Genomic DNA, 57671 nt, shown 5'->3' with positions numbered 1-57671 from the left:
GGCGTCGGCTGTGTAGGGATCGCGAACGTCGTGCCTTCAAACGAGATATGCGGATTCAGTTTCTGGAAATGCAGATGCGGCGGGATCTCACCTCGATGCAGACTGAGAATCGTCTTGATCAGTCCGGCAATACCAGCCGCCGCCTCCAGGTGCCCGATATTCGTCTTGACCGAGCCAAGCAGGCATTGCTGCTCAGGTGCCCGCTGTTCCATCAGCACGGCCTTCAGCGAGTCCACTTCAATCGGGTCGCCAAGTGGCGTACTGGAACCATGCGTCTCGACATAGCAGACCTGAGCGGGCGTGACATTGGCATTGCGAAGCGCTTGACGAATCACAGCCTCCTGAGAAGGACCGTTCGGCGCGGTCAGGCCATTGCTGCGCCCATCCTGATTGACCGCCGAACCACGAATCACAGCCAGAATCGTATCACCATCGCGTTGTGCAGCCGAAAGCGATTTCAATACCACCAGACCACAACCCTCAGCACGGACATAGCCATCTGCCCGTTCATCAAAGGTATAGCAGTGGCCCTGTTCCGACATCATATGTGCCTGCGAGAAGGCCACAGTCAGCTCAGGCGTCAGAATAAGGTTGACGCCACCTGCCAGCGCGGTCTCACACTCACCATTACGAATGCTCTGACAGGCCATATGGACCGCGACCAGCGACGAAGAGCAGGCTGTATCAATTGCCATACTCGGGCCGCGCAAATCAAGGAAGTAGGACAGGCGGTTCGCTGCAATGCTGTGCGCGTTTCCAGTTCCGGTATAGGCATCAACTGCTGTGATGTCACGGAATTGCAAATGCGCGTAATCATTACTGCTGATTCCAACAAAAACGCCTGTTTGTGAGCCAGCCAACGATGTCGCGGGAATGCCAGCATGTTCCAGCGCTTCCCAGGCAACCTCAAGGAGTAACCGCTGCTGCGGATCCATACGCTCCGCTTCTCTTGGCGAGATACCAAAGAAGTAGGGGTCAAACTGATCGACCTGCTTGAGGAAGCCCCCCCACCGCGTGACCATCTTGCCTGGTTGTGAGCGATCGGCGTCATAGTAATCCTGAAGGTTCCAGCGCGACGCTGGCACTTCCGAAATACCATCCACACCATTGCGCAACATCTGCCAGAATGCCTCGGGTGAATCTGCTCCCGGGAAACGGCAGCCCAGACCGACAACAGCAATCGCCTCGTTTGCCACAGGCTTCGACTCAGTCTCCTGTGGCTCTTCAAGCGGCTGAACCGGTGGTCGTTCTCCCGCAAGATAACTTGCCAGCACCTCAATATTAGGATAGTCATAGACCAGGGTTGGTGGCAACTCGCGCCCAAGCCAGTCCTGAAGATCAGCCGAAATGCTAATCGCCTGATAGGAGTCCATGCCATACTGGGCGAAGGGGGCACGGATATCGATCTCCTGAGGCCGGAGTTGTAGCGCTTCAGCCAGCTGCTTCACCAGCCATGTCTGAATCTCCTGTTTGCTCTTTTGGGGCACTGCTTCTTCAGGTTGCGCGTGCTCCTCTCCCTGAATGGGCTGTGCCTGTTCGGGAGCCAGCATCGCTACCGTTTCCAGCTCGCCATCAAGGAACGCCTGGCGGGTCGCTCGCCGCTGCACCTTTCCACTGGACGTCTTAGGCAGTGTACCGGTCTTAATCAGACAAATCGCATACACCTGAAGCTCATGCTCAGCCGCGATAGCCTGGCGGGCCGCGGTCAACACTTCGGTAAGATCTCGCTTCAGATACGAGCGCTCTATCTCGGCTACAACAACGAGCCGCTCTTCGCCTTGCACTTCAATCGCGAAGGCGGCACTATTGCTCTGCCGGATTGCAGCATGACTCTTCTCGACTGTCAGTTCAATATCCTGCGGATAATGATTACTGCCTCGAATAATAATCAAATCTTTCAGGCGTCCGGTGATATAGAGCTCATTTTGACTGATAAAGCCCAGATCCCCGGTGCGCAGATAAGGCCCCTCGCCGTTCGCCAGATGAGCGTGGAAGACCTCCTCCGTTTCCTCCGGGCGCTGCCAGTAGCCCTGAGCGACACTTGGACCAGAAACCCAGATCTCGCCCACACGATCGGGGGGGCACTCCACACGCTGCTCAGGATCGACAATAATCACCTTCTGCACAGGCAGGCTGTTCCCGATGCTGACAAGCGTGCGTGTATCGCGTTCATCGGCGGCGTCGCGTACCTCATTCTGTTCCAGCGCACGCGCAGACAGCGAACGGACGGTCGGGAAGACCCCTTTTTCGCCCGCCGAGATCACCAGGGTTGCTTCTGCCATGCCATAGCAGGGATAGAAGAACCGCCGCTGAAAGCCACATTCAGCGAACGCCTCTGAGAAACGTTCAAGCGTCTCTGCGCGGACCGGCTCAGCTCCATTGGCGACAGTCTGCCAGTGGCTCAGATCGAGCTCGGCCTTCTGCTCGGGCGTGATCTTGCGAACACAGAGATCAAATGCAAAATTGGGACCACCGCTGATGGTAGCCTTCTTATCAGAGACAGCTTTGAGCCAGCGGAACGGCTTCTGTAAGAACGCCGCCGGAGGCAGAATAGTAGAAGGGAATCCGGCATACAACGGCTGTAGGATGCCCCCGATCAGACCCAGGTCATGATACAGAGGGAGCCAGGTGACAGCATGAGCCTCCTCCGGGTGACGACAATACTGCTCAACAATTGTTGAGTTAAAGAGCAGATTCTGATGGGTCACCATTACACCTTTGGGGAGACCGGTTGAGCCAGAGGTATATTGTAAAAATGCTAATGCATCGTTACTGATGCCAGGGTCACGCCAGACCGATGCCAGTGAGTCTGGCACATCTTCAATAGCTACGACCGGCACGTTTTGAATTTCAGGAGAGTTATGAACCAACCCGCGCACTCTAGACGAGAGCGCCGTTGTGGTGAGAACAATTGCCGGTTGAGCATTATTTGCGATCGCACGGAACTTGCTCACAGCACGTTCAGAACGCGCCGCAGAGGGAGGATACATCGGGACAGCAATAATACCACTATAAAGACAGCCAAAAAATGCAGCTATAAATTCCAGACCTGAAGGATAGATCAAGAGCGCCCGATCACCCTTGCGCGCATGCTCCTGAAGAAATGCGCCTATACGGCGGGCCTGCCTATCCAGTTCAGCATATGTGAAATGGTCCCTTTCAAACTCTCCATCTGCCAAAAATGAGTATATCCGCTGCTCAGGGTGCCGCTCGACTCTCCAACGAAGCAGGTCAACCCATGTAGAAATTTCAGTCGTTGGAATGGAAATACGCTTACTCAAGGTAATGCTTCCTAATTAGAGGGCAAGTGAAGCCTTCTTGCTAGACATTTCAGGACTTCGGTGGGAGAACATCGCTACTGTTCCGCTTGATTATACATTCACCCGTGAAACGGTGTCAACGACATTTCAGTAGCCCTCCTCTCTCTCTTGAAGTTCATTCCACTGGTGAAGAAACAGCGGCAATGGTCCCTCACATCTGAATCCGACAAATAATTACAAGAACGGTATATCGAACCTTCTACAGAAGAGAAGGAAAATGGTGTTCGCTGAATATCGACTCTGGCTATATGTTCACTACTGCTATTCCAGATGGAATAAGCCGTACCGAAATTCTATCACGTCCACATTTTGAGTGCCAACAGCGAGCGCACAGGCGAACTTTCACCCCACCTGTTCTCGCACGCAAACGAGTAAAGGCATTTTCACTAGTTTATCATACCGCTCCAGGCAAAACATGCCGATAGCACAATAGAGGCTTCCCCTCGAACAGGTGATGACGGAAAAAAAGATGCCGCCAGAGCCGACGACATCCTTTTTCATCACCGAACAACTTACGACAAACTGGTAGGACGTGTCAGGCGCGGTCGCTCGCCAGGGTTCGGCTCAAGCACCGGCACTTGCTCTATCTGTTTCAGTGCCTCTTCAATAGCCCGCTCTAACTGTGGATCACGGTCATTTACATAATCCTGTGGAGCATTATCTATCTCAATATCTGGATCGGTTCCATAGTTCTCAACATTCCAGCCCACATCTTTGAACCAGAAGGAATACTCGGGCTGCGTTGTCACCGTTCCATCAACCAGCCGATGTGATGGGCTGATCCCGATCACACCACCCCAGGTCCGTTTTCCAAGCAAAGGACCTAGCCCCATCAGCTTAAAGCTATGACTGAAGATGTCGCCATCCGAGCCCGCCTGCTCGTTTGTCAGAGCCACAATCGGTCCTCGGGGAGACTGAGAAGGATAGGGTTCCGGCAAGCCCCAGCGCGGGAAATCATAGCCGATACGACGACGCGCCAGTTTTTCCAGTAACAGAGACGAGACATGGCCGCCGCCGTTAAAGCGCACATCGACGATTAATGCCGGGTAATCATACTCCATCAGGTAGCTACGATGGAACTCCGCGAAGCCCTCACCCCCCATATCAGGAACATGGATATAGCCAACCCGTCCATCCGAGAGCTCATGCACCTTGCGCCGATTCGTCTCCACCCACTCACGATAGCGAGCCGGCATTTCATCATCGAGCGCCTTGACCACAACCGTGCGGGTCTCTTTACTCTCAGCATCTTCAATCAGGAGTTGCACTTCCTGTCCCGCCTGGTTCACCAGCAACTCATCAGGACCGATAGCAGGTTCAATCCGTTGCCCGTTAATCGCCAGGATCGCATCACCCACGGCAACATCAATGCCCGGTGTGGTTAGTGGCGAGGTCTCACGTGCATTTGTGGGGTCTCCCTTGATGATTCGAGCTACACGATAACGCTCGCTCTGGGCATCATATTTCCAGTCGATCCCCAGGAAGCCCTGACGATAAAACGGCGGCTTGCGATATTCGCCCCCCATCTCATAGGCATGCGAGGTTCCCAGTTCTCCCTGAAGTTCCCAGATGAGGTCTGAGAGCTCCGAACGTGAGCCAACCCGTTCCACCAGAGGCGCATACTGCTTGTAGATCGCCTCCCAGTCGATGCCGGACATGTCTTCAGTCCAAAAATGCTCGCGCTGGAGGCGCCATGCCTCAGCAAACATTTGCTTCCACTCAGCCACAGGATTGACCGATACCTTCACCCTATGCAAATCCAGCCAGCCACTTTCACGCCCCGGCTGATCATTATTCTCTTTGGGCTTCTCTCCTGCTTTCAGCACACGGAGACGATGTCCCGAGCGATAGAGAAGCGTTTTAGCAGTTCGCGACAGCGTAAAGGAACTGATGCCTTCCGCGAGCTTCTCCGTCTTATACTGCTCGAAGTCATAGTACTCAAGGGTACCTTTGGCCTGTTGCTCATCATGACCGGAGAGCACACCAACCACCGGAACCGAGAGAAAGAGAGCCTTATTCTTGATGCCACGAATCGCCACGTAGCGTCCCTCGCTGACCGGAAAGGGCAAAACACGTTCGGTAATACCCTCAAGATCGATTTTGATCGGTGCGGGCTTCTTCTCGTCGGTCTCGCTGCTCTTCTGCTCGGCATCCGTGCCCTTCTCATCCTTATTCTCGGGCGCTTCCTCGTCCGGCGCTTTCGCCTCAGGAATAAAGGGCGAACGCAGGTCACGCCTCAGCAGGATCACATAGGGCTTGCTGCCTTTCGGGAAGCTTAATTCAAATTGCAGGTTATCATAGACTGGATTAAAGATCCGCTCGCCGATAAAGTACAGATACTTGCCATCGGGATCAAAGGCAGGTTTCGTATCATGCAGAATCGGATTCGTCACCTGATACGTCGCACCAGTCTCTACCTCACAGAGCTTGATTGCGGTCTGCTGATTTGAAAGCGCAAAATCATAGGCCAGCCAGCGGCCATCAGGAGACCACGAGATCCCCCGCATGCGTCCGGCCTTGCTCTGATCCAGCACTTTCGCCTCTTGTTTCTCAAGATCAACCAGCACCAGTTCATTGCGATGATTGGCAATCGCCAGCCGATCACCAACCGGAGAGATTGCCAGAGTGACAACCCGACCGAACTCGATATCAGCAAACACCTCAGCCTCTCCCGAGCTCTCAGGGTTAAAGAGGACGACCGCCTCCCGTCCGGGCTCATCACAGATTGCAACCAGGCGCTTTCCATCGTTCAGCCACTCAAGGAAACGATACCGGACGCCGTCTTTCTTGCCATGCTGTAAAACGGCCCCTTCCCAGTTCCCCATTGAGAATGCCTTACCGCGCGTGGTCAACGCGACCGCATGCCCCTGTGGATGCAAGGCAGCAGTATCAAGGAATGCCGCTGCGGGAACGAACTTCCGATTCAGTTGCGTACGAATGCTTGGCAATTCGACCGGGATCTGTCGTCCTTCGCCACTGGCCGGGTCAAAGAGGTACAGTTCAGCGCCAGCGTGGTAGACCAGACGGTACCCATCGGAAGAGAGATTGCGAGCATAAAAATCAATATGGTCTGTGTGCCGGCGCAGATCCTCACCCATAGGCGTACAGGAATAGATATTCCCGATTCCCTCGTGATCGGACAGGAAATAGATGCGGTCCCCTATCCAGCAGGGATCGACAATATTCGCATGGAGATCAAGCAGGCGCTTGAAGGTCCCATTTCCCTCAACGTCGCACCAGAGATGCCCCGCGGTACCGCCACGATAGCGTTTCCAGTGCGCAGGCTCTCGATGGTTCAAACGTCCGAGTACAACACCTCCATCAGGGCCATAGGAAATAGCGTTCGCCAGACCAACCTGCACCGTGCGCGGCGCTCCCCCTTCAGGTCGTACGGCCTGAATCACTGTTGCACTGCGATGAAACTGCCCCGCGATTGTCGCGTAGAGAATCTCCGATCCATCTGGCGTCCAACCAACCACTTTACAACGTGCCGCCCCCTGGTACGTCACACGTCGTGCCGGGCCACCAGACGCGGGCATGACATAGACTTCGCTCGGTCCCTCCTCGCGTCCAACAAAGGCTAGAAGTTGCCCATCAGGAGAGAACCGGGGATAGCTCACCTCACCGACGCCAGCGGTTAAGCGCTCAGCACGCCCTCCTTCCCTGCTCACCATCCATAAATCATCTTCTGACACAAAAACAATCGTATCCTGGAAAATATGCGGATAACGTATATAACCTTTCGCTGGCATATCTACTCCTTACTTTAAGAGCTCGTACCACTTGTCTGCGGATATCACGCCTTATTGTACCACAGCAATAAATTATAGAACAAAATTCTCCTCCCATATGCGCTGCGAAAACGAAGCAATCCGCCGCTCATGCGACACTCTCTGGCGCTTCAACAGCAGGCCCACTATACCCATCTTTTTATATACGTGGTCGTCGATATCTTGTTGTATGTGGATTATGACAAGGAGTGAGCTCGTTCATAGCAACCGGAGGCTCTTTCACTGTACCATGAGGATCACTGACAGAAAAGGAGAAAGGAAGTATTGTCAGAAGAGGATACATCCCACGTTTCCTCTTCACCACACCGGGGCTTTGTACCTGGCATCTTGCTTGCAGGTATAGCACCCGCCAGTTCAACAAGCAGGTAGACGTTACTGGCCATACATCCAGGCGATATCCGCCGCAAGATCACCAGTATCAAAAGAGAACACAATACCACACTACGATCATCTACAGCGATGAGGCAAAATCAGAGACGCCCTTGACTGCGAGTGGACTGGCAGCCCTGAGCTATGAGCATTTTGCTGATACAACCGGTAAGAACAGGTTCCGCAAGTAAAAGCAGCCCCTTCAGTTCAGCCGTACTCGTCAGGAAGCCGCCCACCCTCTCAACAGATGTGCCTGTTAAGAGGCTTTTGATTTTCTCTGCCTCTGTATGGCCTTGCGCCATTCATCCCCACGCGTCAAGCCCGGGGACTTTCTGGCGCAGCCCAAAATACACCTATATGAACGTATATTCTGCATATAAACAGAGCAGAGAAAGCAATGAGGACATGTGTCAGGTCTCTACCAATTAGAGCGTAACGCGCCCCATCGCTGTTTTCCAGGGCTCCACATCAATATGAATCGTATCAGGGTTGCTCTGGCAAATACGCGCTATCTCCGCAACCAGGCGCTGTAAGGGAACAATAGCGACAAATGGTCGCAGTAACTGCTCAACCGGAGCGAATAGCAAATCAGCTTCTTGCGTGCCACAGGTAAACGCGGTTCCACCCAGTTCTTTTACCTCGTGATACAGCTCCTGCATCCGTCCGCCATCATCAAGAGCCGAAGTGATACAGAGAGCGCCAAGCTTCTCATGAAAAGCGGCAGGAGGTCCATGCAGCACATTCTCAAGTTCAAAGCCCTCGGCCCAGATGTATGTACCTTCTTTGAGCTTCAGTGCAGCCTCTTCTGCGGTAATGGCATCAATCCCATAGCCCGCGACCAGTATGGGATAACAGTGAGCCAGTTGTTCCGCAACAGTCACAGGAGCCGGAAACTGCAAGGTCTGCTCGATCGCCTCAGGGATACGCTGTAACGCGGAGTACCACGACGTCTTTGTTGCATTGGTATAGTGGGTCACCAGAGTTGCCAGCACGGCCAGCGCGCTGAGATATGAGACAGTATGTGTGCTGGAACGTTCTCCAGGACAGGTTGGCAGGATCAGATCAACTGATGGTGGCGGCGGTGTCTCCTCGCTGGTCACGATAATCGTATAGGCCCCCGCCTGATGAGCCCGCTCCAGCGCTTTGAGCGGGTAGGTTTTGGTGCCCCGATGCGAGACCACTACAACCTGATCTTCAGCAGAGACAGGAATCGAAAGTGCGAACTCATGAGCCGAGTATACACGCGCACACTGCTTGCCCTGAGAGAGCGCGTCTACCCAGTAGGCTGCTACACGGCAGGCATGATAGGAAGTTCCGATGCCCACCAGAATCAAAGGGCGAGCCGGATCAAGGAGCTTGCTCGGTGAGGCGAGGCGCTGTAATACAGCCTGAACTGCTGCGGGTTGTGATGCGATCTGTTCATCTAGAGCAAAATAGTGCATATTCTTCTTCCTTCCTTCTCTTGCAGAATTTTCTCGTTATTTCTGGTACTATTGTAGAGCACGATTGGCATTGTTACAAGCGCCATTTTCCGTTACAATAGGCATACCAATTTCAACGAGGTCGCCAACGATATGGAACAGAAAAACGCAACCAGCACCCTCCTGATGATTTCGCTGGATGAGCGCGACCCACGCCCGCTCTATCGCCAGCTCTATGATGCTATTCGCCATGCAATTCTCACCGGTGAACTGACGACGGGAGCCCGGCTTCCTGCTACCCGTGAATTAGCACTGGGACTGGGAATCTCTCGTTCCACGGTAATGAACGCCTTTGAACAGCTCCTGCATGAGGGCTACATCTACGGGCGCATCGGAAGCGGAACCTACGTGGCTTCAACCCTGCCAGATGAGCTGCTACAAACTGATCAGCCCAAGTCGGCATCACCTCGCCCCCCAGAGGGACAGGGCAGTCTTTCTCGGCGCGGTCAGCACCTGGCAACAGCCTATGTTGCTCCACAGGCGCAGACCAATTGGGATCAGATCACGATACAGCCCTTTCGTTATGGTATTCCAGACTTTCATCTCTTTCCCTTCACTCTCTGGGGAAAGCTGATCAACCGCCACCTGCGCCGCCCACCAATACATCTACTTGGCTATACTGATCCCGCTGGCTACAAGCCGCTTCGAGAGCAGATCGCCCACTACTTACGAACCGCACGAGGTGTTCATTGTGAAACTGAACAGGTATTGATTGTCTCGGGTTCACAGCAGGCCATCTATCTCACAGCCCATCTGCTCCTTGATCCCGGTGATACCGTGTGGATCGAAGAACCCTGTTATCTCGGAACGCGGGGTGCTCTTCAGGGTGCAGGTGTGCGGCTTGCCCCGATTCCGGTTGATGAGGAAGGTATGAATGTCTCTCTTGGTATTGAACACAGCCCACAAGCCCGGCTTGCCTATGTTACCCCTTCCCATCAATTCCCCCTGGGCACAACACTGAGCCTGACCCGCCGCCTGGCACTGCTGCAATGGGCGCAACAGACCGGAGCCTGGATCATTGAGGATGACTATGACAGCGAGTTTCGTTATACCGGGCGTCCACTCTCCTCGCTTCAGGGGCTCGATGCCGCAGGCCGGGTGATCTATGTGGGCACGATGAGCAAGGTGTTGTTCCCCGGGCTGCGACTTGGCTATATTGTCGTGCCGCCTCATCTGGTCGATTCCTTCACTACGGCCCGTGCATTAATTGATAGGCATCCCCCACTGCTTGAACAACTGGTACTGACTGACTTTATCGAGCAGGAACATTTTGCTCGTCACATTCGTCGGATGCGGCAGGTCTATGCCGAACGCCAGTACTGCATGCTTGAGGCAAGTAAACGTGAGCTCGCAGGACTCCTTACCCTGCAATACGCTGAGACCGGCATGCATCTTGTTGGCAAACTGGAAGGAGGTTTGCAAGCACAGCAAGCGATGCAAGCCGCGGCCAGGCATGGCGTCCTGACCCAGAACATGGCGAGCTATTTTCTGACTCCGACCGATCTTCAGGCCCTGCTGATCGGCTATACCGCATTCAACGAACAGGAGATTCTCGACGGAGTCAGACAACTGGCACGTGCACTCACCTCGCTCACAAAGCGGGGCTAGTCGACCTCGTCCTTGAGAGCCTTCGCCAGACAGTTCATCACTTCCAGCAGCAGAGCGGGTAAATCCTCAAAGGAATAGGACATCAGCACCCGCTCATCCCGCTGATGCACGCCATGTCCATAGACACCCCAATTAAACACGGGCAGGTTCAACTGTTGGATCTCGCGGAGCGGGAGCTGATACATACGCGGTGCCGATCGATCAGGAAGCGTCTTCTGCCAGGCAGGCATGTTTTCAATCAAGGCCTCAGGATCGCACTCCGGAGGCAAGCAGAGAAAACTGACATCAGAGAGATAGGGGAAATACGGGCGCAACTCCAGGTGCATTTCAGGATGAGCCGCAATCACCTGTTGAATCGCCCGGGAAAGCAGTCCCTCTGCCGCAGGAACATGGGGATAATAGGGAGGCGCGAAAAAGAGCACTATGGCCGGTCCCGTACGCCCGCTCAGCCGCCAGAGCCGTTGCACCAACCGTACACTGCGCTCCCGGCTATCCATCGCTGCCGGGCAGGACTCCCATTCCGCGACCAGTTCAGCGTTTAGATGGTCAGCACCTAGCCGCTGTTGCACCTCGGCAACAAGCTGGCTGTATGTGAGCACGCAACCGACCCGTTCGGGAGCCTTTGCCGTCACACCACTGCGCATAAGCCATGTATTCTCGGCATGCTCTATACGCTTCAAAAGCTCTTGCATCACAGCTTCGGCTCGCTGTCGAAGGGTGTTCATGACGGTGGCAGGGGTCGAGGTCAGCGTCAGGTAATTCAAATAGAAATAGGCGGTAAAGGGCAACTGAACATTGTAACCCGCCTTGAGATCAGTCGCGTGAAGCGTCACCGGGGGTGCCATAATCTCGCCCTGATCCTCCTCACAGAGCTGCACATTCATACTCAGATCGCGGATCAACTCGGCGGCCAGCACATTCGCATCCAGGCCCGCAAAGGGCGCTCCCACATGACCTTCTTCACCAATGCAAAAGAAACCTGGCAGCAGCTTCCCGACCGTCCCGGCATAGACACAGCGATGAGGGTCACCGGGATAACGTGCCGTGGTGTAATCGGTATTGATCACGCCAAGATACGTCAGCCCATAGCGCTGGCGTAACCGCTGCAAGAAGTGAACCGCCTGCAACACTCCGGCTGACTCGTTCTCTTCATCCGCGGTCGCCAGCATCAGGACCGAGAGCGGAGGCGGTGTCTCCTGTTGTGCCAGATACCGTATCAGAGCAAGAATGACCGCGACTCCGCTTTTCATATCAGCAGCTCCACGTCCGAACATCCAGCCCTCGGGGCTCTCCGTGTAGCCCAGTTCCCGGGCATGTTCAGCCAGTGCTGCCGGATTCCGTGCCAGAGGCTCAAGCGCGGCATAATCAGTGGTATCAACCGTGTCGAAGTGACCGAGAAGAACCAGCGTTGCGGGCGCAACCCCGCGCACAAAAGCATAGACATTGCAGCGCCCGAACGGATCTCCTTCAAGCGGATCGAGGCCGCTTTCAGTATAGGCAGAGGCCAGATCTTCCGCATGCAGCAGGCGTAGAATCTCATGGGCAACATCCACTTCACCGGCCCCCGGGCTCACGCTCCGAATCGCCACCAGACGCTCAGTATAGCTTTTCACCTTCTCAAACCACATAAAATATCCTCTCTTTTATTAGAAGAGAGGGAAAGCTTTCCCTCCCGACTTAATGGGCAATTGATTCCAGCGCACGTCCAGTACTGCGTGGTCCAAGCACGCCCACATCCAGGCAAACCAGCCCCATGATGAGCGCAGACCCGATAAAGACGGTACCCGGACCATACAATTTTAATGCAGGAAGTGCGATAAACGGTAAGACAGCCGTAGTAATGCGGCTCAGACTATAGGCAATGCCAACCGCGGTCCCCCGCATGCGCGTCGGAAAGATTTCCGCCTGATAGATATGAAACGCATTGGAGAAAAGATTACTGACCGCCGTCACCAGAAAACCTGAGACGACGATGATCGGGGCTGCGGTCGCAAAACCAAAGACCAGCCCAAAAATCGCGATCAGAGCCGCCGAAATAATGATGACAAACTTCCGCTCAAAGCGCTCGATTACTGGCACTGAAGCAAGCGAGCCAAGCGGATACCCCAGGAAAATCAGGCCGGTATACTGAAGCGTCTGCACTACATCAATTCCCTTTTCCTTCAACGCTAACGTTGCCAGCGAACCAAATCCATAATACCCGACCGTCTGCAAGATTTGAAAGATCCAGAGCATAACCGTACGCTGTGTATACTGACCACTAAAGATCTCAACAAAGGTAGCCTTCTTCTGCTCTTCAACAACGACCGGCACAGGCTCAGGCAAGCGATCCAACCCATGCTCACGCCTTATCTCCTCCTCAAGAACGGAGAGTGTCTTTTCCGCCTCGTTGAACCGATGACGGATCTCATACCAGCGGGGTGATTCTGGCAGCGAACGCCGTAGAAACCAGACAATTACTGCGCCCAGAGCACCAATAATGAGCAACCAGCGCCACCCGGGCAATGAGAGGAACTGCACTTTGACCAGCAGATTTCCAGCAAAACCGGCCAGCGGCACCCCCAGAAAACCAACGGTATAGCACCAGGCGGTATATTTGCCACGAGCATACCGGGGAATCATCTCTCCCATATAGATATCTGTCAGGGGCGGCTCGGCTCCCAGGCCAATGCCCGCAAGAAAGCGAAAGAGCACCAACCAGAGAAAGTCAGGTGCAAAGGCAGCCGCCAGCGAAAATACCGAATAGACCAGCAGATCCACCATATACATGGTACGGCGTCCGATATAGTCGGAGACAATTCCCATGGCACTCGCACCAATGAACATGCCGATAAAACCCGAACTAAGCAGTAAAGCCTGCTGTACCGTATCCAGGCGAAAAGCAGAGGTCAAAATAGCAGTCAGGACGCTCGCAAGGAAAATATCGTAGAGGTCAAAGAAGGTGCCAATTCCCAGCACAACTGTCAGGCGCCGATGCATTCGCGAGAGCGGCAGGCGATCCATACGAGCTGCAATCGTTACGCGTTTCTCTGCAACATCCATAGAAGCCACTTCCTTTCCGGCTTTCAGTGACGAAGAGATCAACTACACCGGGCGGATTCCGCAATATAAGTAATAGAAAAAGGTAAGAAAAAGGCGGGTGAAGAGAGAAGGTATCATCTCTGAAGACTCTACCGGATAAGGGGAAGTGTAGCATGAAGAAAGGGAGATTTTCAAGGTTTGCTTGCCACACTATTATACAAACGATTTATGCTGTAGAGCAGGCATTTCTACAGTCCATCCATAAAACTTGCGACCCCATTACTGTTTCTGCAACCTACTTGATCGTAAGAGCGGGCGGATTACAGCTTCTTTCTCCTCGGGACACAATGTGATTTCCTCGTGAAAAAGCCCCTGATTCTCAGTGAAGTTCAGGTATAACAATAGTAGGAGAATCGTTTTACCTGTGCCATGCATTCTCGCACTTATAGTTGCCCCTACACATAGCGCGCGAATGCTCAACAGCACCCTCGTAGGCCGTCTCTGTAGCAGTCCACCCGAAAAACGCTTGCAGCATTACAGAAAGGACCGGCCCGATGTCTCACTACGATGATTGAAAGCGCAGCGGTACCCGCGGCTCTAGCGGGTACCGTTTCTTTTACTGCTCATAACACCAGCATCTCAGTTGCCAGTCCTGACCCTCAACAGCCAGCGCAGCCGCATATTCCGGCGCTACATCCAGCGCGACCATTTGCCAGCGCGTGATATCCTGTGGTGGCTCCTCTCGCGAGGCCAGCAGTTGGGCTGGCTCTCCGGGACGCAGGGAGACATCAAAAGAACCAAGCGGCAGCGAGAGCCCCAGACCACGCGCCTTGATATAGGCTTCCTTGCGCGACCAGCAGTTATAGAACCCCTGTCGAACCAGTTCAGGAGGCAAGGAGCGCAAGGTTTCTTGCTCATGTGCCGAGAAGGAGTGAGCGGCTAGTGCAGCGAACTCGACATCGCGCATATATTCGATATCAACGCCCACAGCCCGTTCATGGGTGAATGAGAAAAGCGCCAGGTCTCGCGAATGGGAGATATTAAACTGAAGCGTAGAGCGAGGCTCGGCCAGAAACGGCTTGCCATATGATGTGTAGGAAAAGCGGATCGCCTCAGGTCTGCACAGAAGATAGTTCGCCAGCAACATGCGCAACAGCCCACGCGCCACCGTAAAGCAGACCCGGTCTTTCTCAAAGAAGAAGCGATCTGCTCGCTCGCGCTCATCAGGCGCAAGCACAGCGCGGAACGGCTGCACAAGCGGATCTTTTGCCGTTGCGGCAAGCGTGATACGGGCCTGCCAGACATGGACCTCGTCATGCGGCAGTCTCTCCAGCCCTCGTGACAGTTGCCAATTTTCAGCCATTGTCAGGTTTTCCAACCCCTTTTTTATCTAAAAGACCATGCGCGTAGCACGGCCTTGCTTCCATTTATGAGCGCTCCTGAAAGCGCGGCTTCCGCTTTTCCAGAAACGCCTGCATCCCTTCCTGTGCATCAGGCGTCTGTGAGGCCGCCGCCATCACCTCAATTGCATAGGAGTAAGCAAGCGGCTGTGGCATCTCAATCTGCGCATAGTATGCCTGCTTGCCCATCTCCTTCGAGAAAAAACTTCCCCGCGTCGCTGCCCCCAACAAACGAAGAGACTCTTCTTCCAGCTTCTCGGGCGGCACTACCCGATTGACCAGCCCCCATTCATAGGCCGTCTGAGCATCGATCGGGTCACCCGTCAGCAGCATTTCCAGCGCCCGCTTGCGTCCGATATTGCGGCTTAACGCCACCATTGGCGTGGTACAGAACCAGCCACCTTTTCCGCCCGGTGTCGCAAAAGAGGCTTCTGTAGAGGCAACTGCCAGATCACAGGTCGCCACAAGCTGACAGCCTGCGGCCGTCGCAATCGCATGCACTCGCGCCAGCACTGGCTGTGGGATCTCCTGAATGGTGTCCATCATGATGGTACAGGTCTTCAGCAGCTTGCGCATAAAGTCCAGATCAGCGCCAGCCATATCGGCGAAGTCATGCCCGGCACTGAACGCGGGTCCATTCGCGGCCAGTATCACGCCACGCGCCGAGCTATCACCAATCTCACGCAACGCCGCAGTTACTTCCTGCATACACTTGAGCGAGAGCGCATTGCGCCGCTTCGGGTTATTCAACGTCAGGGTTGCAAACGTATCGGAATACGTGACCTCAATACATTCATATACCATCGTCTCTTCTCCTTTGTAGCGCTTCGGTCAGGCCACACAGCAAAGACCCCCTTGAAAGAAGGAATTCTTCCCTTTTGCACTATATCCTACAAAAGGAGAGCAGCGCAATAGCGAAATGGCGGGGAAAGCCTCCCCGACCATCTCACAACTCGGTCAACTCATCGAGCAACCGATAATAGTCCAGCTTCTCCCGGTCAACCGACGAGATACCATACGTCTGGAAGAACTCAGGAAGCAGCGGCTCCGCCTCGGGAAAGTTGTAGAGCAAGCTGCGACAGGCCAGGGCCAGATCAAAGTAGCGATCAGCCACGCCTGCCTGAGCCAGATCAATAAAGCCACTGATGCGCCATGACTGGATCAGAATGTTTGGTAGACAATAATCACCATGCGTCAACACCGGATCCTCGGGCGGTTGCGTCTGAGCCAACCGCTCATAGAGCGCTCGTGCCTCCTCCGCACTCCGAAACGCCCACGAAGGCGCATCCGCGATTCGATTGCTATAGACATAGGAACGAGCCCGGCTCAACCGCTGTTCCAGCCGCATATCAAACGGACAATCCGCGATAGGAATGGCATGGATCTGGCGCAAACCCTCTGCCAGCAGGCGAACCAGTGCGGGTAAATCCGACAGAAACAAGCGATCACAACTGAGTTTGCCGGGAACCGTCGAGAGCAGCAGATATTCAAAGCGCTCATCCTGACCATAAAAGTGCACCTGCGGTACAGGCAGCCTTCCCTGTAGCCACTCAAGTCGTTCTTTTTCGGCTAGCAACTTGATTGCAGCGCTTTCTGGCGTCATCTTCAGGTAATAAGGGCCAATTTGAAAGACACGTGAAAGCGAGCAGCCGATCTCGTCTGCAATCATTCCAGCCGTCTTATATGGCTCTAGCAGCTCCTGTAATGTCTGCGGGAGTGCAGAAAATCCTTGCTGTTGTTCCATCTCAGCCACACATCTCCAGGTATTCAGAATAGTTGCCCGGGTAGACACGCACCTTGCGATCCGGACCGATCTCGACAATTCTGGTTGCTATCGTATCCAGAAAGTAGCGATCATGCGAGATCATCAGCACCGTACCCTCAAAATCAAGCAGCGCCTCTTCCAGGACCTCGGTAGAAGCAATATCAAGGTTGTTGGTTGGCTCATCCAGCAGCAGACAGTTCGCTTCTGTCAGCATCAAACGCGCAATCTGTAGCCGACTCTTCTCCCCACCACTCAGGCGCCCAATGGGTGTATGCACATCGTTGACCGAAAACAGGAAGCGATTCAAGAATGCAATTGCCTGCCCTTCAGTGAACTTCTTCAAACGGCGCACAAACTCCAGAGGTGTGCTCTCAAAGGGGAGCGTCTCCTGTTCCTGCGAATAGTAACCGGGAACGACACTGGCCCCAATTTTCACTGTCCCGCTGGCAGGTGGCAACATACCCATCATCGTTTTCATCAGCGTCGTTTTACCGCTGCCATTCGCCCCGATAATGCCAACCCGTTCCCCATAGAGAACGGTCAGATCAAAGGGCTGAAATAGCAGGGTGCCAGAGACCTCCTGACTGAGCCCCTGCACCTCCAGCACCTTCTTGCCGCTTCGCTCGCTCTCAAGCTGAATCTTGATCCGATCACGCTCCATAATTGGACGATCAACAGCGTCCTGTTTGAGCTGCTCAACCCGGCGCTCCATATAGCGTGCACGCGAAGCAAAGTCGCTATTGATCTTCGCCCATTGCTTCAGCCGATACATACTCTGCTTCAGACGCTTGATCTCGCGCTGCTGCAAGTTATGCATCTCCATTTGCTTTTGGAGCCGATTATCGCGCTCCAAAACATAGGCGCTATAGTTTCCGGCAAAAACCGTCACAGTGCCATCCTCAAGCTGGAAAATCTTGCGCACCGTCTTATCCAGCAGATGACGGTCATGTGAGATAAGCAGTACAGCACCGGGATAATCCCTGATATATTGTTCAAGCCATTCCTTCGCATGTAGATCAAGGTGATTATCGGGCTCATCAAGCAACAGCAGATCGGGCGCCTGGACCAGAATCCGCGCCAGATTGACTAATTTCTTCTCACCGCCGCTTAACGCGCTCATCGGCAGACTATGTTCATGTGGAGCAAAGCCAAGCCCGGTCAGAACAGCAGCCACTCGATGTTCAAGCGTATAACCTCCTAGTGCCTCATAGCGCTCCTGCAAGGTGCTGTACTCCTCAAGCACGCGTTCCATACGGTCAGCATCAGCGGCGACATCGGGATCAGACATCAATGCCTCTAACATCTGCATTCGCCCCGGAAGCTCCAGGAGCTCCGGAGAAAGTGCCGAGGCCGCCTCAAACACCGTCAGGTTCAACAGTGCCGGGTCTACCTCCTGCGAGAGATAGCCAATGGTCAGGTTCCGCTTGCGTGCAACCGTGCCAGAGGTTGGCTGCTCTTGCCCGGTGATCAGCTTGAACAGCGTGGATTTCCCGCTGCCGTTTTCACCCACCAGCCCGATGCGCTCTCCATCTATAATTTCAAGATCGATATCCCGAAAAACGGGATTTCCGCCAAAATCTTTTGTTACTTTTGCCAGGTTCACCAAAAGCATATATTCCTCCAAAGCAAAACATGGAAACATGAAAAACAGGGAAGAACCTGGAAACCGATATTCTGCCCATGCAGGCAGAGAGAGCGCCCAAAAGAGGGGAAACATGTATATTGGGATTCAGGAACAGAGGAGGAAAAGCAGTGCACGAAAAACCAACCCTGCCCAAAGAGGAGTTGTAGCAGGTACGATGGCTCGCATGACGCCACTTATCCGCCGCATAAGCAGAGCGTCTCCAGGCTTATGCGGCCAGACCATGCGACATATGTTTTGTGGGATGGTCGGCGAATAGAATGTAGTCTATCGCGGCTTCATAATCGCGGTTCATACAGATGAGCATACCATGAAATAGCCCTTCGAGTCAAGCAGACACAGCACCTTTCCCTCCTCTTAAATATGCCAGCACTCTTTCTGAAAGCTGTGCTCACAGAACGCACGAGTGCTTATTGACACGTATCCCGGGCACATGCTAGACTTTCAGCAACCGCTGCTTCGCAAAAACAGGAAAAAATCCTGTTGTGAACGCTCACTATGAGGGATGCCTTGCGCAGCAGCACTCGACGCAACAACGAAAGAATACGCAAACCACCTGGAAAGTTTAGAGCTATGCCGATTGAGCATCCACAATCTATCCGCACCATCTTTTTCGATGCAGGCTTTACGCTGTTACGCCCCACCCGCACGACTCCTGAAATCTGCCAGGAAGTAGCACAGCAACTGGGCTTGCATATTCACCTTGAACAGATTCAGGGACGAATGCGCGAGGCAGAGGGCTACTTTCTACAGCAACAGCGAGCGAATCGTCATACCTGGGCCAGTGAGCAAGCGATTCAGGCGTTCTGGGTCGATTACTATCAGAATTTGCTCCGTCCCTTTGTCGAGGAAGACGACGAAGAGCGGCTCCATCAACTTGCCTTTGAGATCACTCAGGAATTTGATAAGCACACCCACTGGGAACCATATTCCGATGTGCTTCCAACCCTGAACGCGCTTAAAGAGCGAGACTACACGATGGGAGTTATCTCAGATTGGGGGATCAGCCTGGGGCCAATCCTGCGCGAGCTGCGACTTATTCCCTACTTTGATTGTGTGCTCATCTCCGCAACGGCTCAGTACGCCAAACCATCACCGATGCTCTATCAAATGGCACTGGAACGAGCAGACGCTATTCCAGATTATACCGTCCATATCGGCGATACTTATGTACAGGACGTCCTGGGAGCCCGTTCGGCAGGTATAACACCCATTCTTCTCGATCGCCGGAAGCAGCTCAACGAGCAGTCTGTTGATTGTCTGCTGATCCATTCGCTCTTCGGCCTGCTTGATCTGCTAGAAATACCATATCAATCGGATGCGCTTACCCTCTAGGGTGCCACCTTCTGGAAACATCCCGCCCCACTCAGAGCGTGAAAGAGGGCAGAGAACACCTTACTGGCAGATCCTTTGGCTGACACGATCGAGGCTCGCCACCTGTATCATGCGCTGATAGCTATATGTTCAAGAAAGGAGGGCGGCACACCTGTCCCGGAGTTGTCCTGGCAAGAGCAACCGGGGCTGAGATGTCGCACAATCAATATGAACAATAATGGTCGCCTATCCAACCGTCTCCTCCTGGCAGGAGTTGCATTAGGTGTAACAACAGCGCTGACAGCAGTTACTGGATATGTCCGAAAAGAGATTCGTCGGCGGGGGTATCCTTCCTGGAATGAGTGTCGCTGTGACTTTAAAGAGAAACACAGCTTTTATCAGGTGTGGAACAGTAAGCATCAGCGGCAGGGAGAAACCATTGTCACCCACGAGTGGGGAACCTATCTGGTCGATCCGTCTCCCTGGATGCGCAGGTTTCTGCATTATGGCGCCCAGGTGCTGGCAACGCTGAATCCCCGGCATCGCTATGTAGAGCGGCTCACCCTTTCCCCCCAGGAAGCGCAACGTTTCGCCATGCTACTTCATACCGCCGCTGTGCCCACAAATGAGGAGACGCCTTCAACCAACGAGAGCGGAAAGCTGGTCTGGCGACGCGAGATCCTGCATGTGCCACGTCACTTCTTCGACACCTTCACCCGGCGACTCTACCCGGTTCCGGTACCACAGGAGAGAGAGCACGAGGCAACCGAGCTTCCGGTGCTCTGGGATGCACATGAAGATCTTCCCCTGACAACAGAAGGAACGTTGCTTGAAACGCCCATAGGCACCAGGATTGACTATATTGGCTGGACGCCTTCGCAGATTTCCTATTGCACAGCACGGCTGGGCCGAAAAGAATAACGGGACGCACTCTTATTGCGTCCCGCTTCTCTCGATTGACTAGCGAATCTCGCGAACGACCTCAACCCCATTGAGCCGCATATGATACAGGAAAATCAGATGCAGGAGATCGCCGTTATGGGGCAGGATACCAAGCTCCTTTGCGGTCTCAACTGGCGTATCGTATGTCTGAACCGCATTGGCGGGAACAATCACGCGGAGCTTGCGATTCGTGGCATTAGCATGCAGCTTTAAATGCATTGCCATCTGATAGATACAGAGATCGGTGCAGTCACCAACAATGACGGCAACTTCAAGCTCCCGATGCTCTTCCAGCCATTTGCCGAGCCCGGTTCCATGGAAAGCGTTCAAGGAGTTCTTGGGTATAATTGTGTAGAGCTCGGCGGCGGGGAGTTCCAACAGTTCTGGAATAGTCTGCGCCTCTACGGAACCAATCTGGCAGTGAGGAGGGAAATCCGCAAACTCAACCGCATCAGCGGGGTGATGATCCTCCGCCAGCACGAAATGACGCACTCCCAGCGCAAAGGCCCCCTTCACTGCCTCAACAACCTGCGGTACAATTGATTTGACACGCGGACTGGAAAGCGGTCCCTCATAGCAGAAGCCATTCAGCATATCCACGCTGAACAGGGCGACCTTTCCCTGTTGTGCCTCAAGCACGAAGTCATTCCATGCCAGCGAGGGCAGCTGCTTTTCCCAGGAAACCAATTCCTGCAAGAAAGGGATGGATTGCTCGATCACATTTTCTGGAAGCGTTGATTGTGTCATCTTTTCTGATCTCCTCAGTACCGGCTTATAGCTTATGCTCAGCTGCCGGGTTAAAACGGTACAGGCGTGCTGGTCGATGCGTTCCCTCCATCTTCCGCTCTCCAGTATCTTCCAGAATACCTGTTGCAAGAATTTTCTTGCGGAAATTTCGTTTGTCCATCTCTTTGTTCAGAATAATTTCGTAAACATGCTGCAATTCCCGCAGCGTGAACTGTTCAGGCAAAAGGCTAAAGGCAATCGTCGTATACTCCAGCTTGCCCCGCAGGCGTGATAGCGCATAATCAAGGATTTTGGCATGATCGAACGCCAGCGGTGGCAGATTATAGACCGAGAACCACCGCACGTCTGCTGCATCACTGGCCGCCTTCACGTGCAGACGTTCGGAGTCAAGTAGAGCAAAATAGACGACTGTAATCACGCGAGTACGAGGGTCTCGTCCGGGATCACCAAAGGTGTAGAGCTGTTCCAGATAAACGTTCTCAACGTTTGTCTCTTCCTGCAACTCTCGCTTTGCCGCATCCTCTAGAGACTCGTCCATATTGACGAAGCCTCCCGGAATTGCCCACATGCCCTCATACGGCCAGGAACGCCGTTTAACCAGCAAAACCTGTAGATCTTTCTGTCGCACGCTCATCATTACGACGTCTACAGTGACAGAGGGCCGCTCATATTTGTTCGGGTCATACCCATGCGCCTGCGCCTCTGTTTGCGGCTTCTTCGACGCTTCCCTGTTTTGCTGTTTGCTTGTTACTTCTTCCATCTACTCTCACAAGCTCTTTTCAATCTGAACTATGGTTTCTACCAACCAGAAGCGGTCGCTCTCTACCGCCTCGACACTTTTTGCCATTTCAAGTATAATAATAGCATTGCTGCCTCAGCAACTAATACCATCATTTTCCTGCCAGAGCGCCACTTAGTGTAATCATTACACTAATGATACTCTACCCAAACGGTACTGTCAAGTAGGCAAGAAAAAACAGCCTTCTCTCACCTCAATCACGAAATACGACCCCGATCACCCGGCCCAAAAGCTGGGAATGATTGTCCCCTCACAAGCACCTATGCTATACTGGCACACAGAGGCCAAAACAGATGTTCAGTTTTTCAGGGGGAAGCGAGGAAAACATGACGGAGGTAGAGCTGCGACAGATCGGGTCATACACGATCTCCGCTCTGCTGCGCACCGATACAGCATATACGTATTATCGTGGACAGCATCGTAAAAAAGAGATTCTTCTCAAATGCTATCACCAACCACTCACTACCGATGAAGCAAAAACCGCATTTCTTACCTATGCCAAAAAGCTACATAAGTTGAAGGATCGCGGAATTGCCAGTCTCCAGGCCGAAGCATTTGAGGGTGACCGCCCTTATCTTGTTTTTGAGTACTATGATCCCGACAGCGCCTGGATCTTTCAACCCGGACAACTGCATACAGCCGCTGAGGTCAAACAGATCCTGACCCCGATCGCCCAATCGCTTAATTATGCCCATACCCGCAATATCATTCATGGGAATCTACATCCCCGGGTTTTTATCAAAACGCCAGCAGGCCCACTCCTCACCGGCTTTACCATTCCTATTCCTGGCGTTTCGCTGGATGATCTGACAGCTGCCATACCTTATATGGCACCCGAACAACTTCGTGGCGAGCCAGAAGCAGCCAGCGATCAATACGCCCTCGCGGCCATCGTTTATGAATGGCTCTGCGGTCGTCGTCCCTATGAGGCCAGCGAGCGAGAAGAGCTGCAACGCCAACAAGTGGAAAATGAGATTCCGCATCCAACCAGCCTGAATCCTGCACTCTCCCAGGATGTCGCAACGGTATTGCTCAAGGCCCTGGCTCGCGACCCACAGGATCGCTTTCCAGATACCTATGCGTTCTCGAATAACTATTTGCATGCCCTGATGCATCTGCCGTTGGACCTCAACAAGCCCGTCCGTAGGATTCGTGCGATCGTCTCTCAAGAACCTGCCTCACCCCCACCAGCAACGCCGCGCCTTCCTGAACCAATTCTGCCAGTTGAGCCAAAAAGCGAGCCTGAGACAATCAAACCGCCCGATTCGCAGCCCACATACCAATCTGAGAAGCCCGAAGAGGTGCAGCGTTCACTTGAACCGGAGGCCCCAAAGGAGGCTGAACCAGAGCCAATACCTGAAACAACATTGCAGCGCATCGTCAGCGCCGATCTCCGTCAGGGCGGCTCACTCTCACGCAGTCTCCCAGGCTACGAAGAGCGTCCGGCACAGCTTGAAATGGCAAGCCTGGTCGCGCGATCTCTTTCGCACCATGTGCCTGCGATCATTGAGGCTGGAACCGGCACGGGTAAATCACTGGCGTATTTGATTCCGGTTGTACGTTCCGGCAAAGTCGCTATCGTCAGCACAGCCAATAAAGCCCTGCAAGAACAACTCTATTATAAAGATATTCCCTTCGTTCAAAAGCATATCAAGCCTTTTGAAGCGGCACTGGTCAAAGGCGTTAACAACTATATCTGCCTCGACCGCCTCGATCAGGAGCGTTTCGGCATGCAGGTCTATACAAAGCATCAAGAGTTCCAGCGGCTGCTTGATGTCATCAACGATCCAGAAAGCTCCTTTACCGGCGACTTTGAAACACTTGGCTTCCAACTTCCTGCCGACGTTCGCGGGCGAATCGCGACTGATAGAGATCAGTGCGCATGGACAAAATGTAATTATTTTGGTGATTGCTATATCCGGCAGATGCGTGAGCGCGCCGAGCGCTCACAGGTAATTATCGTTAACCACACGCTTCTGTTGCTTGACACACTGATGGACGGCTTCTTGCTCCCCGAACGCGATGTCATCATAGTGGACGAGGCACACCATCTGGAAGAGGAGGCAACGCGCTCCTTTACCGTCACCATCGGGCCGAACCAGATTCAGACCCTGCTGGCTCAGCGTATGCTTAAAGACCACAGCCAGCAAAGCCTGCAAGCCGAGGTCTTCAATGCAGCTCAAAAGATGTGGATACGGCTTGAGCAGATCATGGAAACCGGATATAAAGGCCGTGTGAACCTTGAGGAGCAGCTTGAAGAGGGGCTCTATCTCGCAAGCGCCCTGGAAGACCTGGGAAGCTCACTCCGGCGGCAGCGCCCGAAGGATCTGCCCGAAAAAGATGCACAACTGTACGATAAACTGTTGAAGCGCACGCAGAACCTTGCCGAAAATGTCAGGCTGGTCTTCTCGGTCGCTGACACCTCGCGGTACGTCTATTATATCGAGCGAGTTGAGGGCTCAGGTCCACGTCAGAATCGCGCCAACACACAGCTTCAGGTCTCGGCCTCACCTCTGGACATTACCCGCTGGCTGAAGGAAAAGCTCTTCAACAAGTGCAATGTCATCTGTACCTCCGCCACGCTGGCAACTGTCAGTTCCGGAGGCAACCGCCCCGAGGACAGGCGTCCGAATTTCCAGTATTTTCGGCGTCGGATCGGGCTGGAACCGGAAGAACGTCCTGACGTGCTCGAAAGCATTCTGCCATTAACGTTCGATTACGAACAGAACGCACTGCTGTATGTACCGCGCGATCTCCCGGCCCCGGCCTATGGCGCAGGGTCCGATGAATATATGAAAGCCATTGCCCGCGAAATGTACCGGCTGGTGAAGCTCTCGCGTGGGCGGGCCTTTCTGCTCTTCTCAAGCAAGCGCATGCTTGACAGGGCCTATGAGTTGATGGCACCGCATCTCTCATACCCGCTGCTCAAACAGGGTGACATGACACGGCTTGAGCTCACACGGCGGTTTCGGCAGGAAGAGGGCGCGGTCCTTTTCGGCTTGAAAAGCTTCTGGGAAGGAGTTGACATAGCCGGTGATGCTCTTTCGCTGGTCGTCATTGACAAGCTTCCCTTTGATCCGCCTGATGATCCCGTCCACGAAGCCCGCGTTGCTCATATGAAAGCCAATGGCGAGAACTGGTTCGGCGATTATGTCCTGCCGCAGGCTGTCTTACGACTGAAACAGGGCATAGGTCGCCTGCTCCGTACACGCACAGACCGAGGCGTGATGGCAATTCTTGATACACGCCTCCATACCAAAGGCTATGGGCGGCTGGTCCTGAACGCCCTCCCCCCGGCCCGCAAGACCATAAATGTGCGCGATGTCGAGCGCTTTTTCCGTGAGATGGACAAGGCGCACAGTTAAACCGAGAGGGGGCTCCAATGAGTCCCTCTCCCGCAGGACGTCGCAATCTTTTAGTACCCCGCAGTCCCTATTTTCCCAGGAATCTCAGGCCCCTCAAAGCGCATGAACAGGCGGGATGCGTATCATCATGCACCGCAAAAGACTCCATCTTGAGATTTACTGACCCATACCATGACGGGGTGACACCATCGGTACAACCTGTTATACTAAAAAGTGCATTCCGACGCAGAACGTGTTGTAATCTTCTGATGGTACAGGGGAGTTCGCGCATGAGCAAAATTAAAATGCGCTGCATTACCTGCGGCAAGTGGTTTCAGTCGGCCAATGCGAGAGAAGTAACTTGCCCTGATTGCACGCAAAAAGCCAGAAAAGAGAAATTGGCGGCAAAGAATCCTCCAACAATGCATAGTCGCCCCAGTAGCCCAATGGGGCCGGTTTCTAACCGCCAGGCACCACCTCCTCCCAAGCCGAAACCGGCCCAGAGGGGAACGAACCAGTGGCTAGACTCATTGGATGATATCAAGGTAAGCCAGCCCGAACAGCCGCCACAGCAACGACCAAAGGCACCACCATCCCCTGGCATACGGGATACCCGAAATAAACCTGTCTGGCCTTCCCCCTACGGGCAACAGGGAGGGCATAGCGGATACCGCCAGGAGCGCGGTCCCGCTCACTATCGTGAACAGGGCAATTACCGGGAACACCCGTATTATCGCGAGCCGTCTCACTATCGTGAAATGGGGAACAGAGGCCCTTCCGGCTATCGCGACAATTTCCAGCGTGGGCCCGGCGGTTATCGTCACCCTATGGGCGGATATCCTGCCTCCGGTGGCTACCGTCAGGACCGTGGCCCTGCCATGCCCGGACCGCGACAGCGTCCGCCAATGGAGGGCGGTTTCGGACGCGGACCACGGCCCAATAATCGGTTCTCTCGTCCCGTACCCCCTCGACAGGGAGCCCCACGCCAGGGAATGAAAGCAAAAGGCCCCAGGCCGAATTCGCAACCTAAAGTTCAGAAAGAGAAGACACCGCCACCACAGCCATTTATTCCAACCCCGGAGCAAATTGCACGGGTTGAAGCTCGATACCTTGAGCTGGCAAATCCAGCCGAGTTTGATGGCATCCGAACCCAAATTTCGCGAGAAACTGGGGTTCCCAAAAAAGCGGTCAAGAAGATTATCAAGGATCTGCGCGAACGTCAGCAGATACCGAGCTGGTGGGAAGTGCAGACCTATAAGGGTAGCGCGGAGGAACTGGAAAGGATCAAAGATAAGTACTTGCCTTTGCTCCCTGTACCTCCTGTTGGTGTCCACAAACTGATTGCTCAGCAGCTCTCGCTGAAGCCGGGCGTTGTCTATCAGGCAATTAAGGCCATTCGGCTTGAAATGAACCTGCCTCAATACAATGATCCGTCGCTGCATACAGAGTTTGACCCGAAACAATACGCGCTTGAACAGCAACAAGCTCTTCGTCAGCAAGCTTCCCAACAAGAGGAGAGCGAAGAGAAGCAGGGCGTCAACTCTGCAACAGCACAGTCAACCGAAGCATAAGGCTTACGGTACTGTCCGCTTTCAGCGTTTCCCAATTCATGGTACAATCGCATGTAGAGGTAGAGTAGCTCCTGGCCACCTGCCTCTACTTTTCTGAAAGAGGGATAGTATGGCGGATTGTCTTTTCTGCAAAATCGCAGCGGGCGAGATCCCCGGCGATATCGTCTATCAGGATCAAGATGTTGTGGCCTTCAACGACATTCACCCGCAGGCCCCGCACCATATCCTGATTATTCCCCGTGCTCACATCGCCTCTATGGCCGAGCTCAAACCCGAACACGGGGACATTCTGATGAAGGTCTTCACTGTTGCGAATCAACTGGCCCGTGATCTCAAGCTGGATTCCGGCTATCGCTTTGTCACCAATATCGGTCCGGACGCGGGACAGTCGGTCAATCATCTACACTTCCATCTCCTGGGTGGCCGACAATTCGGCTGGCCTCCGGGCTAGTCCAGAAAGAGCAGAGGGTACCAGAACATTGCCGCTTCATAGTACCCTCTGTTACAATCCAGGAAACGAGCCAGAGATTGGATGGAAGTATCAGCTATGCGTATAGCAATTGATTATACAGCGGCAATTCGACAGGGTGCAGGCATCGGGGCCTATGTCCGTTCTCTGGTCTCGGCGCTTCTGCACCAGGATCAGAACAACCAGTATACCCTGCTCACCAGTGGGCGTCCGACAGCGCAACGTCCCTTCCCACAGGGCGAACACGTCAGAGGGAAAGCCACCCTGATTCCCGATCGTTATTTGAATATTCTCTGGTATCGCTGGCGAATCCCCCTTTTACCCGCAACACTGTTTACTGGACCAACCGATATCTATCATGGTCCAGATTTTGCCTTGCCACCGCTCAGCAGGCGAACGCGAACCGTTGTCACCATCCACGATCTCGCCTTCCTTGAACATCCCGAATATGCGGTCCCTTCGCTCGCTGCCTACCTGCAAAAAGTGGTGGCCGATTCAGTGCAGCGAGCCGACGTCATCACAACTGTTTCCCACGAGGTGAGCCGCACTCTGATCAAACACTTTCAGGCTCCCGCCGAAAAGCTGGCAACCATCCCAGCAGGCGTGGCTCCCTATTTTCGCCGCGAGACCAATCCCATGCTGCTGGCTGCCACCCGGCATAAGTTTAGCCTGAAACACCCGCTTCTTCTGGCTGTTGGCACCCTGGAACCCCGGAAAAACCATCTCGGTCTGATCAAGGCGTACCACCACTTATTGCAGCAGAAGAAAGCGCCGGCCATGTTAGCTATCGCTGGCGGCAAGGGCTGGCTCTATGAAGAGACCCAAAAACTGGTCAGTGAACTCAAGCTAGAAAAGCATGTCCGCTTTCTGGGTCGTGTCAGTGATCTCGAATTGATCCACCTGTATAGTATGGCCGATATCTTCGCATTCCCCTCATACTTTGAGGGCTTCGGCATCCCGCCGCTTGAAGCAATGGCCTGCGGTGCTCCGGTCATTACCTCCAATACCTCATCTTTGCCCGAGGTCGTCGGTGACGCGGCGCTCCTGGTCGACCCACACAGCGTTGAAGAGATCGCACATGCAATCGATCGGTTGCTTCAGGACGAACAGTTGCGGCAAGAGCTACGTACCAAAGGCTATCAACACGTCAAACACTATACCTGGGAGAACTCGGCGCGGAAGCTCCTTTCGCTCTATGAACGACTCGCTCAAGGAGAAACCAATTTCGCGGATAAGGATTTCGGCATATGAAAATAGGTATCAATGCCCTTTTCTACCAGCAACCTTTTAATGGCAGCGCTCAATATCTTTCACAGCTTGTCCGAGCACTCCAAGAGATAGATCAGCACAATGTCTATCTCCTGTTCGGGCCTCAGCCGATCACGCTGCAACCCACCTTTCCCTATCGAGTCAGGCAGGTTCCGACGCTTGCTCGCAAGAATGAGAATATTGAAAAAGTCTTCTGGGAACAGATTACCGGGCCAGCCGCAGCACGGGCCGCGGGCGTTGATCTCTTTCATGTGCCCTACTTTGCGTCTCCCCTCTTTCCGCAAACGCCAACAGTGGTCTCGGTTCAGGATATTATTCCGCTCCGCCTTCCAGCCTATCAGGGAGACATACGCGTTAAGCTCTATATGCAACTGGTCGCACGCGCAACGCACAACGCCAGCAAGATCATCACTATCTCTCAACATGCCAAACGGGATATTATCGACCGGCTGCACATTCCCGAAGAGCGCATTCGCGTGATCTATCAGGCAGCCGGTGACGAGTACCGCCCGATTACTGATCCCGACACCCTGGCTCGTGTGCGGGCGCGTTATGGTATCGGTGAACGCTACATTTTCTATCTTGGGGGCCTCGATCACCGAAAAAACGTGCCACAACTGGTACGTGCTTTTGTCCGCCTGTATCAGGAGCTTGGAGACCCACAGCTTCAACTACTTGTCTCGGGCAATCCGGAGAAGCAGAAGGGGCCGCTTTTCCCGGACCCACGCCCTTTTGGGGCCGAGCTGGAAGCAAAGGGAAAGATTCTCTATCGCTTTGTTGAGGATGAAGATAAGCCAGCGATTATGAGCGGAGCCAGTCTGTTTGTCTATCCTTCCGCATATGAGGGCTTTGGTCTGCCGCCACTTGAGGCCCTTTGTTGTGGCGCTCCTGTTGCCTGCTCGAACCGAACCTCGCTGCCAGAGGTTGTCGGCGATGCTGCTCTGACCTTTGATCCCGATAATCTGGATGCATTTGTTGAGACAATGAAGCGCGGCCTGACCGATGAAACCGTGCGCTCAACACTGCGCGAACGGGCTCGCTATCAAACACAGCAATTTAGCTGGAAGAAGACGGCCGAGGCAACGCTAGCAGTGTACGAAGAGGTCTATGCAACCACAAAGCGACGAAAGTAGCTCCAGGGAGAGAGATGATGCGAGTACTGATGATTTCTAAAGCGCTTATCGCCGGCACCTCTCAGCGTAAGCTGGAAGAGCTGGCGAAGTGCCCGGATGTTGAACTGACTCTTGCCACTCCACCATACTGGAAAGCCGATGACGGAAGCAAGCAGGTGCTGGAAAAACTCTATCTGAGTGGCTATCGCATGATCGTGACGCCTATGGCGCTGAACGGTCATTTTCATATTCATTTTTATCCTAAATTAGGTGAGATCTTTCGCGAGGTACAACCGGATATTGTGCACATCGATGAAGAGCCGTATAACCTTGCAACTTATCAGGCCATGCGTTTGAGCCGCAAATATCGGGCGCGAGCGCTCTTTTTTGCCTACCAGAATCTGTATCGTGCTTATCCGCAACCGTTCCGCTATTTCGAGCAGTACAACTACACGCACACAACGACCGCAATCGCTGGCAACCAGGACGCTGCGGATGTGTTGCGCCGCAAGGGCTACCGCAAAAGCGTGCATGTTATCCCTCAGTTTGGCTTTGATACCGATATCTTCAAGCGAACCGTACCACTTCAGCCACCAGCACCAGAGCGCCCCTTTGTCATCGGTTACGTTGGTCGTCTCGTGGAGCAGAAAGGGATCAGCACGCTCGTCGACGCGCTGGCCCTCTTACCGGAACGGTGCCGTGTCGTCCTTATAGGCTTTGGCCCGATGAAAGAGGTGCTTACAGAACAGGCACGCCGGCTCGGAGTCAGTGACCGGCTGACTTTTAAAGCAAGTGTGCCCACCCGCGAGATTCCCGCCGAACTCCAGAAGCTGGATGTGCTGGTTCTGCCCTCGTTGACACGCCCCAACTGGGCAGAGCAGTTCGGTCGCGTGCTGGCTGAAGCGATGTCGTGCGAGGTGCCGGTTGTCGGTTCCGACTCTGCCGAGATTCCTTATGTGATCGGTGACGCCGGGCTGATTTTCCCGGAAGGCAATGCGCAGGAGTTAGCCAACCGTTTGCGGCAGTTGCTTGACAATCCGGACCTGTACCTCGAACTGGCACGCAAGGGCCGTCAGCGCGTGCTGACCCACTACACGCAGGAACAGATCGCACGCCAGACCTATCAGGTCTATTGTGAGATGCTCGAAAAGCCAGTATGAAGCTGTTGTACCTGGAGGGGAAATCCCTCCAGGCGTATTTCGTGACTCCTCTCTCACTGCTACATAGAGCAATATGAATACTGTCAATTTTCTCCCTGCTGATCTTCAACCGAACTGCCTTGCCTGTTTTTAAACGGATATGTTATACTTGTAAAAAGCAGGTGATGTCGCCTCTCCACATGAGCTATGCTGCTCACCTTCCCAGTGCTACCACTTTGGCCTGTAAGCTGGCTTGAACCACAGTAACGAATACCGACGAACGTTGTTTGATCGTCGACCTTTTTGGCTCCAGCGCCGGTGCCCGATCCCTTCAGTAGCATTTAGTTCTTGGGAGGACACTGCATGCATAACGAACACAATATTTTGCCTTCCCCGTACCCGCTGTATGATGCCCGCCAGGAGCACGACGCCTGTGGCACAGGTTTTATTGCCCATGTTTCCGGACATGCCAGCCACGATCTGGTTCAGCAGGCCTTATCGGCTCTTGCAAACCTGACCCATCGTGGAGCCCAGGACGCCGATGCCCAGACGTATGATGGTGCAGGCATCATGACTCAAATTCCTCAAGCGCTTCTTTCCGCCGAGTTGAACCGCCCCGACCTTGATCCCGCTGATCTCGCTGTAGGCGTGCTTTTCTTACCACATCCCGAGAGAGCCCCTGCTGACAACGAGAAGAGTCGTCAACTGGTTGAGCAGACTCTGCGTGAGCTTGGCCTTCTCTGGCTTGGGTGGCGCACTCCCCCGCTTGATGAAACTGTTCTGGGCACCCGTGCACGCGAGACAATGCCTCAGATCATGCACGCGCTCGTGAGCCGTCCGGCATCCCTTGATGTCTCTGCATATGAACAAACCCTCTACTACGCTCGCCGTTTGCTGGAACAACGCTTGCATGAAGCCAGGATCTCTGATTGTTATATCGCCTCGCTCTCGCATCGCACCATTGTATATAAAGGATTGCTGGCCCCTGATCAACTCGCACGCTTCTATCTTGATCTTGTAGACCCACGCTACGCCAGCGCACTCGCCGTCTTTCACCAACGCTACAGCACCAACACGTTCCCGTCCTGGCCGCTGGCTCAGCCGTTCCGCCTGCTGGCGCATAACGGCGAAATCAATACGTTGCAAGGAAACCGCAACTGGATGCGAGCCCGCGAAAAGTCGCTGTCTTCGCCTCTGTGGGGAGAGCGCGTTAACGCCTTTGTTCCGGTACTTCAGGAATGGAGCAGCGATTCAGCACAGTTAGATAATGCGCTTGAGCTGATTTCCGTCTCGGGTCGTGGCCTGCTTCATAGCGTACAGATGCTCGTACCTCCTGCATGGGAGAACGACGAGACATTCTCAGAAGAGCTTCGCGCCTGGTGTGAGTATCATGCGGGCCTGACCGAGCCCTGGGATGGTCCTGCGGCGCTCGTGTTTACCGATGGACAGATTGTCGGTGCAGCACTCGATCGCAATGGCCTGCGCCCGGCTCGCTACACGCTGACAACAAGCGGGCTGCTAATTGTTGCCTCCGAGGCCGGGGTAATTCCTCTCTATCCTGCTGAAGTCGCCGAGAAGGGACGCCTGGGACCAGGTGAAATGATCGCGGTTGATCTCATCCAGAAGCAGGTACTCCGCGATCAGGCAATCAAAACAATGCTGGCACAAAAGCAGCCATACAAGCAGTGGCTCGCAGACAATCGCGTGCATTTGTATGACCTTGAGCAGCAAATCCAGCCTCAGCCCATCGAGAAGCCAGATTCTGATGCGCTATTTGCTCGTCAACAGCTCTTCGGTTTTACCCATGAAGATATTGAGATGGTCCTGCGTCCGATACTGACAGAGCAGAAAGAGCCTACATGGAGTATGGGCGATGATGCCCCGCTTGCACCGCTCTCCCGGATGCCTCGTGCCATCTCCGACTACTTCCGGCAGCGTTTCGCTCAGGTCACGAACCCGCCTATTGACCCGTTACGCGAGCGCGTTGTGATGTCGCTTGATAGCTATCTTGGGACGCAATCCAGTCTGCTAACCGAGTCACCCGAACACGCTCGTCTGGTTCACCTTCCCTCACCGCTGTTGACAGAAGCGCAACTTGAGGCACTATCCCGGCGGCAACAGACCCATGTTTTGAATACTATCTTCCCGGTTGCCGCGGGACCGGAGGCTCTTGCCGGGGCACTTGATCGTCTGGAACAGGAGGCTCTCACCGCGATCAATGAAGGGGCAACCCTGCTTGTGCTCAGCGATCGCGAGGCAACCCTTGAACAGCCCCCCATCCCGATGGTCATTGCGGTTGGCTCCGTGCACCGCTTCTTGATTGAGCATGGCTTGCGCACCCGCACCTCTCTGGTCTGCGAAACAGGCACTGTCTGTGATATTCACCAGATTGCTGTACTGCTTGGCTACGGCTCCGAAGCGATTGTACCAACACTCGCGCTCGATAGTGTCCGTGCCCTTGCTGGTGAACGAAAACTGGAAGATGTCACCCCTGAAATCGCAGTCGAGCGCTACTTCCACGCGATTGAGGACGGCCTGTGCAAGGTCATGGCACGCATGGGAATCTCAACCCTGCATAACATCATCGGTGGCGGTCAATTCGAGATTATTGGTCTGGCTCCCGAATTTGTGGAACGCTGTTTCGCCGGCTCGCCCTATCACCCGGGAAGTCTGACGCTAGAACAGGTTGCCAGCAAGATTATCCAGCACTGTACCTCGCTGCAACAGGCCCCGGCCACGCCCGAGCCTGCTGTCCGACGGCGGAAACTGGCCGATCTGGGCCGGTATCGCTTCCGGCGTGATGCGGAGTACCACGCCTATAATCCATTGATTGTCCGGGCGCTTCAGAAGGCCGCCCAGAGTGGCGAACACACCGACTATCAGCAATTTACCAATCTGGTCTATAATCGTCCGCCAACCACCCTTCGTGACCTGCTGGACTTCACGCAGCGCACACCGATCCCGGTTGAGGAGGTAGAATCGGTTGAGTCGATACGCGCGCGCTTTGTGATCTCGGCAATGTCGGTCGGCGCACTTAGTGCAGAGACACATCGAACGATCGCAGCCGCGATGAACAGCATCAATGCACGCAACAATACCGGTGAGGGTGGCGAAGATCCCGCCTGGTATCAGGAGACGCTTGAAGGCTACCCGGTCAGCAGCAAGATCAAGCAGGTTGCATCTGCTCGCTTCGGGGTCACTACTGAGTACCTTGTGCGCGCCGAAGAGATCGAGATTAAGATGGCTCAAGGCTCCAAGCCGGGCGAAGGTGGTCAGTTGCCTCCACACAAGGTAACGCCTTTTGTGGCTCGCCTGCGCCATACAGCGCCGGGAGTAGCCCTGATCTCACCACCGCCACATCACGACATCTACAGTATCGAAGATATCGCACAGCTCATTTATGATCTGCATCAGGTCAACCCGACCGCGAAGGTTGGCGTCAAGCTGGTCTCCTGTAAAGGGGTAGGTACCATTGCCGCTGGTGTCGCGAAAGCCCATGCGAACTACGTTCTGATCAGCGGCCATGATGGCGGTACTGGTGCTTCTCCGCTTCAGTCCATCAAGCATGCTGGTCTTCCCTGGGAACTGGGGCTTGCCGAGGCGCAGCAGGTACTCGTGAAAAACGGCCTGCGTCAGCGCGTTAAGGTGCGCGTTGATGGCGGCTTTAAAACTGGTCGTGATGTCGTCATCGCTGCCATGCTTGGCGCGGAAGAGTATGGCTTTGGAACAGCAGCGTTGGTCTCGCTTGGCTGTGATATGGCGCGTCAGTGTCACCTGAACACCTGTCCGGCGGGCATAGCTACCCAGCGCGAAGACTTAAAGGCGAAGTTTACCGGTCGCCCGCAATTCTTGATTAATTACCTGACCCTGGTCGCGACGGAGGTACGCGAACTTCTGGCGCAGCTTGGCTTCAGAAGCCTTGAAGAGCTGATCGGACGCGCCGATCTCCTTCAGACAAAGGGAGAGACCGAGTTCGATCTTTCCGGTCTGCTCGTTGCCCATCCTGTGCGCTCTGATGCCAGCAAACATGTCTCGCCGGAACGCTCCGCCCTGGAAGATCAGTTGTTGTCGGAGGCAGCCCCTGCCCTCAATCTTGAGCGCAGTGTGATTACACAGCATACCATTCACAACTATGATCGCTCCATTGGCGTCACGCTAGCCGGTGAAATTGCCCGCCGTTATGGCAACAGCGGCCTCTCGGGTGTCAGTATTACCTGCACATTTGAAGGCTCCGCAGGTCAGAGCTTCGGCGCCTTCTGTGTACCTGGTATGCGCCTGCATCTTCAGGGTGAAGCAAACGACTATGTTGGCAAAAGCATGGTAGGCGGTCAGATCGTGATTATGCCGCCGACAAACGCCACCTATCACTCGGCGAGCAATACCATTCTTGGTAATACGGTCCTCTATGGGGCCACCGGTGGTCAACTCTTCGCGGCTGGTCGGGCCGGTGAGCGCTTTGCAGTACGCAATAGCGGCGCTCTGGCCGTTGTTGAGGGTATTGGCGACCACGGGTGTGAATATATGACAGGTGGTATGGTTGTAGTCCTGGGCGAGACCGGGCGCAACTTCGCAGCCGGTATGTCCTCGGGCGTGGCCTATGTGCTTGATACAACCAACACCTTTAGCGCAAACTGCAATACCTCGTTCGTCTCGCTTGGGCGCATTACAGACAACGCCGAGAGTGAGGCGCTTCGTCAGGTAATCACATGGCATGCACGCAAGACGCATAGCGCGCATGCAGCCGAGATCCTGGAACACTGGGACTTTATGAGCCGGGCCTTCTGGCGCGTCCAGCCCCATAATACCAGTACCAGTGCTCTCGATTTTGTCGCGGGCGACTACGACACAAATCGTATGTACGCCTCCCATTAACGTGCTGTCGAGGAAGTCTTTCCAAAGAGGGAAAGGCTTCCTTTTTTTATAGCTTCTGCTGAAGCTGCTCCCAGCCGGCAACAAGGCCAGCCGCCTTCTTCCATGATCCAGCCTCAGACCCGCTGGCTTCTCCCTGGTAACGATAATCATGCTTGCGGATAAACTCGGAAAGCTCCGCTTCCAGCCGACGAAGACAGGCAAGCTGAGCCTGACGCAGGCGAGACAGCCAGTGGCCCGAGATCTCCGCAACACGCAATGTACACGCCTCCTGAAAATGGTCAAGACAGAGGCCGTCAGAGGCTTCAAAGCAGGCGTAGAACTCGTCATTGCCAAGCGCCTGCCGCAGGGTATCAATCGTGCGCGCTGTTATTTTCTCTTCCTGATGGCAGGCAGGACAGAGATGCCGCCCCGTCCTCTTCTCGAAAATGCGTGAAAGCAGTCCCCGGGCGCCGGGCGATCCGTTGGTCTGTTCCAGTTGCTCCAACGTGTCGGTGACAATATCGTGATAGGACTGAGCCAGCGGTAAAGCAGCCCCCATCTGCACCAGCTGCCGAGTATGCTGGCCGCAAAAGCCTCGTGAGCGCCGCAACTCTTCGCGAACCTCAACATCAGTAAAATGCTCATATTTCCACGATTCCAGATAGCGTGTCACGCCCTCAGCAATCAGCCGACACAGAGGGCATCCTTCCTGCGTACAGGCACGTTCCAATTCCCGGTAATCATACATTGCTTGTAGACCCTTTATCCTTTTACAACCTTTCTCGCGGTCGAACGTCTATACAATAAAGAGTTGGTCAGACACTCACTGTTTCGCGAGTACCATTGATGCACACTTCTCCTGACTATTACACACTGCTTGGTGTCCCTCAAGATGCATCACCTGAGGCCATCAAGGCAGCATTCAAAAAGCTGGCGCTCAAATACCATCCCGACGTCTACAAAGGTGAAGACGCCCATACCCGCATGCGCTTGCTCTTAGAAGCATACCAGACCTTGAACGATCCGGCTATGCGCAAAAAATACGACGAGCAACGGGCACAACACACCACGGGCTCCTTTGTGCCCCACACACCATATGAACAGACCCAACCTCCCAGACAGAAAACGCGTGAAGTAACGCCTGAGGCCCGTCGGGATCGACAACGGTATTATGACTTTCCTGAGTTTCATGTTGGCCAAAAAGGATACATTGACCTGATCGAATGCAGCTATATTCTGACACCCGCACAGACGCGGATGCTGGTGCTCGATGGGTTGGTGCGTGGAACCATGCCTCGTACAACCGATGGACGCTACTACTGTCACCGCTGTCATCACCATTGGTCAACCGAGACACCGCCTCTATTCTGCCCGCAATGCCATGCCAGCGACTGGCAGGAATATCTGCTGCTCCGCTGTGTCCATTGCTCCGCAGTCTTTGAGAGCGAGCAGCTTCGCAATGAGATCGGCTCTATCAGTTATGGCAAGCAAAAGAACACCCTCTGTCATCCCTATGAGCTATTTCCGCTCTGTCCTTATTGTGGCGCAGCCCGCTGGTGCCCCTCCGAAAATCGGCGCGTCAACGCGCTTCAACGCCGAGCGACTCGTTTTCGCTTTTTCTGGTTCAGCATTCTCTTGCTTGCTCTTCTCATTTCTGTACTTTTTGTTGCTGGCGTAGTGAGATAAGACTTACACTTCACAGATCAAGAAATACTCTCCCGTTGTTATGCTATAATAGCGAGAGAGCGTTATTTATTCTGTAATTTCGGAGAGTAAGCCATGCAAAATCTCTTACCTGGTGGCGTTTATCCCCCTCTCCCGACATTCTTTGATGCCGACGAAGAACTTGACCTGGGAACGCTGCAACGCCATATGCAACGCTTGAAAGACAGTGGGATCGCGGGCTTTGTGGTCCTGGGTAGTAATGGCGAGGCAGTCCATTTGACCAACGAAGAACGAGCCCGCGTGATCAGCGCAGCCAGAGAAGTAGCAGGCGATGAAGAGACAGGAATACCGCTCATTGCCGGTTGTGGTGAGCAATCAACCCGCGGAACCATTGCTCAATGTCAGCGAGCCGCGAATCATGGTGCAAATCTGGCCCTGGTGCTCCCTCCCTCCTACTATAAAGGGAATATGGATAAACCGGCTCTGCTTGCACACTATCAGGCAGTTGCGGAACGAAGTCCGATTCCTGTGCTGATCTACAATATGCCAGCCAGCACCGGCGGAATTGATCTTGATGCCGAACTTATTTGCACCCTGGCCGAGCATCCCAATATTCTGGGGCTGAAGGACAGCAGCGGCGATATCACCAAACTTTCATTCATCACCGCCAACACACCAGTGACCTTCCGCGTCTTTGCAGGCAGTGCCGGCTTTTTCTTCCCTGCTCTTGCGATTGGCGCAGCCGGAACGATCGCCGCACTGGCAAACCTCTATCCGCGTGAAATCTGCCTGCTTCAGACCCTCTTTAACACCGGTCACTACGTTGAGGCTCGCTCACTGCAAACGGAGCTCATCGCCATCAACACGGCGGTGACCACGCGCTACGGCGTCGCAGGCCTGAAAGCCGCCCTTGAGATGATCGCTGGCTATGGCGGCAAACCACGCAGACCCCTGCAACCACTCCCTTCATCAGAGCGCGACAAACTTGCTCAATTGCTGCGAGCCACAGAGCTTGAGGAAAACTTAGAAGTCGTTCTGGAAGAGGAATAGCAGAGAAAAAAGAACGCCTGCCGCTTCTGGCAGGCATCTTTTCTAGCCAATATTGAAGCTTCCCCTGTAGGCAAGCTGCTTATCGATGCAGGCGGGCGTGCTTGCCCAGTAGACCTCAACAGAGCCATTCCCCATCACCGCAGGCTTGACCGCAAACCAGTACGATATAGACGCATTACTTGCCTCATACGGGAGATAATGCAACAACGAATTATTGATATACCAGTACAGGCACAGAGCGCCAGGGCGTTCAGGGTGGACAGCCATTGTAATATAGACCGTTTGCCCTAATCGAAAAGACGTTGCGGGAACCGTAATGCGTGCAGAAGTACGATCTACTGAGCTCCCGAGCTGAACGTTATCTATATATTTTTCGCCAGGAAACGCGCTGACCTCCGTTGGAATGGTGGTCGCAGTGGGATGATCAGCCACCTTCGTTGGCTTCTCTTCAATCGTTAAAGGGCTGTTATTAGGCCCATTTCCAGTCTTCCCTGACAGTCCAGGGGCCATTACGGCCACAAAGACAAGAATCATTGCCCCGGCCAGCAGACAGAGAGCGGAAAGTGTAAAGCCAAAACGTGTCGAATGGGGCCCACCCAAAAAGCCAGTCTTTGGCTCAAGCAACGGTCTTGCGCTGGTTGGCTGGCGTGATGAGGGGTCCTGGAATTCAAATTCCGGAAACGGCTGCACTAGCTGCCCATCAGTATGCACAGCCACCTCAGGTGATAAAGCATACTCTTCCAGCCCTAACATCGTCTCGCTCATCGGCAAAGGATAGGAACCCTCGGTCATATCCGGTGCTGTCAGAACGAGCGGCTGCTGGCCCTCAAAATGCGCCTGCCCGGTCTCAACCGGCAACCCGCAACGAGGACAGTGTGAACGTGCGGGGGAGACAGAAAAACCACAATGAGTACATGTCATATAGAAATAAGCCCCCCTCAATTCAAAGAATACAATGATAACTCTACTTCTTTTCCTTAAAGAGTCACAATTTATGACGAAATAAGGAAGATATAGTAAACCTTTGTCCGCATGGATAGGATTTTTTTCCTTGTTTCCAGGAGCATGGGGAGGTACCTTCGCTACTTGACACTACTATACAGCCCTTTTACAATTACACACGGATGAAAAAAGATGATTGTTTTTCGATCCACCCCCTGTTTCGTTCCAGAGAGCAGGGTGTGTTTTTCATTCATTGAGTGTTGCACCCATAACGGCCTGACCCCTGGATCAAATTGCCCGACCGCTGTTATAATAGAGGTGCGTGAAGAGGGTCAATTACGTGGGAAAACCGTAGAGACTCATGACCACTCATCACCTTACCCCTCAGAATAGTAGCTAGCAGGAAGAAGAGGAAGTGACTCAAAGCGCCAATCTCAAGCAACTTTTAACGCCGCACGCTGCCCGCCTACAGTCCTCACTTCAGCGCATTCAAGGCGTTGAGCTGACACCTGGCAGCGACGCAGACATACTGCTACAGGCACTCACCGCGCCTGATGAGCAGTCCGTCCCTATCGCTCATTTCGAGCAGGAAGGCAACACGCTTGCCAGAGGGGGCGGGAAACTGGATACACAGCTCAGCGAACTACAGGCCTACTTTCAGGCCCTTCAGACCGAGCTTCAAGCCATTTTTGCTGCCGAGCCTTCGCAGTTCATCAGTATGATCGGGGATCTCAATCACCTTCAGGCAGAGCTTGCCCTGGCCGTGACACGTGGCTATCAGCAAGGAATAGAGGAACAGCGAAACCAGAACTCCCATGTCAATCAGCGGCTGGAACACCGCCTTGACGCACTGCAACGAATCAACGGTGTCAGCAACTCGGCAACCGATCTTGATCAGACCCTGGAATTCATTGCGCAGGTAGTTGCAGAAGAGCTTCAGGCCGATCTCTGTTCCATCTTCCTGTATGACGAGTTACAGCGCGTGCTGACGCTCCGCGCGACCAATGGCCCGCGTCCATTGGGCAGTATGCATTTTCTCCTGCGTCTGGGAGAAGGCTACAGCGGATGGGTTGCCGATAAAGGGCGTACACTTCTACACAATGATGCGCTAACCGACCCGAACTATGCCTCCGAGGCTCGCGCCTATGGCGGCGAACCCTATCGCGGCATTATGGCGCTTCCTATCATCTTCTTTGGCAGTGCGGAACGTCTGATCGGCGTCATCAGCGTTCAGAGCAAACAGCCTCGCGATTTTACCCCTGAAGAGGTCAACTTTGTCGAGGTCACGGCAGGCACCATCGCGCTCAACATCGAGAATGGTCGGCTGTATGAACAGACCGATGAACAGCTACGGCGCAAAGTGCACGAGCTGGCAACTATTCACCGGGTCTCTTCCATTATCGCCTCTACCCTGAATCTGGACGAGGTGCTGCAAATCATCACGACACAGGCAGTACATCTGTCGGGGGCTGAACGCTCCTGTATCTTTGAACTGGATCCGGATCGACAGCGCCTGCACGTTCTTGCGCATTATGGCTTGAACGCCAAGCAGGTTGGCAAACTACAAATCAAGGTAGGCCAATGCTGCGCCGGACGCACCGTGCAGACAGGGCGCCCGAATATGGCCGTCGACTGCTTCCACGCCGATGAACACTGCTTTATCCATGACGACCCGATGCTTTCGTCAGAGATTCACTCAGTGCTTTGCGTCCCACTCAAAGTCAAGCAGAAGATTCTTGGTTGTATCTGTATTTATAGCAGTCATCGGCACCTGCTCAGCCCCGAACAGATGCAATTGGTCATCACCTTCGCAAATGAGGCCGCAATTGCGATTGAGAACGCCCGGCTCTATGAAGAGACTCGACGCGGCCTTGAACTCAAATCGGTCTTGCTCCGCGAGCTGCATCACCGGGTCAAAAACAATCTTGCGACCGTGGCAGGTATCCTCTCGCTTCAGCGCAGGCGCACGAAATCGCCAGAAGTCCGGCACATTCTGGCCGAGAGCGTGAATCGCGTCCAGGGACTCGCGGCCACCCATGACCTGTTGGCCCATGAGGATGTCAGCGAAGGGCGCGTTGATGATATCGCCAGAAAGATTGTTGGCGTGGCAAATGCCAACCTCAGCCCTCCTGATAAGCGCATCTCGTTCCAGGTGGAGCCCTGCCCGATCGTCATTCCTTCCCGGGCTGTTACCATTCTGGCGCTGGTCATCAATGAGATGGTCTCAAACGCCATTAAACATGGTATGGCTGATCAACAGCGTGGAATCGTGATTATTCGAGGCAGCGAAGAGGATGGCAACGCCATTATCCAGGTAATCGATAGCGGCAAAGGTCCATCCACCGAACACATAGAAGAGAGCGCTGAAGGCAGTTCAGAAGGTCTGGGTCTCTCGCTGATCAAGCACCTGATCATCGACCTGGGTGGGCGCTTCTCACTTCGACGTGGTCCCTTGCCAATCCAGCCGCCAGCAGGACAGGAACCAGATCAAGAATATACTATTGCTGAGGTTCGTTTCCCACTAAGACGAGGTCGTTAAGCTGTTCAATGTTTTGTAGCGGAGTTTTTCTAGCAGCTCTTTTTGCGGTGGAAAGAGTCGAGGTAGCACAATATGAACAATACTCCCGAAAAACAGCGCATTCTTATTGTTGAGGACGAAGACGCCATTCAGCAAGTATTCAGCTTTTTCCTGGAACATAACGGTTTTGAGACACACTCTGTTTTCAATGGTCAGGATGCAATCGCTGCAATCCCGGTCTACAAGCCGCACTTGATTATCCTGGATCTGGTGATGCGTCCTGTTTCTGGTTGGGATGTGTTGCACTGGCTTCGTGAGCATCAGCAGAGGATTCCGGTACTGGTGAGCAGCGCTCTGGTACATCTGACCGAACAGGTACAGGGATTTGAGGAAGGAGCAATTGAATATATCACGAAGCCAGCCCAGCCGAGCGTGATTGTTGAGAGGGTACGCACCCTGCTCTCCCTGAACCACGAACAGCGCCTGATGCTCCAGCATCAACGTATTGACGAACGCAAACGCACGCTTGAGCGTATTCAGACATCGCAACAGAATGAACTGCCCCATTAAGCCGACCTGCAATGGTCGGCTCTCTCTTTTGTCATTCCTGTTAACTGCCTAACGCCTGCCCACATGAAACACAGAAGCGATTATTGACCGAATTCGCAGTGCCACAATATGGACATTTATTCAACACCACACCACAATAGGTACAGAAGCGCATGTTCGGCCGATTCAACCGCTGACAGTTGCGACAGCGATACATGATGACGGCCTGCCCCTGACCGGTCTGATGCGCCGGATAAGGCTGCCCGGATGGTGTCCTGTGCTGTGGATTGGGCGAAGGATATGGCTGTTGTGAAACGGGTTGTTGCTGCACCGGAGGTTGTGGAAGCGGTGATTGCATTGGCTGCATCGGCATGACTGGCGGCTGCTGCACATAATAGTTATTTGGCATTTGCTGCTGAGGATGAGCGCTTCCCATCATCGCCTGATTCAGCGCTTCCGCCATATCGCTTGCACGCTGGTACCGATGCTGCGGATTTTTCATCAGCGCGGTTAAGATAATCTTCTCGACAGCCGGAGGAATAGACGGGTTCATTGAGCTCGGGCGTGGGGGCATATCGTAGATATGGCTATGCGCCAGCGCTGGATAGTTATCCGCCCGGAACGGCGTGACACCGGTCAGGACCTCAAAGAGCATAACCCCCAGAGCATAAATATCTGCACGACCATCAACCGGCCCGCCCTGGCACTGTTCAGGTGACATATATTCAGGCGTACCAACACCCGCACCCGGGCGCGTCAGATGATTCTGCGAGAGCGCCAAAGCCTTCGCGATCCCAAAGTCAGAAAGCACGGGACGGCCCGAACGATCCAGAAGGACGTTTACCGGCTTCACATCCCTGTGAATAATTCCCTGCTCATGTGCATAAGTCAACGCACTGGCAAGCTGAATAAAGATAGGCACAGCCTCGCTAAGATCCATCACCCGACCGGCACTTAAAAGCTGATCGAGGCGCTGTTTCAGCGTGCCGCCATCGATTAGCTGCATCACAATATAGAGATGACCGTTTTGCTCGTTTGCGTCATGCACCGTCACAATATTGGGATGGCTCAGACGGGCTACCATTTTTGCCTCAAGGTTGAACCGCTCCACAAAATTGCGGTCAGCGGCATACCACGGAGGCAGCACCTTAATAGCGACCTCGCGTTCCAGATTTTCTTGATAGGCCTTATACACGCTAGCCATGCCGCCCTGTCCAAGCCTGGACAAGATCCGGTAATTTCCGAGCGTTGTTCCTATGAGTTCGTCCTGCTGCATCATATACGCAGAACCACGCAATTCAGGCAAGCGCTCTCAGCCGGCCGCCTTCGCGTGGATACTCAACTTTCCTTCCTCTAGCTACTGTCTCTCTACCAGAACTATATTATGTATTATACGTGAGTTTATGCGATGTCGACGCAATTCATCCGCACGTTCCCCTTATTGTAGCAGATATCGTAGTGCCACAAAAGGACAACATCCCTTTTCTCCCTTTTTATGACACTACGACTGCGTCAGATCCTCTATCAGCGATTAGCGACGGCTAAAGACCAGGACGGTCTGTCCAAGCTGGATCTCATCGCCTTCCTTCAACTGATAGGTCTGATATTTGTTGACGAGCTGGTCATTCACCTTCGTGCCGTTGGCACTTCCCTCATCCTTCAAGGCATAGTTCCCATTGCCGAGGTTGACGAGTGAGGCATGCAAGCGAGAAACGGCCAGATCTTCCAGGAAGATATCACTCTCACGGCTTCGACCAATGCTCAGTGACTCCTTGCGGATTTCATAGACGCGTCCCTCATCTTTGCCCTTCTTCACCCGCACATAGCCGATACCGGCCACCGGGTTCTGCGAGCGGAGAACGGTCTTATCTGCGTCGTTCTCGCTGGCAAAAACAGTCGGATCTCCACCCATTGGGGTGTTGAAACCGCCCTGCTGTGGCTGCCAGGGAGCATTCTGCTGCTGATACTGCTGTGGAGCCCCCCACTGCTGTTCGCTGGCCGGAGCAGGCGTCGCACCAAACTGCTGCGGCTGCTGATTCCAGCCACCGGCCGCGTTATTCCCGCCACCTGCAAAGACTGTCGGAGCAGACTGTTGCACGGGCTGCTGTGGCTGTGCGCCCCAACCGGCCTGTTGCTGTGGTTGTGGCTGCTGTGACCATGCGTCCTGACTGCCCGGAGCTCCCCACGAAGGCTGCGAACCTGCTCCCCCCCACTGGTTTACGGGCTGCTGTTGCGGTGCGACAGGATTAGGAGTATTCCAGCCCCCGGCCTGCTGTGCATTCCAGGTAGGATCAGAGCCCTGCTGCTGTGGTTGTGCACCCCAACCGGCCTGCTGTGCATTCCAGGTAGGATCAGAGCCCTGCTGCTGTGGTTGTGCACCCCAACCGGCCTGCTGTGTCGGAGCCTGAGCCCCCCAACTAGCGCCGGAGCCTTGCTGCTGTGGTTGTGCACCCCAGGCAGCTTGCTGAGGCTGCATATCGGGCTGTCCCCAACCGGCCTGCTGTGGAGGCTGCTGCATTTGCGGCTGTGCATTCCAGCCACCCTGTTGCTGCATTTGCGGCTGTGCATTCCAGCCACCCTGTTGCTGTCCCTGCGGCTGCCATTCATTGCCTGTGCCCATCCCCGGAGCCGCAGCGTCCGTTTTCTTCTTGCCCATCCGTATGACAACGAAAACGATGGCAATAATAACAAGAACAATAACCACGATGGCAACTATGAGCAACAGAGGATTAGGCTGGAATCCGGCAAGTGCAAATACAGGCGCAGGAATACTTTTCGCTGTAGAAACGAGCGTTACACTATTCATCTTTTTTTTCACCCCTCTGGTCGTAGGGGCGGCCTCTCCACCTCTCCCGCAAAGCATCCAGGGAGAGTACGTGCCACCCGACCTGAATCGGGCACCCGTGCGGGTATCCCTACATACGCGACTCCATGCAAAAGAACGCCACGTTATCGCAATTCAAAACGCGCCTCAACGCTTCCAAAACGGAGGACATCACCGTCTTTGAGAAGACGCTGCTGATGTGGCATCAAGATCTCTCCATTCAAGCGAGTCTTATTGCGGGACTCAAGATCTTCAACTGTATAGGTGTCTCCCTGCCTGTGAAGATAGGCATGCCGTCGCCCAACGGTTTTGTCAGCCAGATCGATATCTGGATAGATCCCGAGCGTTGGATCACGTCTCCCCACAATTAATTTATCCCCTTGCAAGTGAAAACGGTTCCCCGAAGCCGAAACAGTCATCCAGGCCTCTTTTTTCTGAGCCCTGTCTGGCGCTAGATCACCCGATACCAGTTTCTCATGTCCCATCCCACCGCGACCATAGAGCGGTGAGAGCGTCTGGGGAATATGTTCTTGCAAACGATCAAGCGCTGTGATGAATTCAAGTGGAGTCTGAAAACGATCACCGGGCTCTTTGGCAAGCGCTTTCATCATAAAGCGATCGGCTTCTAAAGGCAAGTCGGAGCGGAGGCGACAAATTGACGGTACGGGCTCATTGATCTGCTTGATCACAATCTCAACGGCTGTCTCTCCCTGAAACGGAGGGCAACCAGCCAGCATCTCAAATAAAACCGCAGCAACTGAGTACAGGTCCGAGCGCGTATCAGCCGAGCGCCCACTTGCTGCCTGCTCAGGAGAGATATAGAAGGCAGTCCCCATAAAGACATTGGATTGAGTGAGCGTGACAGTCTCCCGGCTCCGCGCCAGACCAAAATCAGTGATCTTTACCACGTTGTTCGAGTCAATCAAAATATTCTGGGGCTTGATATCACGATGCACCACCCCTTTATTGTATGCCGCGTTCAATCCCTCCGCTATCTGACGAGCATACCCTATTGCTTTCAGCGGGTCCATTTGTCCCTGATTAATCATATAGTACTTGAGGCTCTGCCCATCAATGTAGTCCATCACAATATAGTGCATATTGTGATCGTCACCATACTCTATAATACGGACAATATGGGGGTCCTGCAACTGTTGCAATATATATGCTTCTCTCTGAAAACGCGCAAGAAGGTCATCGTCATTTGAGAAGTCCATATGCATGACTTTGACGGCATAGATACGGTTGTTTTTGAGGTCACGCGCAACATATACCGTAGCGAAGCTTCCCCGTCCCCGTTCGTCAATGAGTTTATACCGATCTTTCATAACGCGACCAATCATGTCGCCGTTCATTGGTTTGCGCTCCTCGTTCGTTAAGCTACTATTAGCGGCTCCATTATACACCATCCATTCTGTTGTGTCATGGAGTCTCTTTCACTATCAAGCCTTACTATGGTTTTCAGTAGAAAAAGTCAAATAAAGGCCCGATAGTCCTCACTCCCGTTCTTCCTTTCCTGCCCCTTTGCCAGAAAAGAGAACAGCAGCGGATTCCTTCCGGCTGCCTGGATGTATCCCTCTCATAATGTATAAACGGGAACAGTCCCCATTTGTTTACACTTTTAGTCTGGCTGAAGCCAATATTGATCGGAGCTGGCACATCTCACCACTTTCCTAAGAAGGCCATTCTACAGCAAGAGCGCTCCTGCCGGCAACGGACCCGTTACCGTTCTCTCAGTAGCGAAACATTTCGCTGATGCTCTCACGATAATGGATACGCCTCATTGCCTCCGCAAACAGCGATGCGACAGAGACCACCTCGATCTTCTGTGAAAAGGTTACCGGCTGGTTCTCTACCGTATCGGTAATAAAGAGCCGCTGAATCGGGCTTGCATCAATCCGCTCAATGGACCCCGGAGTCAGCACCCCGTGCGTGACCGCAGCATAGACCGCCACAGCCCCATGTGCGACCAGCTCCTGCGCCACTGCCGCCAGCGTCCCACCAGAGATCGTGAAATCATCAACAATGACAGCGGTCTTCCCTCGCACATCTCCGATCAGTTGCAGAATACTTGCCTTCTCATCATGCCCGCTCCGCTCTTTATCGGCTATCGCCATTGGAGCCTGCAAACAGGAGGCATACCGGCGGGCCTGCTTGGCAAAGCCCGCATCAGGTGAAACGACAACAATGTTCTCCAGATTCAGCTTCTTAATGCGGTTGCACAGCAACGGCAGCGCGTACAGGTTATCAACGGGCCGATGAAAAAAGCCCTGAATCTGCGGCGCGTGCAGGTCCATCATCACTATCCGATCCGCACCTGCAACCTCTATCGCATCAGCACAGACCCGGGCCCGAATCGAGACGCGCGGCTCATCCTTTTTGTCGCCTTTGGCATAGCTAAAATAAGGAATAACCACCGTCACCGAATCGACACCGGAACGCCTAAAGGCATCTATCCAGAACAGCAACTCCATGAAGTTATCATTGGCTGGAAAGATCGTTGACTGCACCAGATAGACACGTCGCCCGCGCACGTTCTCCAGAATGCGCACAAAGGTATTGCCATCGGAGAAGTGTAAGGTCTCGTTCTTCCCCATGGGGAGGCCCAGATAAGCACAGATACGCGCGGTCAACTGGCGACTTCCACTCCCCGCAAACACTTTCATCGGATCATCAATCATGGAAGATCCCTCAACAGGTGCTTCTGTGGAGGTTCTATTCCTCCACAGAAACCGACGCACCGGTTACGCTTTCTCATAACGACCACCCAGATGTTTCGCCAGGAACTCTTCAGCCCTTGCATAGAATTTCAGGCGATTTTCCGGTTTCGCAAAGCCATGCCCTTCATCGGGGAATAACAGATATTCATACTCGATCCCCTTCTGCTTCATTGCCTCAACAATCTGCTCGGACTCTGCCTGCTTCACTCGCGGATCATTTGCTCCCTGTGCGATCAACATCGGAATCTTGATGCGGTCCACTTTGAAGAGCGGCGAGCGCGATTTCAAAAACTCCTCTTCGGTATCGGGGTTGCCAACTCGCTGATGTAGCATGCTGAGCATCGGCACCCAGTAAGGAGGAACAGTTTTGATAAATGAGATCAGGTTACTGACGCCGACAATATCAACGGCACAGCAGAACAGATCCGGGGTAAAGGTTGCCCCGACCAGCGCGGCATAGCCTCCATATGAGCCACCATAGATCGCAACACGCTTCGGATCAGCTACCCCCTGCTCAACAGCCCAGTTCACGGCATCGACAAGATCATCATGCATCTTACCCCCCCACTCTTTATCTCCCGCGTTCAGAAAGTCCTTGCCATAGCCGGATGAGCCTCGATAGTTGACCTGAAGACAGGCATAGCCGCGATTCGCCAGCCATTGCGCCTCGGGATGAAAACCCCAGGAATCGCGCGCCCAGGGACCACCATGCACGTTCAAGACCAGTGGCAACTGATGCGGATCCTTGTCAACCGGGAGCGTGAGATAGCCATGAATGATCAGGCCATCGCGAGCGGTAAATGAGATCGGCTGCATGCGGGCCAGTGTGTAGTTATTCAGGTCCGGACGATTGTCAAACAGGAATTGTGCCTTCCCAGTCGGGCGGTGATAGGCATAGTAGGGAGTTGGCCCATTATCCAGCGTAAAGCCCACAATCCAGGTTTCATCGGCATCGTCACGACTCAGCAACGCGACATCGCCATCTCTCAACTCCTGGATACGGGCAAAGTCGGCGCGAATGGACTCATCCAGAATGTGCCAGGTATCGCGCTCTTTCTTGAAACAGACGGCCTGTATCTCATGGGTGTCTGGATGCGTAATCACATCGCTAACATCATAGTGTGGGTCCTCGGCCAGCACCTCAAGCTGTCCGTCAGCCAGATTCATTTTCACCAGGCGGCCGGCATTGGCATCGCGTGCGTCGAGCAAATAAAGCCCCTGTCCATCATGGGTAAAGCCAAGCGGAGAGCTATTCTGAGTCTCCTCGCTGCTCCAGCTCAACAACAGACGCCACTCGCCCTCCTCAGTGTCACGCACCAGCATATCAGCGCCACCATCGGGCCGCATGCCCATTGCACCACGAACCTGCAATCGCATATCAGCCACCCAACCGATCACGTTCCCGGGATTCTTCGCGGCCAGTGTCAATTCTCCTGAAGCCAGGTTCAGCCGATAGGCATCTGAGATCTGCGGGTTCTCCTTGTTCAGACCGACTACCATCTGCTCGGGGAAATGCTTGTCATAATAAATCACCTGTGCCTGTACGCCCTCAAAAGGAGTTAGATCACGAGTTTCGCCGCTCGCGATATCGGTGATATACAGGTGCCAGTTCTCATCGCCGCCTTTATCCTGTATATAGAGAATAGAGGAACCATCCATACTCCATATATAGAAGCGAATGTTGCGCTCTGTGTCACGGGTCACCGGTCGAGCATCATCCTGCCCGATAGTGCCTACCCAAACGTTCAGCACATCATTTACCGGGGCCAGATACGCCATTCTGGTACCATCAGGCGATATCTGCGGGCTCGATTGAACTGGATTGCCAAAAAGAACGGTACGGGGAATCAATGACGTCATCGTATTTCTTTATTCCTCTCTGAGATTGTATGGGTCAAGCAGCCGGTATCTCACGGTAGAGGATCGTAATATCTATTATACCACGTTCTTCATCTCACGAGGCTCTTGCCACAGAGCGGCCACTGTCTCCATCCCTATTGTACAAAATCTTGCCGGTTCAAGAGAAAAGCGCCGCTCCTGGGGCTCACCTCCTTCTGGTATGATAGAATGAGAAAAACAGGTCACAATGAAGGGCTAACATGTATGGCAATGACCGCCTTACCGACAATCACTTGAACAGAAAAACAAAATGTTCTGGTAGAGGAAAAAGATGTCAGACCATGAAAGTCGTCGCGAAATTGACGCCCCTCTGCGCGCGGATATTCGCACACTGGGAAATGCTCTCGGCGAGGCGATCCAGCGGTACGGGGGTCCCGAAGTATTTAACACTGTTGAGGGTCTACGCCAACGGTGCAAACGGCTCCGCGAATGCACAGAACGCCAGGTCGATGCCACACCAGAAGAGCAAGCCCGGATTGAGGCTGAAATTCGCCGTCTGGATGAGGAAATCACAGATCTCGTCAATGGCTGTTCACTTGAACGCGCCATCGATGTGATTCGCGCCTTCACTATTTACTTCCATCTGGTGAATACCGCCGAGCAATATCACCGCATTCGACGTCGGCGCGCACATGAATTAAGCGAGCAGAGCACCCCACAACGCGGTTCTCTCTCGGCTTTGATCGATTTTTTCAAACAGAACAATTTATCCGCGGAGGCCGTTCAACAACTCCTGAACGAAATGTCCATCGATCTTGTCTTTACGGCCCATCCAACAGAAGCAACGCGTCGTAGCCTCATCACCAAGTCAAGCCAGATTGCTCACCTGCTTGAAATCCAGGATCAGCAGAAGACTATGACCCCACGGGAGCATAGCCGCTGGCAACAACAGCTTGAAGGGACCATTGACCTGCTCTGGCGTACGGACGCCGTTCGACGCGTGCGCCCACAGCCCATTGATGAGGTCAAAATGGGCATCTATTATCTGGATGAGATCCTGTTCGATGCTCTGCCCGATCTCTACAGCGAGTTTGAAGAGCTGCTCCAACAGAGCTATCCCGGTGTAACCGTGCCCTCATTCTTGCGGCTTGGTTCCTGGATCGGTGGCGATCAGGACGGTAACCCCTATGTGAGCGCGACAACCATGCATACAGCCCTGCGACTGCAACGCGAACATATTATCGAGCAGTATCGCACCAGTATCGAAAAACTGGCCGCCGAATTCTCGCAGTCACTCTCCTATGTCCGCATCACACCAGAGCTTCAGCAGTCGCTGGACTATGACGCGCAGTGCATGCCGGACTATGATCATGAACTCGGCCCCCAGACAGCGCTTGAGCCATACCGCCGTAAGCTCTCGTTTATCTGGAAGCGCCTCGGCGCAACCCTTGACCGGCACAATGGCAACGTCGCTTACCAAACAGCAGAGGAACTGCACCGCGACCTGCTCCTTGTTCGTGATAGCCTACGTGAGAATGGTGAAGAGGCACTCACCAGAGGCCGCCTCGGTCGCCTGCTCAGACAGGTAGAGCTCTTCGGCTTCTATTTTGTCGCCCTCGATGTGCGCCAGCATAGCGAACGCCATGCCCGCGCTCTGGCCGAACTACTTCAGGTCACAGGACTCTGCGAACAGGATTACAGCCAGCTTGAGGAAGCGGAACGCCTGCGCATTCTGGAAATGCTCTTGCGTGATCCGCGCATCCTGACTCGTCCCGGTCTGCAACTCAGCGAGGATACATGGCATATCCTGCGCACCTTCCAGGGAGTCAAGCAGGCACGGGACGAGTATGGGAAACGCGTCATCACCTGCTATATCATCAGCATGTCGCACTCACTCAGTGATTTGCTGGAGGTACAGTTTTTCTGTAAGGAAGCTGGCATTGATGATCTCCCCATTGTGCCCCTTTTTGAGACGATTGATGATCTACATGCCTGTACACAAATACTGGAACAGGCCTTTACCCATCCGAACTATCGCGCCTATCTGCGCAACTGTCAGGATCAGCAGCAGGTCATGCTTGGCTACTCGGACAGCAGCAAAGACGGCGGTATTCTGACCTCCGGTTGGGAGCTCTACGAAGCACAGCTCCGCCTGACAGAGCTTGGCAAACGCCACCAGATCGGGATCACCATGTTTCATGGGCGCGGCGGCGCGATCGGTCGGGGTGGTGGTCCGATCTATGAAGCGATCCTCGGCCAGCCTCCCGGGACGATTCATGGCCGTCTGCGCATTACTGAGCAGGGCGAAATGCTCTCCTTTAAGTATGGGCTCTACGAGATTGCGATCCGTAATATGGAACTGGTCATCGCTGGCGTGGCACGCTCCAGTATCCCGGATGAGCACATCATTGAGACACAGGTGCATCCACGGGCCACCGAGGAATGGCGTAATACTATGCAACTGCTCTCGGCGAATGCGCATAAACGGTACCGCGATCTGATCTACAATGATCCATCCTTCCTGAGCTTCTTTGAGCAGGCAACGCCGATTCTAGAAATTGGCTGGTTGAATATTGGCTCACGCCCGGCACGCCGCACCCGGGGCAACACCATTGAAGACCTGCGCGCTATTCCCTGGGTCTTCTCCTGGATGCAGAGCCGCTACGTGTTGCCAAGCTGGTATGGCGTTGGTGGCGCCCTGGAAGAGTTCATCGGTCAGCAGCCCGAGTCGCTGGGGCTGCTGCAACAGATGTATCGCCAGTGGCCGTTCTTCCGTGCCTTCCTGGACAACCTGCAAATGACGCTCTCCAAAGCGGATATGCATATTGCGCAACATTACGCCTCGCTGGTTAAAGATCCAGCGCTCCGAGACCGGATCTCGCACACTATCCAGGAAGAATATGAGCGCACCAGAAGCCTGGTTTGCCAGATTGTCGGCGGAAAGGAACTGCTCGACACCGCACCGGTGTTGCAGCAATCGATCAAGCGACGTAATCCCTATGTTGACCCCATGAGCTACTTTCAGGTCGCGCTGCTGCGCCGCTTACGCGAACTGGGCGGCCCGCTGATGCTTGATCGTGAGGCGGAGGCCACAGCCAGCACAGAAGAGAAAGAGCGCATGCGCCTGACCTACGCCGTTCTACTGACAATCAATGGTGTAGCCGCTGGTTTGCGTAACACAGGCTAGACTTTTACTGGATCCAGATTGAGAAATAGTGAATGTGGGAACGCGCGGCACCGCAAAACCGCCGTCCCCACATTTTCCTGGTCCCCCCATTGACATTTGAAAAACAGACATGTATTATTAAAAGCAAGTTCCAACTACACAAAATAATAGACTGACCCGCGTTGAGCGAAAGTAGTATGAGTGTAGCGGCCAACAGCGATCCGAAGCAGAGTGAGAGTTCGGAAAGGTAATGCGCCCTCAGAACGCGTTCGCGAGCGGCTACCGAAGAAAACCATACACTGGTAAGTAGGTAAGACGGGTGGTTCCCGTGCAGCAATCAACCATAAAAAGCGGTCTTTCGACGTCTTCTCTCCCGAGCAGAACCAGAAAGACAAGTAGGGTGGCACCACGGGTGTGTGCAGGACAGGCCTGGCACTCTCGTCCCTTCAATGTCAGTGACCGGAAGGGGCGGAACAGGCAGAAAAGTCCACTCCTTCCACGAGCATCACGTTTGAAGGAGGTACACACATGGCGGTTCACGATCAGGACAACACAGCCACGACCACCACGCATGCCCTCAAACTGGCATTGAACAAACTCAACACCGTTGATGTTCCCCAGAATCATACAATCGCGCTTGCTTACTCTGGCGGCCTGGATTCAACCCTCTGCGTCAAACTCGCGGAGACCAAATATCATGCGGCACAGCTTTATGCGATCAGCGTTGATGTTGGCCAGGGAGCCGATGAGCTCAACACCAGCATAAAGCGAGCGCAACAGCTTGGTATCACCCCCATTGTGATCGATGCGAAGCAGGAGTTTACCGAGTACTGGCTGACCAAAGCCATTCAGGCCAATTCCGACTACAACGGGTACCCGGTTTCCACCTCGATGACCCGCCAGCTTATCGCGGCAAAAGTGGCCCAGAAGGCGCTGGAACTGAGATGTGATGCTTTGATGGAAGGCTCCAGCGGCAAGGGAAACGATCAATACCGCATGCATAACGTCTTTGCCCTTTTCGCTCCTGGCCTGCCAACCTTTGTGCCAGTGCGCGACTTTGACCTGACTCGCGGTGAAGAACAGCTTTTGATCGAACACTACGGTATCCAGGTTGAAGAGTTGATCGCAGGTGGTGATGACAAGACAATGTGGTGTCGCTCTATTGCCAGCGGCGGCATTGATCTTGATACCCGGCTTCCTGACGAGATCTGGATGTGGCTTGTGCCACCCGCCAAAGCACCAGAGACCCCGACAACCATTACCCTTACCTGGCAAAATGGGCTTCCCATTGCCCTCAATGGGGATATCTTACCCCTTGATCAGATCATCGAGCAACTGAACGTCATCGGTGGCGCCAACGGTATCGGCAAAATTGACATGTTTGAAGACGGCATCATGGGGCTGAAGTCTCGCGAGATCTATGAGGCTCCCGCCGCACAGATCCTGCTCAAAGTCCACCATGACCTTGAGCTTTATTGCCTGACCAAAGAAGAAATTCAACTCAAGCGCCAGCTCGACGCCCAATGGTCAAAGATGGTCTATCATGGGGAGTGGTTCCACCCGCTCAAAGACGCGATTGATGCCTTCATCGCCTCGACACAGAAGGTAGTTAATGGCGAGTATGTGATTGATCTCTACAAAGGCAACATTGATATCGTCTCCCGCTCATCAAAGAGTGGTCTCTTCTTTCCCGATGTGCGCTCGATTCACAGCGCCAGCTTTAACCAGAAAGAATGCGCCCCCGCCGCTCATCTGCGCGGTCTGCCCTTTGAGCTGATCGCACGCCGAAACACGCTGGCGGGCCTGGTGCCAGAAGGAGCATAAAAGTTCATGAGCAAGTTATGGCAGAAGGGCTACAGCGTGAACGAGCAGGTTGAGCGCTATGAGGCCGCCCAGAACAGCGTGCTTGACGCTCGCCTTGTGCGCCACGACGTCTGGGGAAACCTTGCCCATATCGCGATGCTTCGGAAGATCGGTATTCTTACTCCCGAAGAGCATCAGCAGTTGCACGAGGCTCTGTGTACAATCCTAGAGCTGAATGAGCAACAGCAATTCACCATCCAGCCCTCTGATGAGGATGTCCATACCAGTATTGAGAATTTCCTGGCAGCGAAAACCGGAGCAGCCGGAAAGAAGATCCATATGGCCCGATCGCGCAATGATCAGGTACTGGTTGACATGCGCCTCTACAGCAAAGAGCAGCTTCACCTTGTCGGGCAAAAACTGCTTGCGCTGGCGCATTCGCTGCTGATCTTTGCCCGCAAGTATGAAGAAATCCCGATGCCCGGCTATACCCATATGCAGCGGGCGATGCTCTCTTCGGTTGGCCTGTGGGCTGGCTCCTTTGCGGAATCGCTGCTCGACGATGAAAAGCTGCTCTCCGCAAGCTACGAGCTTGCCGATCAATCGCCGCTTGGTTCCGCCGCAGGCTATGGGGTTCCCATCGGGATCGATCGACAGTATGTGTCTGATCTGCTCGGCTTCGACCATGTTCAGAATAACGTGATCTATGTTCAGAACAGTCGTGGCAAGGTCGAAGCGGCCATTGTACAGGCACTCACTCAGATCATGCTCGACCTGAGTAAGCTTGCACAGGATACACTGCTGTACACAACGGTCGAGTATGGCTTCTTCCGGGTACCGAAAGAGCTCTGCACGGGAAGCAGCATTATGCCACAAAAGCGCAATCTTGGTGTGATGGAGCTGGTACGCGCCCGCGCCCAGACCATGCTTGCCTATCAACAGCAAATCCTGGGCATTATTACCGGACTTCCTTCCGGCTATAACATGGATTATCAGGAGACCAAGCTTCCCTTCATGGAAGCGCTGGACCTTGTACAGGATGCTCTGGATATCTGTAAACTGGTGGTCGATAACATCACCGTGAACACCGAGCGAGCAGTTGCAGCCTGCACCTTTGAACTGTTCGCCGCTGATCGCGCCTATGATATGGCGAAGGAGGCAAATATGCCATTCCGCGACGCCTATCGTATTGTCGGCGCTGAGGTTATTGCGCAGCTTGAACGCAACATTCCGTTTCCGGTCGAGAGCCAGGTGCAACTGTTAAAGCGCCTGCAAGCCCGCAGTCATCTGGGAGCCTCCGGAAACCTCGGTCTGGAAAAGACACAACAACACCTGCAACAGGCCAAAGAGGCCTGGGCCGAACGAGAAAACGCGTTCACTCAGGCAATTCAGCTGCTTGTTGGCGGCACCTTTGTGGAGGAGTAATTCATGTCAACCGTTGTTCTGGCCTATTCCGGGGGACTCGATACCTCGGTTGCCATCCGCTGGATTAAAGAAAAGTATGATCTGGACGTTATCGCGGTCACGATAGATGTCGGCAATGAACGCGATCTGGAGTCGATCGCAGCCCGTGCGAAGAAAATCGGCGCCGTCAAAGCACTGGTCATCGATGGCCGCGATGACTTCGTGCGCTACTTTGTCTGGCCCGCGCTTCAGGCCGGTGCGCTCTATGAAGGGCAGTATCCACTTGCAACCGCGCTGGCTCGCCCGTTGATTGCCCGCCTGCTGGTCGAGGTCGCACGTCAGGAGGGAGCCGTTGCGGTCGCCCACGGCTGTACCGGGAAAGGCAATGATCAGGTGCGCTTCGATGTCTCGATCAATACGCTGGCCCCTGATCTGAAGATTATCGCTCCGGTTCGTGAGTGGAGTATGACCCGCGATAACGAGATCGCATACGCGAAAGAGCATAATATTCCCATCACCGTCACCAACGCCAGCCCCTATTCAATTGATCAGAATCTCTGGGGCCGCAGTATTGAATGCGGTGTGCTGGAAGATCCCTGGGCCGAGCCCCCCGCCGATGTATTTGCCTGGACGCTCGACCCTGACACAATGGAAGCGAAAGCGCCAACCTACGTTGAGATCACCTTTGAGCATGGCATTCCCGTCGCGCTGAATGGCGAAGAACTGGACGGCGTGACGATTATCGAGCGCCTCAATAAAGAGGCCGGAAACTATGGGATTGGCCGTATCGACCACATCGAAAACCGTCTCGTCGGGATCAAGTCCCGTGAGATTTACGAAGCGCCCGCAGCAGTTGTGCTCCACGCTGCCCACAAGGCCCTGGAAACCCTGACACTGAGCCGCGAGCAGACACGCTTTAAAGAGCTGGTCGCGAACGAGTACGCCCGCCTGATCTATAACGGTCAATGGTATAGCGCCCTCCATCAGGATCTTGCGGCCTACGTCCAGAGCTCACAGCGCTTTGTCAGCGGCACCGTACGTGTCAAGCTCTCTCGTGGCAATTGCGCCATTGTTGGACGAAAATCAGACCATTCGCTCTACGATCACGCCCTTGCGACCTATGATAGCGGCGACCAGTTCGATCACAACGCCGCACTTGGCTTTATTAAACTGTGGGGACTGCCACTGAGTACACAGGCCCAGTCCCAGTTCTTGCCCTCCGTTGGTCTGGAAGGCA

The 57671-nt window shown here is 54.0% G+C and carries 36 protein-coding genes (2 of these 36 cut by a window edge); 18 read left to right on the top strand and 18 right to left on the bottom strand.

The window, feature by feature from the left end:
- The 3 genes from EI42_RS21175 to EI42_RS21160 all read right to left on the bottom strand — a co-directional run.
- Positions 1-3281, bottom strand: the 5' portion of a protein-coding gene (locus EI42_RS21175) for a hybrid fatty acyl-AMP ligase/type I polyketide synthase (protein ID WP_111324637.1). It extends 1921 nt beyond the left edge of the window; only the first 3281 of its 5202 coding nucleotides appear in the window; it begins with the start codon at positions 3279-3281; its stop codon lies off the left edge, out of view.
- Positions 3282-3832: 551 nt separating this feature from the next.
- Positions 3833-7072 carry a S41 family peptidase gene (locus tag EI42_RS35095; protein WP_111324636.1) on the bottom strand — a complete coding sequence of 1080 codons (3240 nt, stop codon included), beginning with the start codon at positions 7070-7072 and terminating at the stop codon, positions 3833-3835.
- 833 nt (positions 7073-7905) lie between these two features.
- Complete coding sequence (locus EI42_RS21160; protein ID WP_111324634.1) at positions 7906-8922, bottom strand: SIS domain-containing protein; 1017 nt, start codon at positions 8920-8922, stop codon at positions 7906-7908.
- Between the two features lie 132 nt (positions 8923-9054).
- On the opposite strand from EI42_RS21160, the gene pdxR reads away from it, so the two are divergent.
- Positions 9055-10569: a MocR-like pyridoxine biosynthesis transcription factor PdxR gene (gene pdxR / locus EI42_RS21155; protein WP_211326288.1), complete on the top strand. Its 1515-nt coding sequence runs from the start codon at positions 9055-9057 to the stop codon at positions 10567-10569.
- Here pdxR and EI42_RS21150 read toward each other — a convergent pair.
- The 6 genes from EI42_RS21150 to EI42_RS21125 form a co-directional block, all read right to left on the bottom strand.
- A complete protein-coding gene (locus tag EI42_RS21150; RefSeq protein ID WP_111324633.1) occupies positions 10566-12197 on the bottom strand; it encodes a M20/M25/M40 family metallo-hydrolase in 1632 nt (543 codons plus the stop codon). The genes pdxR and EI42_RS21150 overlap by 4 nt on opposite strands.
- A gap of 49 nt (positions 12198-12246) precedes the next feature.
- Positions 12247-13611 carry an MFS transporter gene (locus tag EI42_RS21145; protein WP_111324632.1) on the bottom strand — a complete coding sequence of 455 codons (1365 nt, stop codon included), beginning with the start codon at positions 13609-13611 and terminating at the stop codon, positions 12247-12249.
- 595 nt (positions 13612-14206) lie between these two features.
- Positions 14207-14953: a 4'-phosphopantetheinyl transferase family protein gene (locus EI42_RS21140; protein ID WP_111324631.1), complete on the bottom strand. Its 747-nt coding sequence runs from the start codon at positions 14951-14953 to the stop codon at positions 14207-14209.
- 64 nt (positions 14954-15017) lie between these two features.
- A complete protein-coding gene (locus tag EI42_RS21135; RefSeq protein ID WP_111324630.1) occupies positions 15018-15794 on the bottom strand; it encodes an enoyl-CoA hydratase in 777 nt (258 codons plus the stop codon).
- Between the two features lie 142 nt (positions 15795-15936).
- Positions 15937-16734, bottom strand: a complete 798-nt coding sequence (locus EI42_RS21130) for an APH(3') family aminoglycoside O-phosphotransferase (protein ID WP_111324629.1) — start codon at positions 16732-16734, stop codon at positions 15937-15939.
- Position 16735: 1 nt separating this feature from the next.
- A complete protein-coding gene (locus EI42_RS21125) occupies positions 16736-18367 on the bottom strand; it encodes an ABC-F family ATP-binding cassette domain-containing protein (protein WP_170142794.1) in 1632 nt (543 codons plus the stop codon).
- A gap of 603 nt (positions 18368-18970) precedes the next feature.
- Here EI42_RS21125 and EI42_RS21115 point away from each other — a divergent pair.
- Positions 18971-19732 carry an HAD-IA family hydrolase gene (locus EI42_RS21115; protein ID WP_170142793.1) on the top strand — a complete coding sequence of 254 codons (762 nt, stop codon included), beginning with the start codon at positions 18971-18973 and terminating at the stop codon, positions 19730-19732.
- Between the two features lie 207 nt (positions 19733-19939).
- On the top strand, positions 19940-20632 hold the full coding sequence (locus EI42_RS21110; protein WP_137686195.1) for a hypothetical protein: 693 nt from the start codon (positions 19940-19942) through the stop codon (positions 20630-20632).
- A 39-nt stretch (positions 20633-20671) separates the two neighbouring features.
- Here the strand turns inward: EI42_RS21110 and EI42_RS21105 are convergent, their stop codons facing one another.
- Complete coding sequence (locus EI42_RS21105) at positions 20672-21400, bottom strand: cysteine hydrolase family protein (protein ID WP_111324624.1); 729 nt, start codon at positions 21398-21400, stop codon at positions 20672-20674.
- A gap of 25 nt (positions 21401-21425) precedes the next feature.
- The gene (locus EI42_RS21100) at positions 21426-22160 is read right to left on the bottom strand and encodes an NUDIX hydrolase (protein ID WP_111324623.1); all 735 of its coding nucleotides are present in this window, start codon (positions 22158-22160) and stop codon (positions 21426-21428) included.
- A 365-nt stretch (positions 22161-22525) separates the two neighbouring features.
- On the opposite strand from EI42_RS21100, the gene EI42_RS21095 reads away from it, so the two are divergent.
- From EI42_RS21095 to gltB, 7 genes are all read left to right on the top strand, one after another.
- On the top strand, positions 22526-25564 hold the full coding sequence (locus EI42_RS21095; protein ID WP_170142792.1) for a helicase C-terminal domain-containing protein: 3039 nt from the start codon (positions 22526-22528) through the stop codon (positions 25562-25564).
- A 269-nt stretch (positions 25565-25833) separates the two neighbouring features.
- Positions 25834-27114: a hypothetical protein gene (locus EI42_RS32005; RefSeq protein WP_137686194.1), complete on the top strand. Its 1281-nt coding sequence runs from the start codon at positions 25834-25836 to the stop codon at positions 27112-27114.
- 109 nt (positions 27115-27223) lie between these two features.
- Complete coding sequence (locus tag EI42_RS21080) at positions 27224-27565, top strand: histidine triad nucleotide-binding protein (protein WP_111324619.1); 342 nt, start codon at positions 27224-27226, stop codon at positions 27563-27565.
- A 96-nt stretch (positions 27566-27661) separates the two neighbouring features.
- Positions 27662-28834 (top strand): glycosyltransferase family 4 protein, encoded by a 1173-nt coding sequence (locus EI42_RS21075; protein WP_170142791.1) that lies wholly within the window; start codon positions 27662-27664, stop codon positions 28832-28834.
- Positions 28831-29985 carry a glycosyltransferase family 4 protein gene (locus EI42_RS21070; protein ID WP_111324617.1) on the top strand — a complete coding sequence of 385 codons (1155 nt, stop codon included), beginning with the start codon at positions 28831-28833 and terminating at the stop codon, positions 29983-29985. The genes EI42_RS21075 and EI42_RS21070 overlap by 4 nt, the downstream gene beginning before the upstream one ends.
- A gap of 14 nt (positions 29986-29999) precedes the next feature.
- On the top strand, positions 30000-31124 hold the full coding sequence (locus EI42_RS21065) for a glycosyltransferase family 4 protein (RefSeq protein ID WP_211326287.1): 1125 nt from the start codon (positions 30000-30002) through the stop codon (positions 31122-31124).
- A gap of 342 nt (positions 31125-31466) precedes the next feature.
- Positions 31467-35975: a glutamate synthase large subunit gene (gene gltB, locus EI42_RS21060; RefSeq protein WP_111324615.1), complete on the top strand. Its 4509-nt coding sequence runs from the start codon at positions 31467-31469 to the stop codon at positions 35973-35975.
- Between the two features lie 46 nt (positions 35976-36021).
- On the opposite strand, the gene EI42_RS21055 is transcribed toward gltB, so the two are convergent.
- Entirely contained in the window at positions 36022-36702 is a 681-nt protein-coding gene (locus EI42_RS21055; RefSeq protein ID WP_111324614.1) for a DUF6062 family protein, read from the bottom strand.
- A 98-nt stretch (positions 36703-36800) separates the two neighbouring features.
- Here EI42_RS21055 and EI42_RS21050 point away from each other — a divergent pair, with 98 nt between their 5' ends.
- Together EI42_RS21050 and EI42_RS21045 are read left to right on the top strand one after the other, a co-directional pair.
- Complete coding sequence (locus tag EI42_RS21050) at positions 36801-37640, top strand: DnaJ domain-containing protein (RefSeq protein ID WP_137686193.1); 840 nt, start codon at positions 36801-36803, stop codon at positions 37638-37640.
- Positions 37641-37733: 93 nt separating this feature from the next.
- The gene (locus tag EI42_RS21045) at positions 37734-38669 is read left to right on the top strand and encodes a dihydrodipicolinate synthase family protein (RefSeq protein WP_111324612.1); all 936 of its coding nucleotides are present in this window, start codon (positions 37734-37736) and stop codon (positions 38667-38669) included.
- Positions 38670-38711: 42 nt separating this feature from the next.
- On the opposite strand, the gene EI42_RS21040 is transcribed toward EI42_RS21045, so the two are convergent.
- On the bottom strand, positions 38712-39590 hold the full coding sequence (locus tag EI42_RS21040; protein ID WP_111324611.1) for a hypothetical protein: 879 nt from the start codon (positions 39588-39590) through the stop codon (positions 38712-38714).
- Between the two features lie 436 nt (positions 39591-40026).
- Here EI42_RS21040 and EI42_RS21035 point away from each other — a divergent pair, with 436 nt between their 5' ends.
- Together EI42_RS21035 and EI42_RS21030 are read left to right on the top strand one after the other, a co-directional pair.
- Positions 40027-42150, top strand: a complete 2124-nt coding sequence (locus tag EI42_RS21035; protein WP_111324610.1) for a GAF domain-containing protein — start codon at positions 40027-40029, stop codon at positions 42148-42150.
- Between the two features lie 72 nt (positions 42151-42222).
- Positions 42223-42699 carry a response regulator transcription factor gene (locus EI42_RS21030; RefSeq protein ID WP_111324609.1) on the top strand — a complete coding sequence of 159 codons (477 nt, stop codon included), beginning with the start codon at positions 42223-42225 and terminating at the stop codon, positions 42697-42699.
- A 40-nt stretch (positions 42700-42739) separates the two neighbouring features.
- Here EI42_RS21030 and EI42_RS21025 read toward each other — a convergent pair whose 3' ends face one another.
- From EI42_RS21025 to EI42_RS21005, 5 genes are all read right to left on the bottom strand, one after another.
- The gene (locus EI42_RS21025) at positions 42740-43957 is read right to left on the bottom strand and encodes a serine/threonine-protein kinase (RefSeq protein WP_137686192.1); all 1218 of its coding nucleotides are present in this window, start codon (positions 43955-43957) and stop codon (positions 42740-42742) included.
- Positions 43958-44209: 252 nt separating this feature from the next.
- A complete protein-coding gene (locus EI42_RS21020) occupies positions 44210-45484 on the bottom strand; it encodes an FHA domain-containing protein (RefSeq protein WP_137686191.1) in 1275 nt (424 codons plus the stop codon).
- 143 nt (positions 45485-45627) lie between these two features.
- Positions 45628-46857 (bottom strand): FHA domain-containing serine/threonine-protein kinase, encoded by a 1230-nt coding sequence (locus EI42_RS21015; protein ID WP_170142790.1) that lies wholly within the window; start codon positions 46855-46857, stop codon positions 45628-45630.
- Positions 46858-47235: 378 nt separating this feature from the next.
- Positions 47236-48183: a ribose-phosphate diphosphokinase gene (locus tag EI42_RS21010; protein WP_111324605.1), complete on the bottom strand. Its 948-nt coding sequence runs from the start codon at positions 48181-48183 to the stop codon at positions 47236-47238.
- 63 nt (positions 48184-48246) lie between these two features.
- The gene (locus EI42_RS21005) at positions 48247-50082 is read right to left on the bottom strand and encodes a S9 family peptidase (protein ID WP_111324604.1); all 1836 of its coding nucleotides are present in this window, start codon (positions 50080-50082) and stop codon (positions 48247-48249) included.
- Between the two features lie 310 nt (positions 50083-50392).
- On the opposite strand from EI42_RS21005, the gene ppc reads away from it, so the two are divergent.
- The 4 genes from ppc to EI42_RS20985 form a co-directional block, all read left to right on the top strand.
- Positions 50393-53248: a phosphoenolpyruvate carboxylase gene (gene ppc, locus EI42_RS21000; protein ID WP_111324603.1), complete on the top strand. Its 2856-nt coding sequence runs from the start codon at positions 50393-50395 to the stop codon at positions 53246-53248.
- A gap of 507 nt (positions 53249-53755) precedes the next feature.
- A complete protein-coding gene (argG, locus tag EI42_RS20995) occupies positions 53756-55051 on the top strand; it encodes an argininosuccinate synthase (RefSeq protein WP_111324602.1) in 1296 nt (431 codons plus the stop codon).
- A gap of 6 nt (positions 55052-55057) precedes the next feature.
- Positions 55058-56455 (top strand): argininosuccinate lyase, encoded by a 1398-nt coding sequence (gene argH / locus EI42_RS20990; protein WP_111324601.1) that lies wholly within the window; start codon positions 55058-55060, stop codon positions 56453-56455.
- A 3-nt stretch (positions 56456-56458) separates the two neighbouring features.
- Positions 56459-57671, top strand: partial view of an argininosuccinate synthase gene (locus EI42_RS20985; RefSeq protein WP_111324600.1) — the 5' portion only. The gene runs 41 nt beyond the window's last position; 1213 of the gene's 1254 nt are visible here — the first part of the coding sequence; the start codon lies at positions 56459-56461; its stop codon lies beyond the right edge, outside the window.

The sequence above is a fragment of the Thermosporothrix hazakensis genome (assembly GCF_003253565.1).
Taxonomy (GTDB): domain Bacteria; phylum Chloroflexota; class Ktedonobacteria; order Ktedonobacterales; family Ktedonobacteraceae; genus Thermosporothrix; species Thermosporothrix hazakensis.
The sequence above is the reverse complement of the archived record's forward strand: the minus strand, read 5'-3'. Positions and strand labels throughout refer to the sequence as shown.

Bases quoted from the DNA above. Each gene is read 5' to 3' on its own strand.
- EI42_RS35095 (WP_111324636.1), bottom strand. From the start codon at position 7,072: ATGCCAGCGAAAGGTTATATACGTTATCCGCATATTTTCCAGGATACG.
- EI42_RS21160 (WP_111324634.1), bottom strand. From the start codon at position 8,922: ATGCACTATTTTGCTCTAGATGAACAGATCGCATCACAACCCGCAGCA.
- pdxR (WP_211326288.1), top strand. From the start codon at position 9,055: ATGGAACAGAAAAACGCAACCAGCACCCTCCTGATGATTTCGCTGGAT.
- EI42_RS21150 (WP_111324633.1), bottom strand. From the start codon at position 12,197: ATGTGGTTTGAGAAGGTGAAAAGCTATACTGAGCGTCTGGTGGCGATT.
- EI42_RS21145 (WP_111324632.1), bottom strand. From the start codon at position 13,611: ATGGATGTTGCAGAGAAACGCGTAACGATTGCAGCTCGTATGGATCGC.
- EI42_RS21140 (WP_111324631.1), bottom strand. From the start codon at position 14,953: ATGGCTGAAAATTGGCAACTGTCACGAGGGCTGGAGAGACTGCCGCAT.
- EI42_RS21135 (WP_111324630.1), bottom strand. From the start codon at position 15,794: ATGGTATATGAATGTATTGAGGTCACGTATTCCGATACGTTTGCAACC.
- EI42_RS21130 (WP_111324629.1), bottom strand. From the start codon at position 16,734: ATGGAACAACAGCAAGGATTTTCTGCACTCCCGCAGACATTACAGGAG.
- EI42_RS21125 (WP_170142794.1), bottom strand. From the start codon at position 18,367: ATGCTTTTGGTGAACCTGGCAAAAGTAACAAAAGATTTTGGCGGAAAT.
- EI42_RS21115 (WP_170142793.1), top strand. From the start codon at position 18,971: ATGCCGATTGAGCATCCACAATCTATCCGCACCATCTTTTTCGATGCA.
- EI42_RS21110 (WP_137686195.1), top strand. From the start codon at position 19,940: ATGAACAATAATGGTCGCCTATCCAACCGTCTCCTCCTGGCAGGAGTT.
- EI42_RS21105 (WP_111324624.1), bottom strand. From the start codon at position 21,400: ATGACACAATCAACGCTTCCAGAAAATGTGATCGAGCAATCCATCCCT.
- EI42_RS21100 (WP_111324623.1), bottom strand. From the start codon at position 22,160: ATGGAAGAAGTAACAAGCAAACAGCAAAACAGGGAAGCGTCGAAGAAG.
- EI42_RS21095 (WP_170142792.1), top strand. From the start codon at position 22,526: ATGACGGAGGTAGAGCTGCGACAGATCGGGTCATACACGATCTCCGCT.
- EI42_RS32005 (WP_137686194.1), top strand. From the start codon at position 25,834: ATGAGCAAAATTAAAATGCGCTGCATTACCTGCGGCAAGTGGTTTCAG.
- EI42_RS21080 (WP_111324619.1), top strand. From the start codon at position 27,224: ATGGCGGATTGTCTTTTCTGCAAAATCGCAGCGGGCGAGATCCCCGGC.
- EI42_RS21075 (WP_170142791.1), top strand. From the start codon at position 27,662: ATGCGTATAGCAATTGATTATACAGCGGCAATTCGACAGGGTGCAGGC.
- EI42_RS21070 (WP_111324617.1), top strand. From the start codon at position 28,831: ATGAAAATAGGTATCAATGCCCTTTTCTACCAGCAACCTTTTAATGGC.
- EI42_RS21065 (WP_211326287.1), top strand. From the start codon at position 30,000: ATGATGCGAGTACTGATGATTTCTAAAGCGCTTATCGCCGGCACCTCT.
- gltB (WP_111324615.1), top strand. From the start codon at position 31,467: ATGCATAACGAACACAATATTTTGCCTTCCCCGTACCCGCTGTATGAT.
- EI42_RS21055 (WP_111324614.1), bottom strand. From the start codon at position 36,702: ATGTATGATTACCGGGAATTGGAACGTGCCTGTACGCAGGAAGGATGC.
- EI42_RS21050 (WP_137686193.1), top strand. From the start codon at position 36,801: ATGCACACTTCTCCTGACTATTACACACTGCTTGGTGTCCCTCAAGAT.
- EI42_RS21045 (WP_111324612.1), top strand. From the start codon at position 37,734: ATGCAAAATCTCTTACCTGGTGGCGTTTATCCCCCTCTCCCGACATTC.
- EI42_RS21040 (WP_111324611.1), bottom strand. From the start codon at position 39,590: ATGACATGTACTCATTGTGGTTTTTCTGTCTCCCCCGCACGTTCACAC.
- EI42_RS21030 (WP_111324609.1), top strand. From the start codon at position 42,223: ATGAACAATACTCCCGAAAAACAGCGCATTCTTATTGTTGAGGACGAA.
- EI42_RS21025 (WP_137686192.1), bottom strand. From the start codon at position 43,957: ATGATGCAGCAGGACGAACTCATAGGAACAACGCTCGGAAATTACCGG.
- EI42_RS21020 (WP_137686191.1), bottom strand. From the start codon at position 45,484: ATGAATAGTGTAACGCTCGTTTCTACAGCGAAAAGTATTCCTGCGCCT.
- EI42_RS21015 (WP_170142790.1), bottom strand. From the start codon at position 46,857: ATGAACGGCGACATGATTGGTCGCGTTATGAAAGATCGGTATAAACTC.
- EI42_RS21010 (WP_111324605.1), bottom strand. From the start codon at position 48,183: ATGATTGATGATCCGATGAAAGTGTTTGCGGGGAGTGGAAGTCGCCAG.
- EI42_RS21005 (WP_111324604.1), bottom strand. From the start codon at position 50,082: ATGACGTCATTGATTCCCCGTACCGTTCTTTTTGGCAATCCAGTTCAA.
- ppc (WP_111324603.1), top strand. From the start codon at position 50,393: ATGTCAGACCATGAAAGTCGTCGCGAAATTGACGCCCCTCTGCGCGCG.
- argG (WP_111324602.1), top strand. From the start codon at position 53,756: ATGGCGGTTCACGATCAGGACAACACAGCCACGACCACCACGCATGCC.
- argH (WP_111324601.1), top strand. From the start codon at position 55,058: ATGAGCAAGTTATGGCAGAAGGGCTACAGCGTGAACGAGCAGGTTGAG.